The sequence below is a fragment of the Nocardioides xinjiangensis genome (assembly GCF_017916455.1).
Taxonomy (GTDB): Bacteria; Actinomycetota; Actinomycetes; order Propionibacteriales; family Nocardioidaceae; genus Nocardioides; species Nocardioides xinjiangensis.
Map to the genome: position 1 here is coordinate 2,220,771 of NZ_JAFMSY010000001.1, position 55,642 is coordinate 2,276,412.

The 55,642-nt window shown below is 73.3% G+C and carries 58 protein-coding genes (2 of these 58 only partly in view); 38 read left to right on the plus strand and 20 right to left on the minus strand.

Annotated features, from left to right (window positions below):
- A protein-coding gene (locus J3P38_RS18385; protein ID WP_210503492.1) for a GNAT family N-acetyltransferase crosses the window boundary here: on the plus strand, positions 1–470 show its 3' portion. Its footprint begins 619 nt before the window's first position; 470 of the gene's 1,089 nt are visible here — the last part of the coding sequence; its start codon lies off the left edge, out of view; its stop codon occupies positions 468–470.
- A gap of 24 nt (positions 471–494) precedes the next feature.
- On the opposite strand, the gene J3P38_RS10435 is transcribed toward J3P38_RS18385, so the two are convergent.
- A complete protein-coding gene (locus J3P38_RS10435) occupies positions 495–1,529 on the minus strand; it encodes an ABC transporter ATP-binding protein (protein ID WP_374222515.1) in 1,035 nt (344 codons plus the stop codon).
- Positions 1,530–1,532: 3 nt separating this feature from the next.
- Between J3P38_RS10435 and J3P38_RS10440 the strand changes: the two genes are divergently transcribed.
- The 3 genes from J3P38_RS10440 to J3P38_RS10450 all read left to right on the plus strand — a co-directional run bounded on the left by J3P38_RS10440 (position 1,533) and on the right by J3P38_RS10450 (position 3,997).
- Positions 1,533–2,228: an ABC transporter permease gene (locus tag J3P38_RS10440; protein WP_210503493.1), complete on the plus strand. Its 696-nt coding sequence runs from the start codon at positions 1,533–1,535 to the stop codon at positions 2,226–2,228.
- Positions 2,228–2,965 (plus strand): ABC transporter permease, encoded by a 738-nt coding sequence (locus J3P38_RS10445; RefSeq protein WP_210503494.1) that lies wholly within the window; start codon positions 2,228–2,230, stop codon positions 2,963–2,965. The genes J3P38_RS10440 and J3P38_RS10445 overlap by 1 nt, the downstream gene beginning before the upstream one ends.
- An 87-nt stretch (positions 2,966–3,052) precedes the next feature.
- Positions 3,053–3,997: an ABC transporter substrate-binding protein gene (locus J3P38_RS10450; RefSeq protein ID WP_210503495.1), complete on the plus strand. Its 945-nt coding sequence runs from the start codon at positions 3,053–3,055 to the stop codon at positions 3,995–3,997.
- 10 nt (positions 3,998–4,007) lie between these two features.
- On the opposite strand, the gene J3P38_RS10455 is transcribed toward J3P38_RS10450, so the two are convergent.
- The gene (locus tag J3P38_RS10455) at positions 4,008–5,147 is read right to left on the minus strand and encodes a glycosyltransferase family 2 protein (RefSeq protein ID WP_210503497.1); all 1,140 of its coding nucleotides are present in this window, start codon (positions 5,145–5,147) and stop codon (positions 4,008–4,010) included.
- 35 nt (positions 5,148–5,182) lie between these two features.
- On the opposite strand from J3P38_RS10455, the gene J3P38_RS10460 reads away from it, so the two are divergent.
- The 13 genes from J3P38_RS10460 to J3P38_RS10520 all read left to right on the plus strand — a co-directional run bounded on the left by J3P38_RS10460 (position 5,183) and on the right by J3P38_RS10520 (position 19,324).
- A complete protein-coding gene (locus J3P38_RS10460; protein WP_307807842.1) occupies positions 5,183–6,298 on the plus strand; it encodes a sulfotransferase family protein in 1,116 nt (371 codons plus the stop codon).
- Positions 6,295–7,245, plus strand: a complete 951-nt coding sequence (locus J3P38_RS10465; protein ID WP_210503498.1) for a glycosyltransferase family 2 protein — start codon at positions 6,295–6,297, stop codon at positions 7,243–7,245. The genes J3P38_RS10460 and J3P38_RS10465 overlap by 4 nt, the downstream gene beginning before the upstream one ends.
- A 360-nt stretch (positions 7,246–7,605) precedes the next feature.
- Entirely contained in the window at positions 7,606–8,547 is a 942-nt protein-coding gene (locus J3P38_RS10470; RefSeq protein WP_210503500.1) for a MetQ/NlpA family ABC transporter substrate-binding protein, read from the plus strand.
- Positions 8,548–8,576: 29 nt separating this feature from the next.
- On the plus strand, positions 8,577–9,605 hold the full coding sequence (locus J3P38_RS10475; protein ID WP_210503502.1) for a methionine ABC transporter ATP-binding protein: 1,029 nt from the start codon (positions 8,577–8,579) through the stop codon (positions 9,603–9,605).
- Entirely contained in the window at positions 9,602–10,267 is a 666-nt protein-coding gene (locus tag J3P38_RS10480) for a methionine ABC transporter permease (RefSeq protein ID WP_210439690.1), read from the plus strand. Before J3P38_RS10475 ends, J3P38_RS10480 begins: the two co-directional genes overlap by 4 nt.
- A gap of 123 nt (positions 10,268–10,390) precedes the next feature.
- On the plus strand, positions 10,391–11,302 hold the full coding sequence (locus tag J3P38_RS10485) for a Rossmann-like and DUF2520 domain-containing protein (RefSeq protein WP_210503504.1): 912 nt from the start codon (positions 10,391–10,393) through the stop codon (positions 11,300–11,302).
- Positions 11,299–12,264 (plus strand): pantoate--beta-alanine ligase, encoded by a 966-nt coding sequence (gene panC / locus J3P38_RS10490; RefSeq protein ID WP_210503506.1) that lies wholly within the window; start codon positions 11,299–11,301, stop codon positions 12,262–12,264. Before J3P38_RS10485 ends, panC begins: the two co-directional genes overlap by 4 nt.
- Positions 12,249–12,665, plus strand: coding sequence for an aspartate 1-decarboxylase (gene panD / locus J3P38_RS10495; RefSeq protein WP_210439693.1), 417 nt, complete (start codon positions 12,249–12,251; stop codon positions 12,663–12,665). Before panC ends, panD begins: the two co-directional genes overlap by 16 nt.
- Positions 12,666–12,700: 35 nt before the next feature.
- Complete coding sequence (locus tag J3P38_RS10500) at positions 12,701–14,392, plus strand: L-aspartate oxidase (protein WP_210439694.1); 1,692 nt, start codon at positions 12,701–12,703, stop codon at positions 14,390–14,392.
- Entirely contained in the window at positions 14,389–15,294 is a 906-nt protein-coding gene (nadC, locus tag J3P38_RS10505) for a carboxylating nicotinate-nucleotide diphosphorylase (protein ID WP_210503507.1), read from the plus strand. Before J3P38_RS10500 ends, nadC begins: the two co-directional genes overlap by 4 nt.
- Positions 15,291–16,061: a type III pantothenate kinase gene (locus J3P38_RS10510; protein WP_210503508.1), complete on the plus strand. Its 771-nt coding sequence runs from the start codon at positions 15,291–15,293 to the stop codon at positions 16,059–16,061. The genes nadC and J3P38_RS10510 overlap by 4 nt, the downstream gene beginning before the upstream one ends.
- A 169-nt stretch (positions 16,062–16,230) precedes the next feature.
- On the plus strand, positions 16,231–16,587 hold the full coding sequence (locus J3P38_RS10515; protein ID WP_210503509.1) for a histone-like nucleoid-structuring protein Lsr2: 357 nt from the start codon (positions 16,231–16,233) through the stop codon (positions 16,585–16,587).
- A gap of 172 nt (positions 16,588–16,759) precedes the next feature.
- Positions 16,760–19,324: an ATP-dependent Clp protease ATP-binding subunit gene (locus tag J3P38_RS10520; RefSeq protein ID WP_210439698.1), complete on the plus strand. Its 2,565-nt coding sequence runs from the start codon at positions 16,760–16,762 to the stop codon at positions 19,322–19,324.
- A 44-nt stretch (positions 19,325–19,368) separates the two neighbouring features.
- Here the strand turns inward: J3P38_RS10520 and J3P38_RS10525 are convergent, their stop codons facing one another.
- The gene (locus tag J3P38_RS10525; protein WP_210503510.1) at positions 19,369–20,250 is read right to left on the minus strand and encodes an A/G-specific adenine glycosylase; all 882 of its coding nucleotides are present in this window, start codon (positions 20,248–20,250) and stop codon (positions 19,369–19,371) included.
- Positions 20,251–20,318: 68 nt separating this feature from the next.
- Between J3P38_RS10525 and J3P38_RS10530 the strand changes: the two genes are divergently transcribed.
- A complete protein-coding gene (locus J3P38_RS10530) occupies positions 20,319–21,161 on the plus strand; it encodes a hypothetical protein (protein ID WP_210503511.1) in 843 nt (280 codons plus the stop codon).
- Between the two features lie 354 nt (positions 21,162–21,515).
- Here the strand turns inward: J3P38_RS10530 and disA are convergent, their stop codons facing one another.
- The gene (disA, locus tag J3P38_RS10535) at positions 21,516–22,640 is read right to left on the minus strand and encodes a DNA integrity scanning diadenylate cyclase DisA (protein WP_210439701.1); all 1,125 of its coding nucleotides are present in this window, start codon (positions 22,638–22,640) and stop codon (positions 21,516–21,518) included.
- A 121-nt stretch (positions 22,641–22,761) separates the two neighbouring features.
- Positions 22,762–24,156: a DNA repair protein RadA gene (gene radA, locus J3P38_RS10540; RefSeq protein ID WP_210503512.1), complete on the minus strand. Its 1,395-nt coding sequence runs from the start codon at positions 24,154–24,156 to the stop codon at positions 22,762–22,764.
- Positions 24,157–24,375: 219 nt separating this feature from the next.
- Here radA and J3P38_RS10545 point away from each other — a divergent pair, with 219 nt between their 5' ends.
- Positions 24,376–25,443: a LacI family DNA-binding transcriptional regulator gene (locus tag J3P38_RS10545; protein WP_210439703.1), complete on the plus strand. Its 1,068-nt coding sequence runs from the start codon at positions 24,376–24,378 to the stop codon at positions 25,441–25,443.
- Here J3P38_RS10545 and J3P38_RS10550 read toward each other — a convergent pair.
- The 11 genes from J3P38_RS10550 to J3P38_RS10600 form a co-directional block, all read right to left on the minus strand.
- Positions 25,440–25,589 (minus strand): hypothetical protein, encoded by a 150-nt coding sequence (locus J3P38_RS10550; protein ID WP_210503514.1) that lies wholly within the window; start codon positions 25,587–25,589, stop codon positions 25,440–25,442. The genes J3P38_RS10545 and J3P38_RS10550 overlap by 4 nt on opposite strands.
- A gap of 74 nt (positions 25,590–25,663) precedes the next feature.
- Entirely contained in the window at positions 25,664–26,347 is a 684-nt protein-coding gene (locus J3P38_RS10555) for a class I SAM-dependent methyltransferase (protein WP_307807844.1), read from the minus strand.
- Between the two features lie 2 nt (positions 26,348–26,349).
- Complete coding sequence (locus J3P38_RS10560; RefSeq protein WP_210439705.1) at positions 26,350–26,988, minus strand: VOC family protein; 639 nt, start codon at positions 26,986–26,988, stop codon at positions 26,350–26,352.
- A gap of 59 nt (positions 26,989–27,047) precedes the next feature.
- The gene (locus tag J3P38_RS10565; protein ID WP_210503515.1) at positions 27,048–28,418 is read right to left on the minus strand and encodes an alkaline phosphatase family protein; all 1,371 of its coding nucleotides are present in this window, start codon (positions 28,416–28,418) and stop codon (positions 27,048–27,050) included.
- A 56-nt stretch (positions 28,419–28,474) separates the two neighbouring features.
- Positions 28,475–29,644, minus strand: coding sequence for a metabolite traffic protein EboE (gene eboE, locus J3P38_RS10570; RefSeq protein WP_210503518.1), 1,170 nt, complete (start codon positions 29,642–29,644; stop codon positions 28,475–28,477).
- A gap of 5 nt (positions 29,645–29,649) precedes the next feature.
- Entirely contained in the window at positions 29,650–30,513 is an 864-nt protein-coding gene (locus J3P38_RS10575) for a TatD family hydrolase (protein WP_210439708.1), read from the minus strand.
- 58 nt (positions 30,514–30,571) lie between these two features.
- Complete coding sequence (locus J3P38_RS10580) at positions 30,572–31,222, minus strand: EboA domain-containing protein (protein ID WP_210503519.1); 651 nt, start codon at positions 31,220–31,222, stop codon at positions 30,572–30,574.
- A complete protein-coding gene (locus J3P38_RS10585; RefSeq protein ID WP_307807845.1) occupies positions 31,219–32,112 on the minus strand; it encodes a sugar phosphate isomerase/epimerase family protein in 894 nt (297 codons plus the stop codon). The genes J3P38_RS10580 and J3P38_RS10585 overlap by 4 nt, the downstream gene beginning before the upstream one ends.
- Positions 32,109–32,969, minus strand: a complete 861-nt coding sequence (locus J3P38_RS10590; RefSeq protein WP_210503520.1) for an SCO3242 family prenyltransferase — start codon at positions 32,967–32,969, stop codon at positions 32,109–32,111. Before J3P38_RS10590 ends, J3P38_RS10585 begins: the two co-directional genes overlap by 4 nt.
- On the minus strand, positions 32,966–34,168 hold the full coding sequence (locus tag J3P38_RS10595; protein ID WP_210503521.1) for an inositol-3-phosphate synthase: 1,203 nt from the start codon (positions 34,166–34,168) through the stop codon (positions 32,966–32,968). Before J3P38_RS10595 ends, J3P38_RS10590 begins: the two co-directional genes overlap by 4 nt.
- A gap of 67 nt (positions 34,169–34,235) precedes the next feature.
- On the minus strand, positions 34,236–35,018 hold the full coding sequence (locus J3P38_RS10600; RefSeq protein WP_210503522.1) for a hypothetical protein: 783 nt from the start codon (positions 35,016–35,018) through the stop codon (positions 34,236–34,238).
- Between the two features lie 26 nt (positions 35,019–35,044).
- Here J3P38_RS10600 and J3P38_RS10605 point away from each other — a divergent pair, with 26 nt between their 5' ends.
- The 5 genes from J3P38_RS10605 to J3P38_RS10625 all read left to right on the plus strand — a co-directional run bounded on the left by J3P38_RS10605 (position 35,045) and on the right by J3P38_RS10625 (position 39,290).
- Positions 35,045–35,989 carry a Ppx/GppA phosphatase family protein gene (locus tag J3P38_RS10605; protein ID WP_210503523.1) on the plus strand — a complete coding sequence of 315 codons (945 nt, stop codon included), beginning with the start codon at positions 35,045–35,047 and terminating at the stop codon, positions 35,987–35,989.
- 2 nt (positions 35,990–35,991) lie between these two features.
- Complete coding sequence (locus J3P38_RS10610; RefSeq protein ID WP_210503524.1) at positions 35,992–36,789, plus strand: sugar phosphate isomerase/epimerase family protein; 798 nt, start codon at positions 35,992–35,994, stop codon at positions 36,787–36,789.
- An 18-nt stretch (positions 36,790–36,807) separates the two neighbouring features.
- Positions 36,808–37,401 carry a TetR/AcrR family transcriptional regulator gene (locus tag J3P38_RS10615; protein ID WP_210439715.1) on the plus strand — a complete coding sequence of 198 codons (594 nt, stop codon included), beginning with the start codon at positions 36,808–36,810 and terminating at the stop codon, positions 37,399–37,401.
- Positions 37,402–37,851: 450 nt separating this feature from the next.
- Entirely contained in the window at positions 37,852–38,556 is a 705-nt protein-coding gene (locus J3P38_RS10620) for an ABC transporter ATP-binding protein (RefSeq protein WP_307807846.1), read from the plus strand.
- On the plus strand, positions 38,553–39,290 hold the full coding sequence (locus tag J3P38_RS10625) for an ABC transporter permease (RefSeq protein ID WP_210503526.1): 738 nt from the start codon (positions 38,553–38,555) through the stop codon (positions 39,288–39,290). The genes J3P38_RS10620 and J3P38_RS10625 overlap by 4 nt, the downstream gene beginning before the upstream one ends.
- On the opposite strand, the gene J3P38_RS10630 is transcribed toward J3P38_RS10625, so the two are convergent.
- Positions 39,271–39,636: a hypothetical protein gene (locus J3P38_RS10630; protein ID WP_210503527.1), complete on the minus strand. Its 366-nt coding sequence runs from the start codon at positions 39,634–39,636 to the stop codon at positions 39,271–39,273. The genes J3P38_RS10625 and J3P38_RS10630 overlap by 20 nt on opposite strands.
- Before the next feature lie 84 nt (positions 39,637–39,720).
- Between J3P38_RS10630 and J3P38_RS10635 the strand changes: the two genes are divergently transcribed.
- The 7 genes from J3P38_RS10635 (at position 39,721) to J3P38_RS10665 (ending at position 45,489) form a co-directional block, all read left to right on the plus strand.
- Positions 39,721–40,656 (plus strand): proline dehydrogenase family protein, encoded by a 936-nt coding sequence (locus J3P38_RS10635; protein ID WP_246850039.1) that lies wholly within the window; start codon positions 39,721–39,723, stop codon positions 40,654–40,656.
- A gap of 37 nt (positions 40,657–40,693) precedes the next feature.
- Positions 40,694–41,494, plus strand: coding sequence for a pyrroline-5-carboxylate reductase (proC, locus tag J3P38_RS10640; RefSeq protein ID WP_210439719.1), 801 nt, complete (start codon positions 40,694–40,696; stop codon positions 41,492–41,494).
- Between the two features lie 83 nt (positions 41,495–41,577).
- Entirely contained in the window at positions 41,578–42,759 is a 1,182-nt protein-coding gene (locus tag J3P38_RS10645; RefSeq protein WP_210439720.1) for an acetoin utilization protein AcuC, read from the plus strand.
- Between the two features lie 188 nt (positions 42,760–42,947).
- Positions 42,948–43,154 (plus strand): helix-turn-helix domain-containing protein, encoded by a 207-nt coding sequence (locus tag J3P38_RS10650; protein WP_210503528.1) that lies wholly within the window; start codon positions 42,948–42,950, stop codon positions 43,152–43,154.
- Positions 43,155–43,261: 107 nt separating this feature from the next.
- Positions 43,262–43,363 carry a 30S ribosomal protein bS22 gene (locus tag J3P38_RS10655; RefSeq protein ID WP_008356322.1) on the plus strand — a complete coding sequence of 34 codons (102 nt, stop codon included), beginning with the start codon at positions 43,262–43,264 and terminating at the stop codon, positions 43,361–43,363.
- Positions 43,364–43,376: 13 nt separating this feature from the next.
- Complete coding sequence (locus tag J3P38_RS10660) at positions 43,377–44,354, plus strand: SDR family oxidoreductase (protein ID WP_210503529.1); 978 nt, start codon at positions 43,377–43,379, stop codon at positions 44,352–44,354.
- The gene (locus tag J3P38_RS10665; RefSeq protein WP_210503530.1) at positions 44,347–45,489 is read left to right on the plus strand and encodes a lysophospholipid acyltransferase family protein; all 1,143 of its coding nucleotides are present in this window, start codon (positions 44,347–44,349) and stop codon (positions 45,487–45,489) included. The genes J3P38_RS10660 and J3P38_RS10665 overlap by 8 nt, the downstream gene beginning before the upstream one ends.
- Here J3P38_RS10665 and J3P38_RS10670 read toward each other — a convergent pair.
- From J3P38_RS10670 to J3P38_RS10680, 3 genes are all read right to left on the minus strand, one after another.
- Positions 45,486–46,769, minus strand: coding sequence for a DUF5667 domain-containing protein (locus J3P38_RS10670; RefSeq protein ID WP_210503531.1), 1,284 nt, complete (start codon positions 46,767–46,769; stop codon positions 45,486–45,488). The two genes, J3P38_RS10665 and J3P38_RS10670, sit on opposite strands and share 4 nt — an antisense overlap.
- A gap of 79 nt (positions 46,770–46,848) precedes the next feature.
- Entirely contained in the window at positions 46,849–47,628 is a 780-nt protein-coding gene (locus J3P38_RS10675; protein ID WP_246850041.1) for a sigma-70 family RNA polymerase sigma factor, read from the minus strand.
- A 128-nt stretch (positions 47,629–47,756) separates the two neighbouring features.
- Positions 47,757–48,647 (minus strand): HAD family hydrolase, encoded by an 891-nt coding sequence (locus J3P38_RS10680; protein ID WP_307807847.1) that lies wholly within the window; start codon positions 48,645–48,647, stop codon positions 47,757–47,759.
- A gap of 31 nt (positions 48,648–48,678) precedes the next feature.
- Here J3P38_RS10680 and J3P38_RS10685 point away from each other — a divergent pair, with 31 nt between their 5' ends.
- The 7 genes from J3P38_RS10685 to J3P38_RS10715 form a co-directional block, all read left to right on the plus strand.
- The gene (locus J3P38_RS10685) at positions 48,679–50,241 is read left to right on the plus strand and encodes a class I adenylate-forming enzyme family protein (RefSeq protein WP_210503533.1); all 1,563 of its coding nucleotides are present in this window, start codon (positions 48,679–48,681) and stop codon (positions 50,239–50,241) included.
- Positions 50,238–50,477, plus strand: a complete 240-nt coding sequence (locus J3P38_RS10690; protein WP_210439727.1) for a glutaredoxin family protein — start codon at positions 50,238–50,240, stop codon at positions 50,475–50,477. Before J3P38_RS10685 ends, J3P38_RS10690 begins: the two co-directional genes overlap by 4 nt.
- A gap of 55 nt (positions 50,478–50,532) precedes the next feature.
- Positions 50,533–51,531, plus strand: coding sequence for an MsnO8 family LLM class oxidoreductase (locus J3P38_RS10695; RefSeq protein ID WP_307807848.1), 999 nt, complete (start codon positions 50,533–50,535; stop codon positions 51,529–51,531).
- 170 nt (positions 51,532–51,701) lie between these two features.
- On the plus strand, positions 51,702–52,376 hold the full coding sequence (locus J3P38_RS10700; RefSeq protein WP_210439729.1) for a redox-sensing transcriptional repressor Rex: 675 nt from the start codon (positions 51,702–51,704) through the stop codon (positions 52,374–52,376).
- The gene (locus tag J3P38_RS10705) at positions 52,373–53,659 is read left to right on the plus strand and encodes a glutamyl-tRNA reductase (protein ID WP_210503534.1); all 1,287 of its coding nucleotides are present in this window, start codon (positions 52,373–52,375) and stop codon (positions 53,657–53,659) included. The genes J3P38_RS10700 and J3P38_RS10705 overlap by 4 nt, the downstream gene beginning before the upstream one ends.
- Positions 53,656–54,612: a hydroxymethylbilane synthase gene (gene hemC, locus J3P38_RS10710; protein WP_307807849.1), complete on the plus strand. Its 957-nt coding sequence runs from the start codon at positions 53,656–53,658 to the stop codon at positions 54,610–54,612. Before J3P38_RS10705 ends, hemC begins: the two co-directional genes overlap by 4 nt.
- Positions 54,609–55,642: the 5' portion of a bifunctional uroporphyrinogen-III C-methyltransferase/uroporphyrinogen-III synthase gene (locus tag J3P38_RS10715; protein WP_210503535.1), read on the plus strand. 631 nt of this gene lie beyond the right edge of the window; only the first 1,034 of its 1,665 coding nucleotides appear in the window; the start codon lies at positions 54,609–54,611; its stop codon lies beyond the right edge, outside the window. Before hemC ends, J3P38_RS10715 begins: the two co-directional genes overlap by 4 nt.

A 55,642-nucleotide genomic window follows, 5' to 3' on the forward strand; every position in this document is an offset into this window, starting at 1 on the left:
GCGACGGGATGCCGGCCGAGGCCGACCTGCGGGCCGTCCACGACGTGCTCGAGGGCGCCTTCACCGACCACTTCAACTCCGCCGAGGAGACCTTCGACGAGTTCATCCACCGCCTCCGCGAGGACCCCGGCCACCGCTGGGACCACTGGTGGCTCGCGGAGCTCGTCGACGGCGAGGGCGGCCGGCCCGAGCCGGCCGGCGCCCTGGTCGGGACGGTCAGCGAGTCGGCTGACGGGCCGGACGGGTCGTACGTCTCCTACCTCGGCGTGCTCGAGTCCGCCCGCGGGCGCGGCGTCGCGAAGGGCCTGCTGCGCACGATCATCGCCGACGCGGCCTCGCGCGGCCGCGACCGCGTCGGCCTCGAGGTCGACGCGGACTCGCCGACCGGCGCCGAGGGGCTCTACACCGCGATGGGCTGGGGCACCACGTACGTCACCGAGTCGTGGCACAAGGACGTGCGCATCGACTGACGACCGTGCCCGGGCCGGCGGCGCTCAGCGCGAGCGCAGCGACGCACGCAGCGCCCGGTGCACCCCCGCGGGGGTCAGCACACCGAGGAAGACCGGGCCTCGCCGCACGCCGACCATCGGCTTGTCGTCGCCCAGCATCGCCGCCAGCGCCTCCTCCAACGAGGAGTCGATGTCGATCGCCGCACCGAGCTCACCGGTGGTCACGCCGTCCAGCGGCTCGAGGTCCTCCTCGCGCAGCCGCGTGACGGTCAGCATCCGCAACCCGTCGGACCCGACGAAGTCGGCCACCTGGTCGTCGGCCGGGTGAGCCAGCAGCCGGGCTGGCGTGGCGTACTGGGCGAGGCGGCCGCCGGCCGCGAAGACGGCGACCCGGTCGCCCATCCGGATCGCCTCGTCGATGTCGTGGGTGACCAGCACGACCGTCTTGCCGAGCTCGGCCTGCACGCGGCGGAACTCGTCCTGCAGCCGGTGGCGCACGACGGGGTCGACCGCCCCGAACGGCTCGTCCATCAGCAGGACGGGCGGGTTGGCGGCCAGGGCGCGGGCCACCCCCACCCGCTGCCGCTGCCCGCCGGACAGCTCGTGGGGGTAGCGCCGCGCGAAGTGGCGGGGGTCGAGGCCCACGGTGCTCAGCAGCTCGTGGGCGCGCTCGCGGGCCGTCGCCCGGGACTCGCCGTAGAGCAGCGGCACGGTCATCACGTTCTGCTCGACGCGCTGGTGGGGGAACAGGCCGACCTGCTGGATCACGTAGCCGATGCCCCGGCGCAGCGCGACCGGGTCGACGCCGGTGACGTCCTGCCCGTCGAGCCAGATGCGTCCGGTGGTCGGCTCGATGAGCCGGTTGATCATCTTCAGCGTGGTGGACTTCCCGCACCCCGACGGCCCGACGAGGCACACCATCTCGCCGCGCCCGACCTCGAGGTCGAGCTCGTGGACTGCGACCGTGCCGTCGGGGTAGGTCTTGCCGACGCCCTCGAGCCGGATCATGGCGTCGACGGCGGCCCCTGCTGCTCCGGGCTCGGATGGGGCCGGCTCGGCCCCGATGGCGGTAGCGTCCATGCGGTGACCCTACGTGCGGCAGCCGACGGCCCGAGCTGCTACAGCCGGTTCGTCAACGAGTGGTTCTGCTGGCAGTACGTCGAGGACCGGCACGAGCAGATCGCCGACGCGCTCGTCGAGCACGTCACCATCACCGTGGCCGCGCTGCTGCTCGGCGTGGCCCTCTCCTTCCCGCTCGCCCTGCTCGCCCGCCGGGTCCCGCGGCTCGAGGCGCTGGTCCTCGGGTTCAGCACCGGCGTCTACACCGTCCCGTCCCTGGCGCTGCTGCCGCTGCTGGTGCCCTTCACCGGCCTGTCCGCGGCCACGGTCGTCATCGGCCTGGGTCTCTACGCGCTCACCATCGTGGTGCGTGCGCTCCTCGACGGCCTCCGCTCCGTGCCCGACGACGTCCGCGAGGCCGCCCGGGGCCTGGGCTACGGCCGCGCCCGAATGCTCGCCCGGATCGAGCTGCCCCTCGCGCTGCCGGTGACGATGGCCGGCCTGCGGGTCGCCGCCGTGTCCACGGTCGCGCTGACGACCGTCGGCACGCTCGTGGCGTACGGCGGGCTCGGCAACCTCATCGCCCACGGCGTGCAGCGCGACTTCCGCGCCGAGCTGACCACCGCCGCCGTCCTCTGCGTGCTGCTGGCGGTCGTGATCGACCTGCTGCTCGTCGCACTGCAACGGGTGCTCACGCCCTGGGCGGCGGGTGCGCGCTGATGGAGCTGTTCACCGACACGTGGCACTACCTGCTCGACGCCGACAGCTGGACCGGCGGCGGCGGGTTCGTGGCCCGGCTGCTGGAGCAGCTGCTGCTCACCGCCACCGCCCTCGTCGCCGCGGTGCTGCTCGGGCTGCCCCTCGCGCTGTGGCTCGGGCACGTGGGGCGCGGCGGCTTCCTGGCCGTCAACGTCTCCAACGTCGGCCGGGCCGTGCCGACGTTCGCCCTCCTCGCCGTGCTGGTCGCCGCCGACTGGCCCGGGTCGTCCGACTTCGGTCCCTACGGGCGCGCCGGGCTGGCCACGCTCATCGCGCTCGTCCTGTTCGCGCTGCCGCCGATCATCACCAACGGCTACGTGGCCGTGCGCGAGGTGCCGCGGGAGGTGCTCGAGGCGGCCGACGGCATGGGCATGTCGGCCCGCCAGCGCTTCCGGCAGGTGGAGCTGCCGCTCGCGCTGCCGGTGATCGCCTCGGGCGTACGGCTCGCGCTGGTCCAGGTCTGGGCCACGGCCACCATCGCCGCCCTGGTCGCCGGGCCGGGGCTGGGGCGCATCATCACCGAGGGCTTCGCGCGCAACGACTACGCGCAGGGCATGGCGGGTGCGGTCGTGGTCGCCGTCGTGGCGCTCGTGCTCGAGCTCGCCGCTGCGGCAGCCCAGCGAGCCGTCGACCCCCTGCCGCGGGGTCGTTCCGGCCGTGCCCCCGACGCCGTGTCGGTGGGCCCGACTACCGTGTGAGCAGCCCCCGTCGGGGACTGAGCGGTCTCCGCTCGCATCACCGGACACGCGTGGCTGCGCCACGGGACACAGAAGGTTGAACACGACATGCACGCACGACGCCCGCTGCTGGCGGTGACGGCACTGGCCCTGACGGCCCTCATGGCCGGCTGCGCCGGCGACGACCTCCCCTCCGACGACGACACCGGCTCCGGCTCCGCCGCGGGCGAGGGCACGTCCGTCGTCATCGGCAGCCAGAGCTTCGACGAGGCCGCCCTCGTCACCGCGATGTACCAGCAGGTCCTCGAGGGCGAGGGCTACGAGGTGGAGACCCGCCTGGTCGACACCCGCCCGGTCTACCTCAACGAGATGCCCGACTCGGTCCAGATCGCGCCGGAGTACGTCGCCGGCGTCGTCGACCAGCTCAACACCGACGCCAACGGCCCCGACGCCGAGCCGCTGTCCACCAGCGACGCGCAGGAGACGATCGACGCCGGCGCCTCGCTGCTCGAGGACAAGGGGATCACGCTGCTCGAGCCCTCCAAGGCGTTCTCGGCCAACGGCTACTTCGTCAGCCAGGAGTTCTCCGACGCCGAGGGCGTGACCAAGCTGTCCGACCTCGAGGGCGAGGCGGTCACGCTGGCCGCGGCGCCGGACTGCAAGGGCCGCACCGACTGCGAGAAGGGTCTGGTCGACACCTACGGCATCGACATCACCCTCGAGCCGCTCGGCTACGCCTCGACCGAGACGTTCCAGGCGGTGCTCGACGGCGAGGCCCAGCTCGGCCAGACCAGCACGCTCGACGGCACGCTCGAGGACCAGGGACTCCTCCTGCTGGAGGACGACCGGGGCATCCAGCCCGCGCAGAACCTCGTCCCGGCCGTGTCCTCGCAGTTCCTCGCCGACCACCCCGACGTCGAGGGCCTGCTCAACGACCTGATGGGCGCCCTCGACAACGAGACGCTGGCCGAGCTGCTGGTCCGGGTGCAGGTCGACCGGGAGGAGCCGGCTGACGTCGCGCAGAACTTCCTCGAGTCCGAGGGCCTGGTCTGAGCCCCGTCCGTCAGGACCCCACCTCGTGGTCCCGCAGCCTGAGGGCTGCGGGATCCACGGTGGTGTCGTCGAGCACCGCGTGCGGCACCGACAGCCGCCATGTCCCGGTCGCGACGTCCTGGACCCGCGGTGCCGGCCCGTCGAGGGTGGCGACCCACTCCATGAGCGCGACGACGTCGGCGCGGCGGTCCTGCTCGACGAGCCAGCCCGCCAGCCGGTGCACGGGCAGCAGGCCGCTGTGCACGAGGGAGCGCTGCCCCCAGAGCTCCAGGACGCCCGAGCGCAGCAGTCGCCACCACTGCGTCGAGCACCCTGGCACGAGCTGGAAGTAGCGCCACAGGTCGCCGGCGAGCACCCGGTCGAGGAAGATCTCCTCGACCTCGACCGACCCGTGGGCCCGCACCGACGCCAGCGAGCGCCGCTTGGTCTCCCAGCGGTCGGCGAGGTCCTGCACGGTCGCCCGCGTCTGCGTGATCGACCCCTCGCGGATCCGCCACAGGTAGGTCGTCTCGCCGAGCACGTCGAAGGTGCCCTCGAGGAACGCGCGGGTGGTGGTCGGCTGGTCCTCGTAGCGCACGCCCTCGGGCCAGGACATCGCCCGCTCGTCCCACCACGACCGCCGGAAGAGCTTGTTCCAGGCGAAGATGTCGCCGAGCAGCTCGGGTCGCTGCTCGATCCGGGCCGAGCGCATCGGCGGGGTGTGCAGCCGCCTCAACCACCGCGGCTCGGTCAGCGGGCCGTCGAGGTCGCTGTCGTCCTTCGACAGCCAGTGCAGCGCGGAGGCGGTGGCGAAGTCGGAGCCCGACGCCTCCAGCGAGTCGACGAGGGTGCGCAACGCGGTGGGCTGCAGGAGGTCGTCGGAGTCGACGAAGGCGAGGTAGTCGCCGCGCACGTGCGCGGCCCCGGTGTTGCGCGCGGCGCCCAGCCCCGCGTTGGCCTGGTGGACCACGGAGATCCGGTGGTCGCGCGCGGCCCAGGCGTCGGCCTTCTCGCCGGTGCGGTCGGTCGACCCGTCGTCGACGATCACCGCCTCCCAGCGCCGGTGCGTCTGGGCCACCAGCGAGCCGAGGCACTCGTCGAGCCAGCGCTCGACGCCGTACGCCGGGATCACCACCCCGACCAGGGGTCCTCGGGACAACCAACGCCTCACGGGCGGCGACTTTAGCCACCGGTAGGCTCACGGCCGTGACCGAGCAGCCACGAGCGATCGACGAGATGAATCCCGAGGGCGTGCCGCGGAAGGTCCTCTTCGTCGCGGGGGCCGGCCGCAGCGGCACCAGCACGCTCGCCGGCATCGTGTCCCGGCTCGGGATGCACGTGCCGCTGCCGGAGGTGCCGCCGGACGACTCCAACCCGCGCGGGTTCAGCGAGCCCCAGTGGGTCGTCGACGTGCACGACGAGTGGCTGAAGGAGGCGCTCGTCCAGGTCAGCGACAGCCGTCCGGGCGCGTGGTTCGACACCGGCCGGATCTGCAGCCGCGAGCCGGCGCGCATCCGGGTCAGCGAGTGGCTCGAGCCGCACTTCGCCGAGCACCCCGAGCTCGTCGTCAAGGACCCGCGGCTGAGCTGGTTCCTGGGCCTCTGGCGGGTGGCTGCGATCCGCACCGGCGCGACACCCGTCTTCGCCACCATGCTGCGCCCGCCGGCCGAGGTCGTCGGCTCGAAGCAGAAGTACTACGCCAACAAGCTCGGCTCGGCCCACCTCGCCGCCAGCTGGGTCAACATGCTGCTGCACACCGAGCGCGCCACCCGGAGCGTCGAGGGCGTGGGTGACGCCGGCGCCGGCCGGGGCCGGGTCTTCGTGCGCTACGAGGACCTGCTCACCGACTGGGTGCGCACGACGACCGCGTTGGGCCACGCGCTCGACCTGCAGACCATCATCCACACCCGCAGCGACCAGATCCGCGAGGTGCACCGCTTCATCGACCCCAACCTCAGGCGCGTCACCTCGACCCTCGCCGACCTCGCGCTCCCCAAGCGGCTGCACGACCTCACCGCCGCGACGTGGGAGCAGCTGAACAAGCTCGCCGACGAGGGCGGGGACACCCCCGGCGCGCACGCCACCTTCGACCAGCTGCGCGAGGCCTACGTCGAGCTCTACGAGGAGGCGGAGGCGATCAGCCGCTCGACCGCCGAGCACGCCCGCCACCAGGCCCGGCGCCGCGCGCTGGCCGAGGCCGCCGCGCAGGAGCCGTCGAGGTCGCTCGCCGACCGCGTGCCCCACGACGTGCGCGCGGCGATCCCGCCATCGGTGCGCCGCGGCGTCCGCAAGGCGCTGGGCCGCACGCGGGACGAGCAGTGACCGTCCCGATCGGGTCGGGCCACGGCGTCAGCAACATCGAGGGCCACACCGACTTCGACATCGTCTGGCCGTGGCACCAGCCCGGTGGGCTGCGCCGCGGCGCCACCGCGGTGCTCCGCGTGAAGAACGAGGCGCCCGGCCTGCGCTTCGTGCTGCCGCCGCTGCTGCGCGCCTGCGACCACGTCCTGCTCGTCGACAACGGCTCCGACGACGGCACCGGCGAGGAGGCGCTGCGCGTGGCGGCCGAGCACGGGCTCGCCGACCGGTTCACGCTGCGGGAGTACCCGTTCCGGGTGGCCCGCGCCGGCGCGGAGCACCTCGCGGTCAACGAGCGCTCGGTGCACTCCCTGGCCTACTTCTACAACTGGTGCTTCTCCCACGTCCGCACCCGCTACTCGTGGAAGTGGGACGGCGACATGGTGCTCACCACCGAGGGGGAGGTCTCCATGTCCGACCTGTCGTGGCAGGTCGGCACGGCTGAGGCGGTCATCCGGTTCCCGCGCCACGGGCTCTACGTCGAGTCCGAGCGCCGGGCGTTCCTCGACCTCGGGCTGCGCAACATCGAGGAGTGGGGCTTCCCGATGAGCCCCGACTACGTCTACACCAAGGCGCCCGAGTGGGAGATCCGCACGACCCCCGAGCGGATCGAGATGTTCGCCCTGCCGCAGGGGCTGTGCGTGGAGCTCAAGTGGCTCGACGGCGACGAGTTCGCCCACTGGACGAACCCCGAGTCGTTCGCCACGTCGATCCGCAACCGCCGCAAGCGCCGCGAATGGCTGGTGTGGAACGCCCTGCACGCCGGGGAGGTGCCCGAGGGAGTCGTCGAGATCGAGTCGCCCGAGGGGGTCCACGTCGTCGACCACGTCACCCACGCGTGGCTCCCGCGCGCGCCGCGGCCCTTCGTCGTCGACGACCCCGATCACGCCAAGCTGCACCTGCGGGCCTGACCGCTCCGCGCCTCCGGGTAGTCCACCGGGAAACGGCTGGCGATGCCCGCGATCCGGAGCCATTGCCCGGTGGACTACCCGAGCAGGCGACGGAGGAGCGGCCCCGGCGACCCCCCGAGCGCGGCAGCCAGCCGGGCGAGGTGACGTCGGCGAGCTCGCGTCGGCCCGCGTGCCCGTGACCGGGTTCACAGGTGATCGGGGCATACCGGCCCGGGGCGCGGCGGTTGCCGGACTGTGGCCCTCGGTGGCTCCAGCCCTGCGCGCAGCGATCAGTAGCGCTCGTAGGGCGGACCGCCTGCCACGCCAGGTGACGGCGTCCCGCGCCGCGCCCTTCCCGTGCGTACGACGAAAGGCTCCGCCATGTCCGAGACCAACCCGCAGATCGCGCCGCCCACCTCGCGGCGTACGCCCCTCCTGATCGCCATCGCCGTGCTGGTCGTCCTCGCCGTCGTCGGCGGCGTCGTCTGGTCGCGCAGCGGCGACGACGCCGGTGCCGCCGCAGGCGAGAGGAGCACCAAGGTCGTCCTCGGCACGGTCGGGGCCAGCGACCCCTACTGGCAGGTGCTCGTCGACGCCGCCGCGGAGGAGGGCATCGACCTCGAGGTGAAGGACTTCGCCGACTACACCCAGCCCAACCCCGCTCTCAGCGAGGGCGAGCTCGACATCAACCAGTTCCAGCACATCGTCTACCTCGCGGAGTACAACGTCGCCAACGACGACGACCTGGTGCCGCTCGGCTCCACCGCGATCTACCCGCTCGGCCTCTACTCGAGCAAGGTCGACTCGGTCGAGGACATCCAGGACGGCGACACCGTCGTCGTGCCCGACGACGACAGCAACCAGGCCCGCGCCCTGCTGATCCTCCAGTCCGCCGGCCTCATCACGCTCGAGGACGGCGGCAGCATCTACTCGACCCTCGCCGACATCGACGAGGACGCCTCGCGCGTCCAGGTCAAGGCCATCAAGGCCGACCTCACGCCCACGTCGCTGCCCGACGTGGCCGCCGCGGTCATCAACAACGACTTCGTCGAGAAGGCCGGCCTGTCCTTCGCCGACGCGCTCGCCACCGACGACGTCGAGGACCCCAACGCGCTGCCCTACGTGAACATCTTCGCCGTCCGCCCCGAGGACCGGGACGACCCGGCCCTGCTCGAGCTCGTGGAGATCTACCAGGAGACCCAGGCCGTCCTCGACGGCGTGCAGGACGTCTCCGGCGGCACCGCCGAGCTCGTCAAGATCCCGCAGGACGAGCTGCAGGCCTCGCTCGACGAGGTCGAGGCCGACACCGCGGCCCGGCAGTAACGCCGACCGCTCAGGAGGAGGAGCCCGCGATGCCACTCGTCGAGATGACCGACGTGCACAAGACGTTCCCGGCCGCCCGCGGCGGCGCGGCCGTCGAGGCGATCCGTGGCGTCGACCTGGCCGTCGAGGCCGGGGAGATCGTCGGCATCGTGGGCTACTCCGGCGCCGGGAAGTCCACGCTGGTGCGGCTCATCAACGCGCTCGAGACGACGACCTCGGGCAGCGTGCGGATCGACGGCCGGGAGATCACCACCCTCGGGGAGCGCGCGCTGCGTGAGGTGCGGCTGGGGATCGGCATGGTGTTCCAGCAGTTCAACCTGTTCGGCTCGCGCACGGTCTGGGGCAACATCGCCTACCCGCTCGAGGTCGCCGGCGTGCCCAGGGCCGAGCAGAACAGGCGGATCTCCGACCTGCTGCACTTCGTCGGCCTGGCCGACAAGGCCCACAGCCACGTGGAGGAGCTCTCCGGCGGTCAGAAGCAGCGCGTCGGCATCGCCCGGGCGCTCGCCACCAACCCGAAGCTGCTGCTCGCCGACGAGGCGACCAGCGCGCTGGACCCGGAGACCACCCAGGAGGTGCTCGCGCTGCTGCGGCGCGTCAACCGCGAGCTGGGCATCACCATCGTGGTCATCACCCACGAGATGGACGTCGTGCGCAGCCTCGCGCACCGCGTCGTGGTGATGGAGGCCGGCCGCATCGTCGAGGAGGGGCCTGTGGTCCGGGTGCTCTCCGACCCGCAGCAGCAGGTCACCCGCCGGTTCGTGGCGACCATCGTCGACGACGAGCCCGGCGCGGAGGCGCTCGCGGCGCTGCACGAGCGGCACGCCGGGCGCTTCGTCAAGCTCGCGTTCCGCGGCGACGAGGTGCGCCAGAGCGACGTCTTCGCGGTCCTCCTCGACCACGGGGTGCGCTTCGAGCTCGTCTTCGGCGGGATCGAGGAGGTCCAGGGGGAGACCTTCGGCAACCTGACCCTCGCCCTCGACGGCGACCCGGCGGCCGTGGACGCCGCCGTAGACGCCGTACGAGTGCTCGTCCCCCTGAAGGAGCTGGCGCGATGACCGACACCAACATCGGCCAGCTCTGGCCGCTCTTCTGGTCGGCGGCCTGGGAGACGCTCTACATGGTCGCGATCACGCTGACCCTGGGCGGGCTGCTGGGGCTGCTGCTCGGGCTGGCGCTCTACGTGACCCGGCGCGGCGGTCTCTACGCCAGTCGACCGGTGAACGTGGTGCTCAACGTGCTCGTCAACTTCTTCCGGCCGATCCCGTTCGTCATCTTCATCGCCGCGGCGCAACCCCTCGCCCGCGTGGTCGTGGGCACCGGGATCGGCAACCCGGCCATCATCTTCGCGCTGACCATCGCGGCGATGTTCGGCATCAGCCGCATCGTGGAGCAGAACCTCGTCACGGTGGACCCCGGTGTCATCGAGGCGGCCCGCTCCGTCGGCGCCAGCCGGGCGCGGATCGTGCGCACCGTGGTGATCCCCGAGGCGCTCGGCCCGCTCGTGCTGGGCTACACCTTCGTGTTCGTCGCGATCGTCGACATGACCGCGGTCGCAGGGGTCGTCGGCGGCGGCGGCCTAGGGAACTTCGCCCTGCAGTACGGCTTCCGCCAGTTCGACACGGTCGTCACGTGGACGGCGGTGATCGTGATCGTGGTGCTCGTGCAGGTCGGGCAGCTGGCCGGCAGCTCCGCGGCGCGGCGCATCCTGCGCCGCTGACCCGGCGTCACGCGTGGCGTGCGTCACGGTCACGCTCGGTTCCGCCGCGGAATCCGCGGGCGTAGGCTCGACGGTGATCGCAGTAGATCGGTACCCGCGAGGGACTGAAACGAAGAGGTCGACATGACGAAGCCTGTGCGCGTGTTCCGCGTCGGCGTGATCGGTGCCGGGCGCGTGGGCGCCGTGCTGGCCGCGGCGCTCCGCTCCGCCGGTCACGAGGTCGTGGCCGCCGCCGGCGAGTCCGACGCCTCGCGAGCCCGCATCGACGTGCTGCTCCCCGGAGTCCGGGCGGGCAAGCCGACCGAGGTGGCGCGGCGCAGCGACCTCCTGCTGCTCACCGTCCCCGACGACATGCTCTCCAACGTCGTCACGATGCTGAGCGCGAGCGGTGCGATCAGCGAGGGCCAGGTCGTCGTCCACACCAGTGGCCGCCACGGGCTGGCGGTGCTCGAGCCCGCCCGCGCCGTCGGTGCCCGCACCGTCGCGATGCACCCCGCCATGACCTTCACCGGGACCGAGGTCGACCTGCCGCGCCTGTCCGGCTGCGTCTTCGGCGTCACCGCCGACGAGGCCGACCGCGACCTCGCCGAGTCCCTGGTCGCCGACCTCGCCGGCCGCGCGATGTGGGTGCCCGAGGACCGCCGCACGCTCTACCACGCCGGACTCGCCCACGGCGCGAACCACCTCGTCACCCTGGTCGCCGAGGCGATGGAGATCCTCTCCGCCGCCGGCGCCGAGGACCCGGCCGCCACGCTGCGCCCGCTGCTTTCCGCCGCCCTGGACAACGCCCTCGAGGACGGCGACGCCGCCCTCACGGGGCCGATCGTCCGCGGCGATGTCGAGACCGTCCGCGCCCACGTCGCGGGCCTGCTCGCCGACGCCCCGCAGACGCTGCCGTCGTACCTCGCGATGGCGCACGCCACCCTCGACCGGGCCGTCACCGACGGCCGGCTGCTGCCGATCCGCGCGTCGAAGATGCTGCGCGTCCTCGCGGCCGCGGAGACCTCCGTCGAGCAGGGCACCGGCCCTCGATGACCGCAGCTCCCGTCCTCGCGTCGACCCGCGAGGAGCTCGCCGGCCTGCTCGCCGCCGCCCGCAGGTCGGGCGACGCCGTCGCGTTCGTGCCCACGATGGGCGCCCTCCACGAGGGCCACGCCAGCCTCATGCGGGTGGCCCGGCAGGCCACCGACGGGCCGGTCGTCGTCAGCATCTTCGTCAACCCCATGCAGTTCGCGCCGACGGAGGACCTCGACCGCTACCCCCGCACGCTCGACGCCGACCTCGAGGTCTGCGCCGCCGAGGGGGTCGACGTGGTCTTCGCGCCGAGCGTCGAGGAGATGTACCCCGGCGGCTTCAGCCACGACTCCGTCCGCGACGGTGTCACCGTGGCCCCCGGAGCGCTCGCCACGATCCTCGACGGCGCCTCGCGTCCCGGCCACTTCGACGGCGTCCTGACGGTGGTGGCCAAGCTCTTCGGCCTGGTCCGCCCCGACGTGGCGGTGTTCGGGCAGAAGGACTACCAGCAGCTGGTCCTCGTCCGCCGCATGGTCCGCGACCTGTGCCTGGGCATCGAGGTCGTCGGCGCGGAGACCGTGCGCGAGCCGGACGGGCTGGCCCTCTCCAGCCGCAACCGCTACCTCGACGCCCACGAGCGCCAGGTGGCCACGGCCCTCGGTCGCGCGCTCCGGGCAGCGCGCGAACGCGCGCGCTACGGGGTGCCGGCGGCGCGCTGGGCCGCGATGTCGGTCCTCAAGTCGGAGCCGGGCCTGGAGCTGGACTACCTCGCGCTCACCTCGCCCGACCTCGGCGAGCCCCCGGAGACCGGCGAGGGCCGCATCCTCGTCGCCGCGCGGGTGGGCACCACGCGGCTGATCGACAACGTGCCGGTCGTGTTCGACCGCATCACGCCTCAGGCCGGCCCTGGGGCGACCCCGGCGGGGACCGCGCACGCGGCCTCGACCACCAGTGAGAGGAGCAGCTGGTGCTGCGCACCATGATGAAGTCCAAGATCCACCGGGCCACCGTGACCCAGGCCGATCTCCACTACGTCGGCTCGGTGACCGTCGACGAGGACCTGCTCGACGCCGCCGACCTGCTGCCGGGCGAGCTGGTCCACATCGTCGACGTCACCAACGGCGCCCGCCTCGAGACGTACACGATCGCCGGGGAGCGGGGCTCGGGCGTCATCGGCATCAACGGTGCCGCCGCCCGCCTGGTGCACCCCGGGGACACCGTGATCCTCATCGGCTACGGCCAGATGGAGACGGCCGAGGCCAAGCAGCTCCAGCCGCGCGTGGTGTTCGTCGACGCCGACAACAAGGTCCTGGCCACCGGCCACGACCCGGCGGAGACCTTCGGCGACACCTCGCTGAGCCGCGGCGACCTCGTCGCCCGGTAGGGATCCGCCGGTCGGCGACTCGATAGCCTGCCCGGATGACATCGCACCGGCCGGTCCCGGGCCGGCTCCGCGCCCCCGCGCCCGGGTGGACCACCCGTGCCGACGTCGTGGTGGTCGGGTCGGGCATCGCGGGGCTCACCGCTGCGCTGCGCATCCACGCGGCGGATCCGTCGCTGCGCCTGCTCGTCGTCACCAAGGACGTCCTCGGCGCAGGCTCCACCCAGTGGGCGCAGGGCGGCATCGCGGCCGCCCTGGGGCCGGAGGACACCCCGGAGCAGCACGAGCGCGACACGCTCGTCGCAGGCGCGGGAGCCTGTGACGTCGAGGCCGTGCGCGTGCTGGTGACCGAGGGACCCGGGGCCGTCCACGAGCTGATCGCGCTCGGCACGCAGTTCGACCACCACCCCGGCGGTGAGCTGTCGCTGACGCGGGAGGGCGGCCACCTCCGCGACCGGATCGCCCACGCCGGGGGCGACGCCACCGGTGCGGAGATCCAGCGCGCGCTCATCGCAGCGGTCGAGCGCGCACCGGAGATCGGGGTCGTCCAGCACGCGCTGGCCGTCGACCTCCTCCGCGGCGACGACGGCGGCGTCGCCGGCCTGACCCTCCACGTCCTCGGTGAGGGCCGGCGCGACGGCGTCGGCGCGGTGCACTGCCGAGCCGTCGTGCTGGCCTCCGGGGGCCTCGGCCAGGTCTTCAGCCAGTCCACCAACCCGAGCGTCTCCACGGGCGACGGGATGGCGCTCGCCCTCCGCGCCGGCGCCCGGCTGCGCGACCTCGAGTTCGTCCAGTTCCACCCCACCGTGATGTGGCTCGGCCCCGACTCCTCGGGCCAGCAGCCGCTGATCTCCGAGGCGGTGCGCGGCGAGGGTGCCCACCTCGTCGACGACGCCGGCGACCGCTTCATGCTCGGCACGCACGAGCTCGCCGACCTCGCGCCGCGCGACGTGGTCGCCAAGGCCATCACCCGCCGCATGGGCGAGACCGGCCGGCCGCACGTGTGGCTCGACGGCCGCCACCTCGGCCGCGCCGTGTGGGAGCGTCGCTTCCCGACGATCCTCGGCGTCTGCGGCCGGCACGGGGTCGACCCGGTGAGCGAGCTCGTCCCGGTCGCCCCCGCCCAGCACTACGTGTCCGGCGGCGTCGCCACCGACCTGTGGGGCCGAACCACCGTCCCGGGGCTGTACGCCACCGGCGAGGTGGCCTGCTCCGGGGTCCACGGCGCCAACCGCCTGGCCTCCAACTCGCTGCTCGAGGGCCTGGTGTTCTCGCGGCGGATCGCCGAGGTGCTGCCCGCTGAGCTGCGCCCGTGGTCCGAGCCGGTCGCGGACGAGCGCCACGCCGGCCTCGTCGCGGCCGAGCGCAGGCGGGCGCTGCAGGAGGTGATGACCAGCCGGGTCGGCGTGCTGCGGCACGCCGACGGCCTCGACGAGGCGCTGGCGTTCCTCGGCTCGCTCGAGCACGGCGATGCGGAGGTCGGCCCGCCCGCCTGGGAGACGACCAACCTGCTCACCGTCAGCACCGCCCTCGCCGAGGCCGCGGCCCTGCGCACCGAGACCCGCGGGTCGCACTGGCGCGAGGACCACCCCGACCGCGACGACACGGGGGCCGGTCACGTCGACTCGTGGCTGGAGCCCGACGGCACCGTCGCGGCCGAGTGGACGTACGCGCCCGCGACCGATCCCTCGACCCCCTCGACCCCCTCGAACGTGGAGGTGCCGGCATGACGCGCATCGAGGACGTCCCCGCCGACGTCAGGGCCGACCTCGCCGCGGCCGGCCTCGACGAGGACCACGTCTGGGACGTGGTGGGGCGCGCGCTCATGGAGGACCTGCCGCAGCGGCCGCACCACGACCCCACCAGCGAGTCGACGATCCCGGCGGACGCCCGGGCCGAGGCGGTCGTCGCCGCCCGCGAGCCCGGGGTCGTAGCCGGGCTGGCCGTCGCTGCGGTCGCGTTCGCCATGGTCGGCGCCGACGCCACGATCAGCAGCCGCGCGCCCGACGGCACGCGGGTCGAGGAGGGCGACGTCGTCCTGCGCATCTCCGGTCGGACCCAGCGGCTGCTCGTCGCCGAGCGCACCGCGCTCAACCTCGCGTGCCACCTCTCCGGCATCGCCACCGCGACCGCGCAGTGGGTCGACGCGCTCGCCGGCTCGCCCACCCGCGTGCTCGACACCCGCAAGACGCTGCCCGGGCTGCGCACCCTGCAGAAGTACGCCGTCCGCTGCGGCGGCGGGGTCAACCACCGCTCGAGCCTGCAGGACATGGCGATGGTCAAGGACAACCACGTCATCGCCGCCGGCGGGGTGCTGCCCGCGCTCGAGGCGATCCGCGGCCGTCACCCGGGACTGCCGGTCGAGGTGGAGGTGACCACCCTCGACCAGCTCGACGAGCTGCTCGCACTGCCGGAGCCGCCGGAGCGCGTCCTGCTCGACAACATGGCCGACGACATGATGTCCGAGGCCGTCCACCGCACGGCGGGCCGGGTGCCGCTGGAGGCCAGCGGGGGGATCACCCTGGAGCGTGCCGGACGCATCGGCGCGACCGGCGTCGACTTCGTCTCGGTCGGCGCGCTCACCCACTCGGTGGAGGTCCTCGACCTCGGCATGGACCTGGTCGAGCGATGAGCCTGCTCGCCGCGGACATCCGCAACACGCACACCTTCCTCGGCGTGCTCGACGGCGAGGACGTGCTCGCCGACTGGCGAGTGGCGACCGACGAGCGCCGGACCGCCGACGAGTGGTCGCTCCTCCTCCGCGGACTGCTGGGCGAGCACCTCGACGGCGTCGACGGCATCGCCGTGTGCTCGACGGTGCCGGCCGTCCTGCACGAGTGGCGCGAGATGCTCGACACGCACTTCGGCGACGTCACCGCCGTCGTGGTGGAGCCCGGCGTGCGCACCGGCATCCCGGTGCTGATGGACAACCCGCGCGAGGTCGGCGCCGACCGCATCGTGAACGCCCTCGCGGCGGCGACCCTCCACGGTGGCCCGGCCATCGTGGTCGACTTCGGCACCGCGACGACGTTCGACGTCGTCAACGGCAGGGGTCAGTACGTCGGCGGCGCGATCGCCCCCGGCGTCGAGATCTCGCTGGAGGCGCTGGGGCGGCGCGGCGCCCAGCTGCGCAAGGTCGAGCTCGCGCGCCCGCGGTCGGTGATCGCCAAGAACACCGTCGAGGCGCTGCAGAGCGGGATGGTGTTCGGGGTCGCGGCCCAGGTCGAGGGTTTGGTGGCACGGATGATCGCCGAGCTCGGAGCGGCGGAAGGCGACGTCACCGTCATCTCCACGGGGCACCTTGCGCCGCTCCTCGTCGAGGACTGCGGGTGCTTCACCCTGCATTCCCCGTGGTTGACGCTCCAGGGCCTGCGCCTGGTTTTCGAACGCAATTCCTGAGCGATACGGCGCACCCTTTTGCCCGCTGCAAACCCGTGCTGCCACAATGCGAAATGCATTTGCCTCGCCGCGCCATATTCCGCGCGTCGTTCCAGCATTCTCACCACGTCATTCTCACCACGTCATTCCTCGTTTCCGAATGAGGTGACCGAAGGAAAAGGAATTCGCCATGGCACAGAAGGTGAACATCGTCCTCGTCGACGACCTCGACGGCAGCGAGGCGACGGAGACCGTCACGTTCGGGCTCGACGGGACGACGTACGAGATCGACCTGAACGACGCCAACGCCGCCGCCCTCCGCGAGGTGCTGAGCGGGTACGTCGGGCACGCCCGCAAGGTCGCCGGGGGCGGTCGTCGCGGGCGCCGGTCGAGCGGCGGGTCGTCCTCGTCCTCCGGCGGCTCCAACGGCTCGGGCAGCTCGCACACCCGGGAGGTCCGCGAGTGGGCGAAGTCCCAGGGCATGGAGGTCTCCGAGCGCGGCCGCATCTCCGCCGAGGTGCAGCAGGCCTACGACGCCGCCCACTGACGCTGGAGACGTCCGTCCCCGCCCCCGGCCGGAGGCGGGGACGTTCGCTGTCAGCGGACGCCCTCGGCTGTGGGCGGGGAACACGTAGGCTGGAGTCGGGCGTTGAGCCCAGTGTCCGCACCCCGGCCGCCTGCGCCGGATCCGCGGACCACGCAGACGTAGAGGAGCGCACATGTTCGAGCGGTTCACCGACCGAGCCCGGCGAGTTGTCGTGCTGGCCCAGGAAGAGGCCCGCATGCTCTCCCACAACTACATCGGGACCGAGCACATCCTGCTCGGCCTCATCCACGAGGGCGAGGGCGTCGCGGCCAAGGCCCTCGAGTCCCTCGACATCTCCCTGGAGGCCGTGCGTGCCCAGGTCGAGGAGATCATCGGCCAGGGCCAGCAGGCGCCCTCCGGCCACATCCCGTTCACGCCGCGGGCCAAAAAGGTGCTCGAGCTCTCCCTCCGCGAGGCGCTCCAGCTCGGCCACTCCTACATCGGCACCGAGCACATCCTGCTCGGCCTGATCCGGGAGGGCGAGGGCGTCGCGGCCCAGGTCCTGCAGAAGCTCGGCGCGGACCTCAACCGGGTCCGCCAGCAGGTCATCCAGCTGCTCAGCGGGTTCCAGGGCAAGGAGTCGGCCACGGCCGGCGCCCAGACCGCCGGCTCCGGTGGCGAGGCGCCGTCCAGCTCGCTGGTCCTCGACCAGTTCGGCCAGAACCTCACCCAGGCCGCCCGCGAGGGCAAGCTCGACCCCGTCATCGGGCGCGAGCAGGAGATCGAGCGCGTCATGCAGATCCTGTCGCGCCGCACGAAGAACAACCCCGTCCTCATCGGCGAGCCCGGCGTCGGCAAGACCACGATCGTCGCCGGCCTGGCGCAGGACATCGTCAAGGGCAACGTGCCCGAGACGCTCAAGGACAAGCAGATCTACACCCTCGACCTGGGCGCGCTGGTCGCCGGCTCGCGCTACCGCGGTGACTTCGAGGAGCGCCTGAAGAAGGTGCTCAAGGAGATCCGCACCCGCGGCGACATCGTGCTGTTCATCGACGAGATCCACACCCTCGTCGGTGCTGGTGCGGCCGAGGGCGCGATCGACGCGGCCAGCATCCTCAAGCCGATGCTGGCCCGCGGTGAGCTGCAGACCATCGGCGCCACCACGCTCGACGAGTACCGCAAGTACCTCGAGAAGGACGCCGCGCTCGAGCGCCGCTTCCAGCCGATCCAGGTGCAGGAGCCCTCGATCGCGCACACCATCGAGATGCTCAAGGGCCTGCGCGACCGCTACGAGGCGCATCACCGCGTCACGATCACCGACGAGGCCCTGGTCTCGGCGGCGACGCTGGCCGACCGCTACATCTCCGACCGGTTCCTGCCGGACAAGGCCATCGACCTCATCGACGAGGCCGGTTCGCGACTGCGCATCCGCCGGATGACCGCTCCGCCGGACCTGCGCGAGTTCGACGAGAAGATCGCCGACGTGCGCCAGCGCAAGGAGGCGGCGATCGACGGGCAAGACTTCGAGGCCGCGGCCCGCCTGCGCGACGAGGAGAAGCAGCTCTCCGCCCGCCGTGCCGAGCGCGAGAAGCAGTGGCGCGCCGGTGACCTCGACGAGATCGCCGAGGTCGACGAGGAGCTGATCGCCGAGGTCCTGGCCGTGGCCACGGGCATCCCGATCGTCAAGCTCTCCGAGGAGGAGTCCACGCGACTGCTCAAGATGGAGGACGAGCTCCACAAGCGCGTGATCGGCCAGGAGGAGGCCGTCAAGGCCCTCAGCCGCGCGATCCGTCGTACGCGTGCGGGCCTCAAGGACCCCAAGCGCCCCGGTGGCTCGTTCATCTTCGCCGGCCCCTCGGGCGTCGGGAAGACGTGGCTGTCCAAGACGCTCGCAGAGTTCCTCTTCGGCGACGAGGACGCGCTCATCCAGCTCGACATGAGCGAGTTCTCCGAGAAGCACACCGTGTCGCGCCTGTTCGGCTCGCCCCCGGGCTACGTCGGCTACGAGGAGGGCGGCCAGCTCACCGAGAAGGTGCGCCGCAAGCCGTTCTCGGTCGTGCTGTTCGACGAGGTCGAGAAGGCCCACCCCGACATCTTCAACAGCCTGTTGCAGATCCTCGAGGAGGGTCGCCTGACGGACTCGCAGGGTCGCGTCGTCGACTTCAAGAACACCGTCATCATCATGACGACCAACCTCGGTACGCGCGACATCTCCAAGAGCGTCAACCTCGGCTTCAACCAGATGGGCGACGCCGCGGGCTCCTACGAGCGGATGAAGAGCAAGGTGTCGGAGGAGCTCAAGCAGCACTTCCGTCCCGAGTTCCTCAACCGCGTCGACGAGATCGTGGTCTTCCCGCCGCTGTCGCGCGAGCAGATCATCGCGATGGTCGACAACATGGTCGACGCCGTGGAGCTGCGGCTCAAGGACCGCGACATGTCGATCGAGCTCACCCAGCCCGCCAAGGACCTGCTCGCCGAGCGGGGCTTCGACCCGGTGCTCGGTGCGCGGCCGCTGCGTCGCACGGTGCAGCGCGAGATCGAGGACGTGCTCGCCGAGAAGATGCTCTTCGGCGAGGTCGGCCCCGGGCAGATCGTGCTCGTGGACGTCGAGGGCGAGGGCGTCGAGGCGAAGTTCACCTTCCGCGGCCAGAAGAACTCGGCCGTGCCCGACATGCCGCCGCTCGAGACGGTCGTCGAGGGTCCGGTCGGCGACGGCCCGGACGACTCGACGGGTCCGGCGGACGTGCCGAAGGCCTGACCGGCGGCCCGACCGTCGCAGACTGACGGCCCAGCCTCACCAGATCACCCCGGGAGCGCCCAGCGCCCCGGGGTGATCTGCGTCAGGAGCCGGTCGGCGACGAGGCCGGCCAGGCAGCGCTCGCGCTGCTCCGCGTCGGGCCAGGCCGCCTCCACCTGCGCTGCGTCGACGGAGTCGGCGTCCCGGGCCAGCGCGAGGATCCGGCCGCGGCACTGGCGGTCGGTGCCGGCCCACGCCTGGCCCCGGCGGGGCGGGCCGGCGTACGCGGGGAAGCCGGCGCCGCGCCACGCGCACAGGTCTGCGACCGGGCAGGCGTCGCACGCCGGCCGGCGTGCCGTGCACACCAGTGCGCCCAGCTCCATGGTCGCGACCGCCCACGTCGCGGCGGTCGCGGGGTCGTCGGGCAGCAGCGCGGTGGCGACCTCGCGCTCGGCCCGGGTGACCGCCGGTGCGGGCGCCTCCACCCCGGACACGGCCCTGGCCAGCACGCGGCGGACGTTGGTGTCGAGGACGACGTGCCGCTGCCCGAAGGCGAAGCTGGCGATCGCCGAGGCGGTGTAGTCCCCGACGCCGGGCAGCGCGCGCAGGTCGTCGTACGACGCCGGGACCTCGCCGCCGTGCCGGTCGACGATCGCCGTCGCGGCGGCGTGCAGGCGCAGCGCCCGGCGCGGGTAGCCCAGGCGTCCCCACATGCGCACGGCCTCGCCGGTCGCGTCGGCGGCGAGGTCGGCAGGGGTGGGCCAGCGCTCCAGCCACGCGGCGTGGACGGGCAGGACCCGGACCACCGGAGTCTGCTGCAGCATGAACTCACTGACCATCACCGACCACGGGGTGGCCGCCCGCTCCCGCCACGGCAGCTCGCGTGCGTGCTCGTCGTACCAGGCGAGCACGGGATCGTGCAGCGCGCTGGTGGGAGGGGCGTCCATCGCCCGCGATCGTAGGCGAGCCGGTGCGCCTCCGCCGAGACGGGCCGGTCGGTGCCTAGCCTGACCACATGCCGACGACCGTACGACCTCGTGGGCCGCTGCCGGCCCGGGTCTACTGGACCCGACGGCTCGTCGTGCTGGGCGTCCCGCTCCTCCTCGTCGTCGTGCTGGCCCGGGTGCTCGGCGGCTCCGGCGACGGCACAGACGACACGGCCGGTCGTGCCACCCAGGCCGGCGCCACGCTCGAGCAGTCGCTCACCGCGCCGACCGCTGGCCCGACGGCGCAGGTGGAGCCCGGCACGAAGGGGAAGCGCAAGGGCCGGCGCGCGGAGCCGACCGCACCGCCCGAGCCGGTGCTCGCCGAGCCCACCGGGCCGTGCACCCCGTCCGACATCGTCGCCACCCCGGCCATCACCTCGGTCGCCGGCGGCGCGGACATCCCCATCACGCTCAACCTGCGCACCGTCGTCACCGAGGCCTGCACGTGGCAGGCGTCGGCGGAGACGCTGACCGTGACCATCACCTCCGGCAGCGACCACATCTGGAGCAGCCGCGAGTGCCCCGCCTCGATCCCTCCGCAGGACGTCGTGGTCCGCCAGGCCGTCGACGCCCCGGTCGTCGTGACTTGGTCGGCGCGTCGCTCCGACGAGGGCTGCACGAAGTGGGCCGAATGGGCTCGGGTCGGGTTCTACCACGTCGAGGCGGCTGCGCTCGGTGGCGAGCCGACGGACGTGCAGTTCGAGCTGGTCCCGCGGCAGCCGGAGGTCATCACGAAGACCGTCGACCCGCAGCAGCAGGGCACCGGCGGCGGGAATGGCGACGGGAACGGCGGGCGCGGCGGGCGCGGCGACGGGAGCGGCGACACCGCCCATACGCCCGGCGAGGACGGCCAGGGCAACTCCGCCGGCTGAGCCCCCGAGCGGTGAGTGAGGCAGGTTCCCTCCGGTGAGGGCGGGCCTCGGTTCCGGCGGCGCCGGCGGGCGTCATGCGAAGGCGTACGTATGGGTGCGGGTTCGTATGACGCAGGCGCGGGCCGAGGCGGCGCCGGCGGGCGTGATGCGGAGGCGTACGTATGGGTGCGGGTTCGTATGACGCAAGCGCCGGCCCGAGGCGGGCGTGATGCGGAGGCGTACGTATGGGTGCGGGTTCGTATGACGCAGGGGCGGGGCCGGGGCGAGCGTCATGCGGAGGCGTACGTATGGGTGCGGGTTCGTATGACGCAGGAGCGACGGCGCGCGGCCGCGGCCGCCCGGCAGGGGCGGGCGTCAGATGTAGCGCTCGGTGATGCTCGACTCCGCGAGGCGGGACAGGCCCTCACGGACGCTGCGGGCGCGCAGCTCGCCGACGCCCTCGACGGCCTGCAGGTCGTCGATGCCGGCCGACAGCAGCTGCTGGAGACCGCCGAAGTGGTCGACGAGCCGGTCGACGACGGCCGCCGGGAGGCGCGGCACCTTGGCGAGGAGCCGGTAGCCGCGGGGCGCGACGGCGGCGTCGAGGTGCTCGGCACCCCCGAGACCGATGGTGCGGGCCACCGCAGCGGGGTCCACCAGCTCGGTCGGGGAGAGGCCCTCGAGCTCGGCGAGGTGCGACTCGGGGCTGGCCTGGCGGCGCCGACCGCCAGGGAGGTAGTCGCGGACCACGAGCTCGCGCTCGGCGTCGACCCCGGTGACGAGCTCCTCGAGCTGGAGCGACAGCAGCCGGCCGTCGGTGCCGAGCTCGAGGACGTAGTCCTCGATCTCCCGGGCGATGCGGATGACCATCTCGAGGCGCTGTGCCACGACGGCGACGTCGCGCACCGTGACGAGGTCCTCGATCTCCAGCGCCGACAGGGTCGCGGACACCTCGTCGAGGCGGAGCTTGTAGCGCTCCAGCGTGGCGAGGGCCTGGTTGGCGCGGGTGAGGATCTTGCCGGAGTCCTCGAGGACGTGGCGGATGTCGCCGACGTAGGCGGCGATGATCTGCATCGACTGCGACACCGAGATGACGGGGTGGCCGGTCTGCTTGGCCACCCGCTCCGCCGTGCGGTGCCGGGTGCCGGTCTCCTCCGACGGGATCGTGTGGTCGGGCATGAGGTGGACCGCGGCCCGGTGGATGCGGGTGAGGTCCTTGTCGACGACGATCGCGCCGTCCATCTTCGCCAGCTCGCGCAGGCCGGTGGCGGTGAAGGGGACGTCGAGGGTGAAGCCGCCGGTCGAGATCGAGTCGACGGTCTTGTCCTGGCCGAGCACGATGAGGGCGCCGGTGCGGCCGCGGAGGATCCGCTCCAGGCCGTCGCGCAGCGGCGTACCGGGTGCGATGGACGCCAGGGTCGCGCGCAGCCTCAGCTGCTCGTCGATGCGCTCGGCCACCGGTCCTCCACCTGCCGTCTCCTCGGCGCCCCGGTGCGCCATCGGGTGAAGTGTAGGGGTGGCGACCCCGGTGGGACGGATCCTTCCCAGCGGTCGGCCCCGCCGGGGCGGCAGGTGGGAGGCCGGCGGAGCCGCCGGGGGAGTGGCACGTCGGGGCGGCGGGTCAGAGCGGCGGGGTCAGCTCGAGGGTCAGCAGCGCCCCCACCACGTCGTCCACCTCGATGACGCGGAGGCCGTCGACCGTGCGGCGCGAGGGGATGCCGCGCTCGCTCGGCAGGGCGCGGCCGCGGGGGACCACCGCCACCTTGAAGCCGAGGCGCGAGGCCTCGGCGATGCGCTGGGGCAGGTCGCGGACGCGGCGGAGCTCGCCGGCCAGGCCGATCTCGCCGATGGCCACGGCGCCGCGCGGGGCGGCGATGCCGAGGTGGGAGCTCGCGACCGCCACCGCGATGGCCAGGTCGGCGGCCGGGTCGTGCAGCTTGGCACCGCCGACGGTCGCCACGAACGTGTCGCTGCCCGCGATGCGCAGCCGGGCGTGGCGCTGCAGGACCGCGAGCACCATGTCGACCCGCGAGGACTCCACGCCCGAGACGGTGCGTCGCGGGCGCTCGAGCGGCGATGGGGTGAGCAGTGCCTGCACCTCCGCGAGCAGCGGCCGGCGCCCCTCCATGGTCACGGCCACGCAGGTGCCGGAGACGTCCTGGGTGTGGTGCTCGACGAAGAGGCCGGTCGGGTCGGTGACGGCCTGGATGCCCTCCGAGGAGAGGTCGAAGCAGCCGACCTCGTCGACGGGGCCGTAGCGGTTCTTCATGGCCCGGACCATGCGGAAGCGCGAGTTGCGGTCGCCCTCGAAGTGGAGGACCACGTCGACGAGGTGCTCGAGCACGCGCGGGCCGGCGATGGAGCCGTCCTTGGTCACGTGGCCCACGATCATCGTGGTGATGTTGCGGGTCTTCGCCACGCGGATGAGCGCGGCGGCGACCTCCTTGACCTGGGTCACGCCGCCCGGGACGCCGTCGATCCCCGAGGCGCCGATCGTCTGGATCGAGTCGACGACCAGCAGGGTCGGCCGGACGTCCTCGATGTGCGTCAGCACCGCGCCGAGGTCGGTCTCCGCGGCGAGGAACAGCTCGTCGTGCACGCCGCCGGTGCGGTCGGCCCGCAGCCGCACCTGGGCGGCCGACTCCTCGCCGGTGACGTAGAGGGTGCGCTGGCGGGTGCGCGCGGTCTGCGCGGCCACCTCGAGCAGCAGCGTGCTCTTGCCCACGCCCGGCTCACCGGCCAGCAGGATGGCCGCGCCCGGCACCAGCCCGCCGCCCAGCACGCGGTCGAGCTCGGGCACCCCGCTGGCGCGTGCGACGGACTCGGTGACGGGCACCTGCGCGATCGGGACCGCCGGGGTGGACACCGGGCCGGCCGCCGCCCGCAGCGTGGGCGCACCGGCCTCGGCGACCGAGCCCCAGGCCTGGCACTCGCCGCAGCGGCCCACCCACTTCGCCGTCTCCCACCCGCACTCCGAGCAGCGGTAGGAGGGGCGGGCCTTGGCCTTCGTCGACATGGGCGCAACGCTAGGCGAGGCCACCGACAGCACGGGGACGGCGTACGCCGGCGCGCCGGAGACCCGCGCCGCTCGGACACGCGCCCGCGGAGGCGCTCGGCCACGCGTCCCCGCGCGGCCGCTCGACCTTTCCCGCGCTCCGTGCGGAGCGTCCCGCGTCGCCGGTCGGCGTCAGGCTTATGCTGACGCCGATCGGTCCAGGGCTCGGGAGGGGGAGGGATGGCTCGCAGCGAGCACCGCCCGGGCGGCCACCTGCCGGTGACGCCGCCCACCCTCGCCGACGTGGCGGAGCGTGCCGGAGTCTCCCGCCAGACGGTCTCCAACGCCGTGAACAACCCCGACCTGCTGCGGCCCGACACCCTCGAGCGCGTGCGGCAGACGATCGCCGAGCTCGGCTACTCGCCCAACCGCGCGGCGCGCAACCTCCGCACCCGGACCTCGCAGCTCATCGGTCTGCGCTTCGGTGCCGTCCAGGAGGGCACCGCCAACGCCGCGATGGACCGCTTCGTGCACTCGCTGGTCGAGGCGAGCGAGGAGGCCGGCTACCACGTGCTGCTGTTCCCCGGCGACGACGAGGACCCGGTCGGGGGCTACGACAACCTGCTGCGCTCGACCGCCGTCGACGCGTTCGTCGTCACCGACACCTACCTCGGCAACCCCCAGGCGGCCTGGCTGAGCCAGCAGCGGGCGCCGTTCGTCGCCTTCGGCCGGCCGTGGGACGACGAGGGCGCCCGGCACGTGTGGGTCGACGTCGACGGGGCAGCCGGCATCGCGCTCGCCACCCAGCACCTCATCGACCGCGGCCACACCCGGATCGCGTGGATCGGCTGGCGCAAGGACTCCCCGATCGGCGAGGACCGCCGCTCCGGCTGGGTGCGCACCATGCACGCCAACGGGCTCTCCACCACCGGCCTCGCCTCCCGGGTCGAGGACGTCGTGCACAGCGGCGCCGAGGCAGCCGCCGTCCTCCTCGACGAGTCGCGCCCCACCGCCTTCGTGTGCGCCTCGGACACCCTCGCCATGGGCGTCCTGCACACGTTGTGGATCCGGCAGCTCGCCCCGGGGCGCGACATCGCCGTGGTCGGCTTCGACGACTCCCAGGTGGCGCAGGTCTACCCGGTCGGGCTCACGTCGGTGCGCCAGCCGCTGGAGGACGTGGCCGTCGAGATCGTCCGGACGCTCCGGGCGCTGCTGTCGCACCAGCCCGTCGTGACCCGCGGCGTCCTCCTCGAGCCGACGCTCGCGATCCGTGAGTCCAGCCAGCCCGAGCCGCCGCCGAGGACCTAGCCGGACTTCTTGTTGGACTTGCCGCCCTTCTTGCCCAGCTCGGACTGCGCGGCCGACGACTTGCGCGGGTTGGACTCGCCCTCCTTGCTGGCCTTGGCGTTCGCCTTCTTCGCCGTCTTGCTGCCCTTGCCCTTCTCCTCGGCCACGACTGGCTCCTCTCGACCGGTGTCGGCGCTCACCGACACCCACGAGGTACCCCGGGTCGGGGCCGGCATGTCGCTCAGAAGTGGCGCCACCACAGGTTGACCGCGTAGTCGACCTCGGTGCCGGTGTGCGAGGCCAGCGCCTCGTCGGCTGCCGGCGGAGGCAGCTCGATGCGCACGACCTGCTCGAGTTCCTCCCGGGTGGCGAAGGACCAGCCCATGTCGATGGGGCGGCGCCGCCAGCCGTGCATCGACCAGAACCGCTCGACCGCGACGGGGTCGACCTCGGGGAAGCCGCGGCGGAACCAGCGGCCGAACGTCGACCTCGTCGGGTCGTTGTCGATCACGAACGCCGTGCCGCCGCGTCGCACGACTCGCTCCAGCTCGCGCAGCCCGGGCTCGGAGCCGGGGCCGAAGAAGTAGGCCCACCGGGCGTGGGCCACGTCGACCGACGCGTCGGGGAGGGGCAGCGCCTGGGCGGTGCCCTCGAGCACGGTCACGTGCGCCAGCGACCGCGTACGACGTCGGGCGAGCGCGGCGAGCGGCGGGTGCGGCTCGACCCCGACGACCCGTGCCGCGTCGCGCGCCCAGACCGGCAGGTGGAACCCGCTGCCGCAGCCGACGTCCAGGACGGTGCGCCCGGTCCAGTCGCCGATCTCGCGCATGGCCGTGGCGATGCGGTCGTGCGGGTCGGCCGCACGGTTCTCGAGCTCGTAGAGCTCGGGGGTGTTCCAGATGTTGGGTGAGGGCCGCGCCCTCACCGTCAGATCCGGACCAGGCCGTGCGGGGTCTGGATCTGCACGGCGACGATCCCGGGGGTGCCGTTGGGGGCGACCCACTCGACCTTGACGTCCTCCAGGGGCGCCTCGACCGTCTCCCCGAGCCACTCGCTGACCCGCTGCGGGTCGCCGGCGATCTCCAGGCACGCCAGCGAGTAGTCGCCCGTGGCGCCCGCGCTGGGGTGCATCTCCGACGGGGACTGCCACTGGATGAAGAACGGCAGCTGCGGGTCGGAGATCAGGCCGTTCACGCCGATCTGCTGCCACACCAGCTCGGTGCCGTCGGGGCGGTGCCGGTTGCCCTTGACGGCCTCGCGGCCCAGGCGTGCCTCGATCGGGGCGATGTCGTCGACGGAGACGACCCAGCCCATCCAGCCGCCGCCGAGCGCGGAGCGGGCACGGACGGCTTGGCCGAAGGGAGCCTTGTCGCTGGCCGGGTGGTCGAGCACCTCGACGATCTCGAAGTAGGTGTCGCCCGCCAGCGGCAGGATCATGTTGCGGGTGCCGAATCGTGGGTGGACGCCGCCGTCCATGAAGTGCGTGCCGAGCAGCCCCCCGATGCGCTGGGCGGTGCTGGCGAGTCCATCAGGTCCGGCGGCGAAGCTGACGTGGTCCAGGCGCATGAACAGATTGTGAGCCTGTTCGCCGCGGATGTGGACATCGGGGTGGTGTTCTCTTGATGTCAAGAGGTGCCGGCGAGCCGGAGGAGGAGGTCCCGCACGTCCGTGGCCGGCACCGAGCCCGCGACCGCGCCGGGGGTGCTGCACACCAGCATCGGACCGCCGGCCGGTTCCTTCGGCAGGCGCCCGTGGGTGCCCCGGACCGGGGAGGGGTCGAGCGGGACGACCTTCATCGCGTAGCGCAGCCCGGCCATCTTCCTGGCCAGCGTCAGGCCCGCCTTGAGCTTGACCGCCTTGTCCTCGGGGTCGAAGAAGAGCTCGGCGGGGTCGTAGCCGGGCTTGCGGTGGATCTCCACGCCCCGGGCGAAGTCGGGCGCGCGCGCGTCGTCGAGCCAGTAGTAGTAGGTGAACCAGGCCGTCTCGTCGGCGACCAGCACCAGGTCGCCGGAGCGCTCGTGGTCGAGGCCGTACGCCGCCTGGCCCGCGCGGTCGAGCACCTCGTCGACGCCCGGGAGGTCGGCGCAGAGGGCGCGGACCCGCTCGAGGTCGGAGGGGTCGTCGACGTAGACGTGCGCGACCTGGTGGTCCGCGACCGCGAAGGCGCGGGAGGTCCACGGGTCGAGGTACTCCATGCCGTCCTGGGTGTAGACCTCGAGCAGGCCGTTGCGCCGCAGCATGCGGTTGACGTCCACCGGCTGGTCTGCGGCGGTGATGCCGTACTCCGACAGCACGAGCGTGGTGACGCCGGTCCGCTCGGCGTCGTCGAGCAGCGGGGCCAGGGCCGCGTCGACGTCGCGTGCGGCCTGCCGGGCCTCCGGCGAGTCGGGGCCGAAGCGCTGGAGGTCGTAGTCGAGGTGCGGGACGTAGCAGAGGGTGAGGTCGCTGCGCGGCATGAGCCGGCGGGTGGCGGCGATGATCCACTCGCTCGACGCGATCGAGGCGGTCGGCCCCCAGTAGGTGAACAGCGGGAAGTCGCCGAGCTCGCCGACCAGCTCGTCGTGCAGCTCCGGCGGGCGGGTGTAGCAGTCGGGTGCCTTCTTGCCGTCGGCGTAGTAGATGGGTCGCGGGGTGACCGTGTAGTCGGTCGTCGCGCCCATGGCGTACCACCAGCAGACGTTGGCGACGGTGTAGTCGGGGTGCTCGCGCCGGATCGTCTCCCACACCTTCTCGCCCTCGACGAGCTTGTTGTGCTGGCGCCAGAGGAAGACCTCGCCCAGCTCGCGGAAGTACCAGCCGTTGCCGACCGCCCCGTGGCCCGACGGCGGCTGCCCGGTGAGGAACGTCGACTGCACCGAGCAGGTGACGGCCGGGAGGATCGGCTCCAGCGTCGCCTGCGAGCCCTGGTCGGCGAGGCGGCGCAGCCGCGGCATGTGGGTGAGCAGGTCGGGGGTGAGGCCGACGAGGTCGACGACGAGCAGCTTGGGGTGGGCCACGGTGACGTCCTGTTCTGGTGGTTCCGGGGTGGGCTGTCGGGGGTGCGGGGCGGTGCTCAGTCGATCGGGGTGAGGCCGAGCCCGACGAGCTCGTCGCGCACCCAGGCGAGCTCGGCGGCGAGCCCGGCGGCGAGCGCGTCGTCGTCGGCGGGCGCGCCGTCGGGGAGCACGGACCACGTGTAGGTCTCGACCTCGAGGTGGTCGGTGCGGGCGGTGTCGCCGCCGAGGAGCGCCGCGAGCGACTGCCGGAGCTCCGCGCGGCTGTTGCGCAGCGGTGCCGCGGGGTCGGCGTGCACCGGCACGTGGAAGTGCACGCGCCACGGGGAGCGGTCGTCGAGCGGGCGCCGGCCCTCGAGGGCGTCGGGGAGGTCGTCGCGGGCCGCGAGACGGCTGCCCGCCCGCTGGCGTACCTGGTGGAGGAACCGGTCCTCGGAGTACGCCGTCAGCGCGGCGCGCGCCTCCGGGTCGGCCGGGTCCTCCACCACCAGCGCGGCGGCGGGCTGGACCTTGACGACGTCGAGGCCGGCGGCGTCGAGCCGGGCCAGGGCGTCCGTGGCGTCCTCGAAGCCCACGGCGAGGTGGCAGAGGTCCAGGCAGACCCCGATGCGCTCGCGGTCGGCGGAGTCGAGCCGCTCGACGGCCTCGGCGATCGTCTCGATGACGCAGCCCGGCTCGGGCTCGAAGGCGACCCGGATGGTGCGGCCGGTGTCGGCCTCGATGGCGGCGAGCCCCTCGGCCAGCAGCTTCAGGTGCAGCTCGGCGTGCGCCTGGCGGTCGGCCAGCCACGGGGCGCGCCAGGCGAGGGGGAGCGTCGAGATGCTGCCGCGGGCGGCGTCCTCGGGCAGCAGTGCGGCCAGCACGCGGGCGACGTCGAGGGTGTAGTCGAGGCGGGCCTGCTCGGCCCACGTCGGGTGGTAGACGCGCTTCTTGACGATTTCCTCCTGGAACGCCGAGTAGGGGAACGCGTTGAGCGTGACCATCTCGACGCCGTGCGCCTCGATCGCCTCGCGCAGCCGCTGCACCTCGCCGAGGTCGGCGGCGAGCCGGTGCGCGGCGGCGGCCGGCAGCCACATGCCCAGCCCGACGCGGTCGGTGTCGAGGTGACGACGGAGGCGGTCACCGTACGTGCCGACCTGGGCGATGAGCCCGTCGACGTCCTCCGCGGGCAGCACGTTGGTGCCGTAGCCGAGGTGCACGACGGTCCCGTCGGGGTGACGCAGCCGCATCGCGATCAGTCCCGCGAGCCGCGCAGGATGGAGTTGCCCTCGAAGGTGGCCGAGGCGTCGGTGGCGGCGCCCTCGTCGTCGAGGAGCAGCCGGCCGCTCTGCCCGAAGAACTCCACGGGGTTGCGCCACAGCACCCGGTCGACGTCGTCCTCGCTGAAGCCGGCCTCGAGCATCGCGGCGCCGGTCTTGGCGGTCTTGAGCGGGTCGCTGCGGCCCCAGTCGGCGGCGGAGTTGACCAGCACGCGGTCGAGGCCGCGGCGCTGGAGGATGGCGACCATCCGGTGCTCGTCCATCTTGGTGTCGGGGTAGATCGAGAAGCCCATCCAGCAGCCGGCCTGGTCGACCTGGTCCACGGTGACCTCGTTGAGGTGGTCGACGACGACCATGCCCGGCGCGAGGCCGGAGTCGGCGACGAGCTCGAGGGTGCGGCGGGTGCCCTGCTCCTTGTCGCGGTGCGGGGTGTGCACCATGGCCGGCAGCTCGAACTCGACCGCCAGCTCGAGCTGCCGGACGAAAGCCTTCTCCTCCTCCACGGTCATGGAGTCGAAGCCGACCTCGCCCACCGCGACCACGCCGTCCTTGGCGAGGTAGCGCGGGAGGACCTCGAGCACCTCGGTGCACCGCGGGTCGTTGGCCTCCTTCGGGTTCAGCGCGATCGTGCAGTGGTGCGCGATGCCGAACTGCGACGCCCGGAACCGCTCCCACCCGACGAGGGCGTCGAAGTAGTCGGTGAAGGACCCGACGCTGGTGCGGGGCTGGCCGAGCCAGAACGCCGGCTCGACCAGGGCGCGCACGCCCGCGGCGTGCATGGCCTCGTAGTCGTCGGTCGTGCGCGAGGTCATGTGGATGTGCGGGTCGAAGATGCGCATCAGGGCTCCATCGGGTCGGGCTCGGGTCCGGCGTGGGGTTCGGGCATCGGGGCGCGCGTCAGGGTCGGGGCGGGGCGGCCGCAGAGGCGTCGAGGACGGCCTGCACGTCCGGGGGCACGTCGCGACCGGCCGCCTCGCGCTCGCGGCGGTAGCGCTGCACCATCTCGGCGAGCTCGCGGTCGGCCCGCGCGGCGAGCCCCGTCACGGCCGACACCGGGACGCCGGTGAACAGGCACTTGAGGACGCCCTGGCGCCAGGCGTCGTCATCCAGCCGGTCGCTGTGCGCCCCCATGGCGGCGGCCACGAGGCGGGTGTCGTTGGTGCGCAGCGCGTCGAGCAGCAGGTCGCTGCCGTCGAGCTGACCCGGTAGCGCGGCCTGGACGCCGTTGAGGGCGTGCAGCACGGCCCGCTTCTCGTCGTTGTCGCCGTAGCGGTAGACCTCCCGGAGCTCGGCGAGCAGCGCGGAGGCGTCGAGGGACCTCGCGGCCACCCGCACCAGCTCCACGCGCACGGCGTCCTCGATGAGCACGCCGTCGGCGCCGGGGAGCGGCCCGCGGGCGGTCCTGCGTGCCGCCGCCGGGAAGGCGCGGCCGAGGCGGGACGGATCGTCGGCGACCTCCGCGGTGAGGTCGTCCAGCTGGGCCCGCCCGCGGTCGTCGAGCGCGGCCCGGATGGTGTCGTGGTCGGCCAGGGGCCGGATCTCGGTCATGGTGTACGTCCTTCGGCCGGGGTCGGAGCAGCGCCGCTGATGCGGTCGAGCGACGCGCGCAGCGCCGCGATCTGGCGGGCGGCCACGGCCGGCGCCGCATGCGAGTGGCGCGGCAGCTCGACGCTCGCCAGCCCGTCGAAGCCGGTGCCGAGGAGGGCGCGCAGGACCGCGTCGAGGTCGAGCGTCCCCGTGCCGAGCTCGAGGTGCTCGTGCACGTCGCGCACCATGTCGTCGACCTGCACGTTGCCGATCAGGTCGCCGGCGAGGGCCACCGACGCCTCGGGGCTGCGCGGCTCGTTGCAGACCAGGTGCCCCAGGTCCAGGGTCAGTCGCAGGTGCTCGGGCTCCCCGAGGCGGCGGCGCAGGTCGAGCGCCTCGTCCACCGTGTCGACGTGCATGCCGGGCTCCGGCTCGAAGCAGACCGTCACGTCGAGCTCGTGGGCGAGCTCGAGGACGGGGCCGAGGCCGTCGAGCAGACGCCTCCAGCCCTCCTCGCCGGTCACGCCCTCGGGCAGCACCCCCGACCAGCACGACATCGCCTCGGCGCCCAGGTCGGCGGCGATGCGCACGGCGCGGGTCAGCAGCTCGACGCGGGGGCCGCGGTCACCGTCGCTGACCAGCGTGGGCTCGTGCTTGCGCCACGGGTCGAGGACGTAGCGCGACCCGGTCTCGATGACGACGGCGAGACCGTGCTCGGCGAGCGTCGCGGCGGCACGGGAGGTCTGCGCGGCGGCGTCGTCGGCGAAGGGGTCGAGGTGCGGCTGGTCCAGCGTCAGCGCGACGCCGTCGTAGCCGAGCCCCGCGATCACCGCGCACGCGTCGGGCAGGCGGTGGCCGGAGAAGCCGTTGGTGCCGTAGCCGAGCCGCAGCGCGTGTCCCGCCGAGGTCACGTCGGGCTCCAGCGGCGCGAGAGCGAGCGGTAGGCCGGTCCGGCGCCCACGACCGCCGCAGCCGCGGCGAGCCGGCCGCGTCGGGCCAGCCAGGCGCCCTGGAGCAGCGAGAAGCCGCCGATGCCGGTGCGGGTGGCGGTGCGGACCGCGTCGGCGGTGGGGTCGGCCGCGGCCCGCGCCTGGGCACGGCCGACGACGACGGCGTACGCCGCCGCGAGCCCGACGCCGGCGAGGCGGGCGACCCGCCCGGCGTCACGGTCGTGGTGGGCGGCGTGGGCGGTCGCCGCCGCGACGGCGAGGGTGCCGGCCGTCACCGCCGCGGCGATGCCGGGCCGGGTGCCGCGCACCTCGCCGCGGCTGAGCCAGGTCAGGCCGGCGGTGTGGGCGGTCATCGCGAGGGCGGGCTGCCATGCGGCCGCCGGCGAGGCGTGGGCGCCGAGGAGGACGTCGAGGCCGCGGGTGGACGCCATGGCGAGCGGGCCGACCGGTGCGTCCTTGGCGGCCGCGTCGTAGGCGACGACCATCATCGCCAGCGGGGCGCCGATGGCCACGGCGGAGCGCCCGCCGAGCAGCGCGGCCGTGCCGAGCCCCGCGGCGCCCAGGCCGGCGGCGATGCCCAGCGCCGCAGCGGGCGTGACGCGACCCGAGGGGATCGGGCGCTCGGGGCGCTCCCGCGCGTCGACCTCCCGGTCGCACCAGTCGTTGAAGGCCATTCCCGACCAGTAGAGGCACGTCGACGCGAGCGGCATCGCCCAGCCGCGGCCGCCGGCGCCGTGGGCGGCACCCGACCAGGCGTCACCGGGGATGGAGAACGCGGCCGGCGCGCGGGTCAGCTCGACCAGGTCGGCGACCCTCACCCGGACACCCGCTCGGCACACTCGTGCGACCACGCGAGCAGCGTCTCCCACTGCTGGGCGAGGCGGTGCTCCTGCGAGCCGAGGGGCGACTTGAAGAAGAAGCCGAGCGCGGCCAGCGGCCCGGTCTCGCCGACGGCCACGGCGCGCCCCGTCAGGCGCGCGAGGTCGAGCACGAGCGGTGCGGCGAGGGCCGAGTCGCAGCCCTCCCACGTGAAGTGCATGGTCATCCGCGTACCCAGGAAGCCGTCGAAGCGGATGTGGTCCCAGGCGGTCTTCCAGTCGCCGAGGTCCTCGACGTAGTCGATGTGCATCGGCCCGGGGACCTCGTGGCCCAGCATCGCCTCGAGCCCCGAGCGCTTCGTGCCGGTCTTGCTGGAGCGCGCGGCGGGGTCGGACAGGGTCGAGCCGTCACCGCCGCCGAGCAGGTTGATCGAGGTCCACGAGCGCACCGCGAGCGAGCGCGTGGAGAACATCGGAGCGAGGGCGGACTTCACCAGCGTCTCGCCGGTCTTGCCGTCGCTGCCCGCGAACGGCAGGCCGCACCGGTCCGCCAGCTCGCGCAGCGCGGGGACGTCCATGCCGGGGCTCGGGGTGAAGGAGACGTACGGCGCGCCGGCGAGGAGCGCCGCGCAGGCATAGGCGGAGCTGGGGGACAGCGGTGCGCGTCCGGCCCCCCAGGCGGCCTCGAGGTCGGCCCACGTGGCGGCGTCCGCACCGGCGTCGTGGGGCGGCTCGGTGCTCGACACGTCGATGACCACGACCCGGTCGACGGTGGCGGCGAACTCGCGGATGTCGGCCGCGAGCCGCTCGACGTCGGCGCGCTGGTCGGCGGACTCGCCGAGGCGTACGCCGGCACGCAGGCGCGCCTCCGTGGCCTCGAGGTCGGGGCCGACCTGCTGCACGAGGACGCCGGGCACGACTCCCCCGGCCACGAGCCGCTCGGCCTGCTTGCTGAGCGGGACGGTGCCGACGTCGTGGCCGCCGACGACGATGTCGCCCCAGGCGGCGAGCCCGCGCCCGTCGAGGTCGGGGTGGGCGGTGACGCAGCCGGTCTCGTCGGTCAGGCGGCCCGCGAGCGCCGCCAGGCCGATGGTCGCCGTGGTCGCCAGCGAGCCACGGGCGCCGACGAACCAGATGCCGAGCGAGCCGGCGCCGGCGTCGGAGGGACGGGGGGCCGAGGAGGTGGAGGGGGATGCCACTGGTCGAAGGTAATGCACGTCACAACCACTTTCCAACGGCGGGTCCGGAACTTTTGTCGGCAGACGGTCAAAAGTGGCGGGGGTCCGCCGGGTGGAGGGCGAGCGCCGAGCGAGAACGCACGTGGGCCTCGCAGTGGCGGACCAGCTCGGCGTACCCCTCGGACCCCATCAGCTCGACCAGCTCGGCGTCGTGGGTGAGGTAGACCGGCTCGACCGCGACGTGCGCCTCGGTGTTGCCCGAGCAGTACCAGTCGAGGTCGTGGCCGCCCGGCCCCCACCCCCGACGGTCGTACTCGCCGATGGAGACCTCGGTGTACGACGTGCCGTCCTGCCGCTCGACGCTGCGGAACTGGCGTCGGATCGGCAGCTGCCAGCACACGTCGGGCTTGGTCTCGAGGGGGTTCCTGCCCTGGCGCAGGGCGAGCCCGTGGAGGGCGCACCCGGCGCCGCCCGGCCCGACGGAGGGCCCGAAGTCGGGGCGGTTCTGGAAGACGCACGCCCGCTGGCCGTCGTGCTCGAGGGTGGACGTCTTGCGCTCGCCGTCCTCGTCGACCTCGACCCAGTCGGCCTTCCCCACCGCGCGACGCGGGTGGAACTGCCAGTCGTCGGGCGTGAGCTGGGCGACGAAGCCGGCGACCCGTTCCTCGTCGTCGCTGTCGGCGAAGTGCGCCCCGAGCGTGCAGCACCCGACGTCGGGGGCGTCGGCGTAGATGCCCTGGCAGCCGCGGCCGAAGATGCAGGTGTAGGCGGACGTCAGCCACGTGAGGTCGCAGCGGAAGACCTGGGTCTCGTCGGCGGGATCGACGAACTCGACGAACGCGCGAGGGAAGACCAGGTCGACTTCGGGCACTCGATCACCCTAGTAGCGTGGCGGGCATGCGCCTTGGCGTCCTCGACATCGGCTCCAACACCGGCCACCTGCTGGTGGTGGACGCGCACGGCGGCGCCGCCCCGCTCCCGGCCTCCTCGCACAAGCAGCCGCTCCGCCTGGCCGAGCACCTCGACCGCGACGGCGCGGTCACCGCCAAGGGCGTCGAGGCGCTCACCGACTTCTGCGCCTCGGCGACGGAGATCGCCGAGGACAAGGGCTGTGAGGAGATGCTGGGCTTCGCGACCTCCGCAGTGCGCGACGCGGTCAACTCCGACGAGGTGCTGGCGCACGTCGAGGAGCACAGCGGGGTGCGGCTCGAGGTCCTCTCGGGCGAGGACGAGGCGCGGCTGACCTTCCTCGCCGTACGCCGCTGGTTCGGCTGGTCGGCCGGCCGCCTGGCGGTGTTCGACATCGGCGGCGGGTCGCTGGAGATCGCCGGCGGCACCGACGAGGCCCCCGACGTGGCCTGGTCGCTACCGCTCGGCGCGGCCCGGTTGGCGCGCGCGTGGTTCGACGGCGGCAGGCCGTCGGAGGAGGAGGTCAAGGACCTGCGCAAGCAGATCCGCGCCGAGATCGCCCGCGACGCCGGTCACCTGCTGCGCCCCGGCGTACCCGACCGGGCCGCCGCGACCTCCAAGACGTTCCGCTCGCTCGCCCGCATCTGCGGCGCCGCGCCCAGCGGTGACGGCCCCCTCGTGCCGCGGGTCCTCGAGCACGAGACGCTGTCGGGCTGGATCCCGAAGCTCATGGAGCTGTCCTCCGACGAGCTCGCCGAGCTGCCGGGCGTCTCGCCGAGCCGTACGCACCAGATCGTCCCCGGCGCGCTGGTGGCCGAGGCGTGCATGGACATCTTCGACCTGGGCGAGCTGGAGATCTGCCCGTGGGCGCTGCGCGAGGGCGTCATCCTCGAGCGCCTCGACCGGATCTCCGTCGTGACGAGGCCGCGCTGACGATGGGTGCCACGCCGCTGGTCGGCCTCTCCACCGCCTCGGTCTACCCCGAGTCGACGGCGCACGCCTTCGGGTGGGCGGCGCAGCTCGGCTACGACGCCGTGGAGGTGATGGTCGGCATCGACTCCCTGAGCCAGCAGGTCGAGGCGGTGAGGAGGCTCAGCGAGCACCACGAGGTGCCGGTCTGCGCCGTGCACGCCCCGTGCCTGCTCTTCACGCAGCGGGTCTGGGGCACCGACCCGTGGGTCAAGCTGGAGAAGTCGGCCGAGATGGCCGCGACCGTCGGCGCCGACGTGGTCGTCGTGCACCCGCCGTTCCGGTGGCAGAAGGACTACGCCGCCGGCTTCGTCGAGGGCATCGCCTCGCTGGAGGCGCGCACCGGCATCGCCTTCGCCGTGGAGAACATGTACCCCTGGCGGGCCTCGTCGCGGCGCGGCATGGAGATGTACCTCCCCGGCTGGGACCCGAGCGACGAGGCGTACGCGAACACCACGATCGACCTCTCGCACGCCGCCATCGCACGCAGCGACGTCATCGCGATGGCCGCCCGGATGGGCGACCGCCTGCGCCACGTGCACCTCACGGACGGCAGCGGGTCCGCCAAGGACGAGCACCTCGTGCCGGGCCGCGGCATCATGCGGGCGGCGGAGCTCCTCGAGCACCTCGCCGGCTCGGGCTTCTCCGGCCACGTCGTGCTGGAGATCAACACCCGACGCGCGGCCGACCGGGCCGAGCGCGAGGCCGACCTGGTGGAGTCGCTGGAGTTCGCCCGGTCGCACCTGGGCGTGACCACGCCATGAGCCGCCCGTGAGCCGCCCGTGAGCACGCGCGCGTCGCGCGGACGACGCCCGGGCGCACCCGACACCCGCGCCGAGGTGCTGGCCGCTGCGCGCACGTCGTTCGCCGAGAGGGGCTTCCGCGGCACGACCATCCGCGCCGTCGCGGCCTCCGCCGGCGTCGACCCCGCCCTGGTGCACCACTACTTCGGCACCAAGGACGACCTCTTCGTCGCCGCGCTGGAGATCCCCGTCGACCCGCGCGAGGTCCTGGCGCCCGTCGTGGCCGCCGGACCCGACGGCGCGGGCGAACGGCTGCTGCGCACCTTCCTCGGCGTGTGGGACGACCCGCAGGTCCAGCCCGGGCTGCTCGCCGTGGTCCGCTCGGTCGTCGCCGACGACAGCGGCGGACTGGTCCGCGAAGGGTTCATCCCGGTCGTGGTGGGACCCGTCCTGGCCGGCCTGGTGCCCGACCGGCCCGAGGTGCGGGTGCCGCTCGTGGCCAGCCAGATGGTCGGGCTCATCGTCACCCGCTACGTCCTCGCGCTCCCGCCGATGGCGCAAATGCCGGCCGAGGACGTGGTGGCCCGGGTGGGGCCGGTGCTGCAGCACTACCTCACCGGCGACCTGCCCTGACGCTCATACGACGCCTGTTGCTGGGGCGGTGCCCCCTGCGGGCCGTCGCCGGAGCGGTGCGTGAGACATGTTTAGCGCCGCCCGAACCTGCGCCACGCACCCCTTGGCCTGCAGGCCCGGCCGGGGCGGTGCGTGAGACATGTTTCGGGCCGCCGAAACCTGCGTCACGCACCGCTCGGCTGTCGACGCTTGCTGGAGCGGTGTGTGGAACACGTTTCCAGCCCGCGGAACCTGCATCACGCACCGCTCGCCCTGCAGGCCCAGCTGGAGCGGTGCGTGAGACATGTTTTGCGCCCGCAGAACCTGCGTCACGCACCGCTCGGCTGTCGACGCTCGCTGGGGCGGTGCGTGAGACACGTTCCGAGCCCCCAGAACCTGCGCCACGCACCGCTCGAAGGGTTGACGGCACCCACGCCCCGGCGCACAATTCAACACATGGTGAAAAACGTCGTGCAAGTACGAGACCTCGTGGTCGTGCGGGGCGGGCGCGAGGTGCTGCCGGGCGTCTCGCTCGACGTGCCGGCGGGGGTCACCGGCCTGCTCGGCCCGAGCGGGTGCGGGAAGACCACGCTGATGCGCTGCCTCGTCGGCGCCCAGCGCGTCCGGTCGGGAACGGTCGAGGTGCTCGGTGAGCCGGCCGGCAGCCCGCTGCTGCGGACGCGCGTCGGCTACGTCACCCAGGCCGCGAGCGTCTACGACGACCTGACGGTGGCGGAGAACCTCGCCTTCTTCGCGCGCGTCCTCGGCGTCGGCCGGGACGCGGTGGACGAGGCCGTCGCGGCGGTCGGGCTCGATGATCACCGCCACCAGGTGGTCGGCCGGCTGTCCGGCGGCCAGCGCAGCCGCGCCAGCCTGGCGGTCGCCCTGCTGGGTACGCCGGACCTGCTGGTGCTCGACGAGCCGACGGTCGGCCTCGACCCGGTGCTCCGCCGCGACCTGTGGGCGCTATTCCACCGCATCGCCGACGGCGGAGCGGCCGTCCTGGTCTCCAGCCACGTCATGGACGAGGCGGAGCGCTGCCACCGGCTGCTGCTCATGCGTGGGGGACGGATCATCGCCGACGGCTCACCCGCCGAGATCCGCGACCGCACCGGCGCCGCGGACGTCGAGCAGGCGTTCCTCCGCCTCGTCGAGGGGCGGGAGGAGGCCGCATGAGCCCGCGCGTCACGCTCGCCGTCGCCGGCCGGGTGCTCACCCAGGTCCGCCGCGACCACCGCACGCTCGCGATGCTGATGGTCGTCCCGTGCGCGCTCATCAGCCTGCTGTGGTGGATGTTCGAGGACCTCCCGGGCGACCTCTTCGACCGCTTCGGGCCCGGTCTGCTGGCGATGTTCCCCTTCATCGTGATGTTCCTCGTGACCAGCGTGACCACCCTGCGCGAGCGGTCGTCCGGCACCCTCGAGCGGCTGTTGACGATGCCGCTGGGGCGGCTTGACCTCCTGCTCGGCTACGCCCTCGCCTTCGGCCTGCTCGCCGCCGTGCAGTCGGCGCTGGCCGTGGGGGTCAGCGTCGGGCTGCTCGGCCTCGAGGTCTCGGGGCCGGTCTGGCTGCTCGGCGTCGTGGCCGTCGCCGACGCCGTCCTCGGCACCGCGCTCGGGCTGCTGGTGAGCGCCTTCGCCACCACGGAGTTCCAGGCGGTGCAGTTCATGCCGGCGTTCGTGCTGCCGCAGGTCCTGCTGTGCGGGCTGTTCGTGCCGCGCGACGCCATGCCCGGGGTGCTGGAGGTCGTCAGCGACGCGCTGCCGCTGTCGTACGCCGTCGACGCGATGCAGGAGCTCGTCGGAGCCGCCGACGCGGGCCGGGTGTGGCGCGACGTCCTCGTCGTGGCTTGCTTCGCGCTGGCCGCGCTGGGCCTGGGATCGGCGACGCTCAGGCGCCGGACGCCCTGACCCGGCTGAACAGCCACGCGGCGGCCGCGAAGAGGGCGGCGTACATGACGGTCAGCATCACGACGTCCGCCACCGACGCAGCCACGTCGTCGGTGGCCACCATGCCGATCGCGACGGCGCCGGCGAGCACGGTCGTGACGGCTGCGGCGCCGAGGGCGAGCACCATCCCGCGGGGCCGGAAGCGCGTCGACGCGGCGACGACCAGGGCGACCACGGGCGCTGCGAGGTAGACGGCGTCGCGGTCGCCGTCGCCGACGATGCCGAGGGCGCCGATGCCGAACAGCAGGAACAGGACGGTGGCGAGGGACACGCCCGTCGCGAGGGCGTAGCGGGAGCTCGGGGTCATGCCCCACACGCTAGGAGCGGACCGGGCCGCAGGGGGTGGAGGAGGTGTGAAGGTACGGTCGAGGTTCGGCGTAGCCTTCGGGACATGTCGTTGCTCCGCCAGCCGATCCTCCTCCTCGCGCGCAGCCAGGGGGTCAAGAAGCTCGTCTCGACCATGCCGGTCTCGAGCGGCATCGTCACCAGCTACGTCCCCGGCGAGACCACGGCCGACGCCGTCGAGGCGACGCGCGCGCTGCTGGACGACGGCCTGCGGGTGACCCTGGACTACCTCGGCGAGGACACCACCGACGCCGCGCGCGCCGAGGCCACCGTCGCGGCCTACAAGGAGCTCCTGGCCGACCTGGCGACCCAGGGGCTGTCGGCGCACGCCGAGGTGTCGGTCAAGCTCAGCGCCATCGGCCAGTTCCTCCCCGACAACGGCCACAAGGTCGCGCTGGAGAACGCCCGCGACATCTGCCGCGCCGCCCGCAACGCCGGCACGACGGTGACCCTCGACATGGAGGACCACACCACCACCGACTCCACGCTCGCCATCCTGCGCGAGCTGCGCAAGGACTTCCCCGAGACCGGCGCCGTCCTGCAGGCGATGCTGCACCGCACCGAGGCCGACTGCCGTGCGCTGGCCTACGAGGGCTCGCGCGTGCGGCTGTGCAAGGGCGCCTACATGGAGCCCGAGGAGGTGGCCTTCCAGGACAGGCTCGACATCGACAAGTCCTACGTCCGCTGCCTCAAGGTGCTGCTCGAGGGCCAGGGCTACCCCATGGTCGCCACCCACGACCCGCGGATGGTCCAGATCGCGTCGTCGCTGGCCAGCCGGTTCGGCCGCCGCCCCGGCACCTACGAGTTCCAGATGCTCTACGGCATCCGCCCCGAGGAGCAGAAGCGCCTCGCCGCCGCGGGCGAGACCGTGCGGGTCTACATCCCGTACGGCACCGAGTGGTACGGCTACCTCATGCGGCGCCTGGCCGAGAAGCCCCAGAACCTCGCCTTCTTCGCGCGGTCGCTCGTCTCCAAGAAGTAGGCGACGCCCGCCGGCGCCGACGCAGTAGGTTGGCCCCATGAGTACAGCCATCATCGGCGCCGGGGTGATGGGGGAGACCCTCCTGTCGGGGCTGGTGCGCGCCGGCCGCCGGGTCGACCAGCTCATGGTCGGCGAGAAGCGAGCCGAGCGGGCCCGGGAGCTCGAGGAGCGCTACGGCGTGGCCGTGGTGTCCAACCGCGAGGCCGCCGCCAAGGCCGACACCGTCGCGCTCGTCGTCAAGCCGCAGGACATGGGCGACGTGCTCGACGAGATCGCGTCCGACCTGCGCGCCGGGCAGCTCGTGGTGTCCCTCGCCGCCGGCATCACGACGGCCTTCATCGAGTCACGGGTGCCCGAGGGCGTGGCGGTCGTCCGCGTCATGCCCAACACGCCCGCCCTCGTCGACGAGGGGATGGCGGCGATCTCGCCGGGCTCGCACTGCGACGAGTCGCACCTGGAGGAGGCCGAGTCCCTCATGGCCTCCACCGGCAAGGTGCTGCGCATCCCGGAGAAGCAGATGGACGCCGTCACCGCGATCTCGGGCTCGGGACCGGCCTACATCTTCTTCGTCGTCGAGTCGATGATCGAGGCCGGCGTCCACCTCGGCCTGCCGCGGGCGACCGCCACCGACCTCGTCGTGCAGACCCTCGTCGGATCGGCGGCGATGCTCCGCGAGACCGGCACGCACCCCGTCGTGCTGCGCGAGCAGGTGACCTCGCCCAGCGGTACGACGGCCTCGGCGCTGCGCGAGCTCGAGATCCACCGGGTGCGGGCGGCGTTCCTCGCCGCGATGGAGGCCGCGCGCAACCGCTCGCGCGAGCTGGCCGAGGGGTCCTGAGCGACGCCGGACGACGGCCCGGGCGGTCCGCCCACGCCGTCCGCCTGTCGGACCGCTGCGCGAGCAGGGGTAACGTCCGCCACATGGAGTGCGCCGGGCCCACGTCAGTCGTGTTCGACCCGACGCTGACGGCGTACGACTTCGGCCCCACGCACCCGATGTCGCCGGTGCGCGTGGACCTCACGATGCGGCTGGCCGAGGAGCTCGGCGTCCTCGACGGCATCAAGCGGGTGGACGCGCCGGTCGCCACGGACGCGCAGATCGCCACAGTCCACGAGCAGGGCCTCATCGAGGCGGTGCTGAAGGCGGGCAGCACGCCCGGCTTCGAGGACGCCGCCCGCGGCCTGGGCACCGAGGACGACCCCGTCTTCACCGACATGCACCAGGCGAGCGCGCACGTGGTGGGCGCGAGCCTGGAGGCGGCCCGGCAGGTATGGAGCGGCGAGTCGCTCCACTCCGTGAACATCGCCGGCGGGCTGCACCACGCCATGCCCGAGCGCGCAAGCGGCTTCTGCATCTACAACGACGTCGCCGTGGCCATCACGAAGCTGCTGGCCGACGGCGCCGAGCGGGTGGCCTACGTCGACATCGACGTCCACCACGGCGACGGCGTGGAGCGGGTGTTCTGGGACGACCCGCGGGTTCTCACCGTCTCCCTGCACGAGACCGGGCAGATGCTCTTCCCGGGGACCGGCTTCCCGACCGACACCGGCGGCCCGGGCGCCGAGGGCACCGCCGTCAACGTGGCCCTCCCGCCGGGCACCTCCGACGCGGGCTGGCTGCGCGCCTACCACGCCGTGGTCCCGCCGCTGCTGCGCGAGTTCGGGCCGCAGGTGCTCGTGACCCAGCACGGCTGCGACTCCCACATGAACGACCCGCTGGCGCACATGATGCTCAGCGTGGACGGCCAGCGCGCGGCCTACCTCGCGCTGCACGAGCTCGCCCACGAGGTCGCCGGCGGCCGCTGGGTGGTCACCGGCGGCGGCGGGTACTCGGTGGTCGACGTCGTGCCGCGCGCCTGGTCGCACCTCCTCGCCATCGCCTCCGGCAGGCCGCTCGACCCCGCGACCCCCACGCCCCCAAGGTGGCGGGCGTACGTCGAGGAGGTGCTGGGAGCGACGGCGCCGCACCGGATGACCGACGGTCGCACGCCGGCCTACCGCGACTGGGCGTCGGGCTACGACCCGGAGTCGTGGCTCGACCGGGCGATCAACGCCACGCGGACCGCGGTGTTCCCGCTCCACGGCCTCGACCCCCTGCCCTGAGCGTCGGGCCGGGCGCCTCGAACTGCCGTCCGCCGAGAATCAACCCGACACGCCGCCAGTCACACAAGTTTCTCTGTCATTCCTCTTCCCCACCCGTCACAGGGGCCCTATTGTCACCGGAAGCGGCACGCCTGTGACGCCGGTGGGGAAGCCGGCGCCGTCGCCGTACAGAAGGATCGGTGCACACCATGGCTGAGAACACCCCTGGCGACATGTCCGAGGCGCAGTTCCTGACCATCGCCGAGGTCGCTGCCAGGATGCGCGTCTCGAAGATGACCGTCTACCGGCTCGTCCACGGCGGCGAGCTGCCCGCGGTCCGCGTCGGCCGCTCGTTCCGGGTCACCGAGGACGACGTCAACGAGTACCTGCGCAAGAGCTTCTACAACGCCGGCTGAGCGCCGGGATCCGGGGGTCTGACTCGATTCGGGGCTGCGTACACGGGCCAAGTAGGGTGTGCGGGTCCGACCGACGAGTGTCGGTCGCAACGAAAGGTCTGATCCACGTGGGTTCTGTCATCAAGAAGCGGCGCAAGCGCATGGCCAAGAAGAAGCACCGCAAGCTTCTCAAGAAGACGCGCGTCCAGCGCCGCAAGCTCGGCAAGTAACACTCCCTCGACCATGGGACGGGTCGTGCTGGTCACCGGGATCTCCCGGGACATGGGGCGACGCTTCGCGCGCGCCGCGGCCGGCGACCCGTCCGTCGACCGGGTGATCGGGGTCGACGTCGTCCCACCGCGGGGCGACCTCGGCGACGTCTCCTTCGTGCGTGCGGACATCCGCAACCCGGTCATCGCGAAGGTCCTCGCCAAGGAGGACGTCGACACCGTGGTCCACATGAGCGTCATCGCCACGCCCGGCTCGGCCGGCGGGCGGGGCACGATGAAGGAGCTCAACGTCATCGGCTCCATGCAGCTGCTCGCTGCGTGCCAGAAGTCCGCGACCGTCGAGCGCGTCGTCGTGAAGTCGACGACCACCGTCTACGGCTCGAGCCCGCGCGACCCCGCGATGTTCACCGAGGACATGGGCCCCAAGCGCCTGCCGTCCTCCGGCTACGCCAAGGACGTCTACGAGGTCGAGGGATACGTCCGCGGGTTCGCCCGCCGCCGCCCCGACGTCGCCGTCACCATGCTCCGCGCGGCCAACGTGGTCGGACCCCATGTCTCCAGCCCGCTGACCAACTACTTCCGGCTGCCGGTCGTCCCGCGGGTGCTCGGCTTCGACCCGCGCATGCAGTTCCTCCACGAGGACGACCTGCTCCGCGTCCTGCGGCACGCCGCGACGAGCGGCGTCCCCGGCACCTTCAACGTCGCCGGCGACGGCCTGATGACGCTGAGCCAGGCGGTGCGCCGGCTCGGCAGGCCGTCGGTGGCGATGCCCCGCATGGCCGTCGGCCGCCTCGGCGCCACGATGCGCCAGGCTCGCTTCTCCGACTTCTCGCCCGAGCAGCTGGGGTTCCTCACCTACGGTCGAGGGGTGGACACCACCCGGATGCGCACCGTCCTCGGCTTCGAGCCGGAGTACACCACGGCCGAGGCCTTCGCCGACTTCTGCCGCGCGATGTCGCCCGCCGCCCGGGAAGGAGCCGGTCGTGCCTGAGCCACGCCACAGCGGCGAGGAGGACGCCGTCGTAATCCCGATCGGGACCGGCGGACGCCCGGGCAGGGGGTCGGGCAGTGCCCGTCCCTCCGCAGCCGCTCGCAACCTCGCCCCGACCCCCCGGAAGTCGTCGGCCGGCCGCCAGCCGGGCCCACGCCCCGCGACCACCGACGTCCGACCGAGCGCCTCCGCTCCCGAGGACGCCGGGCGCGCGGAGGCCGCCGACGCGGCACCGACGACCGGCATCCCGGTGGGTGACTGGCTCTCCGCCGCCCAGGAGGCGGCCCACGAGGTGTTCGGCGACGACTGGGAGCGGCGCCTCGCCGAGCTGATGGCGTTCGTGCGGCGCCGGCTCGAGGGCGACTACGAGGTCGACGACTACGGCTTCGACCGCGAGCTCACCGAGCGCTTCTTCATGGCCGCGCTGCGTCCCATCGCCGAGAAGTGGTTCCGGCTGGAGGTGCGCGGGCTGGAGAACATCCCGGCCGAGGGCGGCGCCCTCGTCGTGTCCAACCACTCCGGCACCGTGCCGCTCGACGGCCTGATGACGATGCTCACCGTGCACGACCACGCCCACCGGTTCCTGCGTCCCCTCGGCGCCGACCTGGTCTTCCGGCTGCCGTTCGTGAGCTCGCTGGCGCGCAAGAGCGGCGCCACCCTGGCCTGCGTCGAGGACGCCGAGCGGATGCTCTGCGGCGGCGACCTCGTCGGCGTGTGGCCGGAGGGCTTCAAGGGCATCGGGAAGCCGTTCAGCGAGCGCTACAAGCTCCAGCGCTTCGGGCGCGGCGGGTTCGTGTCCGCGGCGCTGCGCACCGGCGTACCGATCATCCCGCTCTCCGTCGTGGGCGCCGAGGAGATCTACCCGCTCGTGGGCAACGTGCCGTCGCTGGCGCGCCTGCTCGGCGTCCCCTACATCCCGATCACGCCGTTCTTCCCCTGGCTGGGCCCCCTCGGCATGGTGCCGTTGCCGTCGAAGTGGATCATGGAGTTCGGCGAGCCGATCCGCACCGACTCCTACGACCCCGCCGAGGCCGACGACCCGATGCTGGTCTTCAACGTCACCGACCAGGTGCGCGAGACCATCCAGCACACCCTCTTCGACCTGCTGCGCGAGCGCGACGGGGTGTTCAGCTAGCCGCGACCGCCCGGGAGCAGGCCGCCGGTGGCGTTGTTCAGCGCGCCGCCCGTGAGCCCGTCGACCCCGCCGGTCACCTCACCGATCAGTCCGCCCGTGGCGTTGTCGACCCCGGACGTCAGGCCGCCGAGGGCGCCGCCGGTGACGCCGTTGAGCTGGCTGGCGAGGTCGCTGGTGGTGTCGGTGACCGTGCCGGTCACCGAGCCGGTGACGTCCTGGGGCAGGTTCTTGACCGGGGCGGTCGGCTCGGGCTTGACCGGGTCGGTCCGCGTGGGGCTGGGGGGCGGCGCGACCGGCGTGCCGGACGTGGACTGCGTGGGCGGCAGCGTCGTGGTGGACGGCTGCGTCGGCAGGGCCCGTGGCGGCACGAGGAGCTCGGGGACCCGGAGTCCGGACAGGTCCTGACCCGAGAGCGGCGCCGCCTCGAGCGTCTGCTCGTCGGCGTCGAGGCCGGAGAGCAGGTTGCCGGGTGCGCTGCTGAGCAGGAACTCCGGCACCGACGTGATGCCACCCGGGCAGCCCGCGCACTGGTTGCTGACCTCGAGGTCGAGGTCGGTCAACGTCCGCCCGGCCGCCAGCAGCTCGTCGCGCGCGCTCTCGGGCAGCCGGTCGTGCAGCCCGTCGAGACGCTCGATGCTCGCCGTGGTGAACTCGCGCGCGGCGAGGGCGTCGCGGTCGGCCCCGGTGGCCTCGTAGGACGCCAGCAGGTCGCGGACGCCGTCGCTGGACTGGTCGGTGAAGGAGTCGAGCGTGTCGGGGATGAGCTGGTCGCGGCCCTCGTCGCCCGACGCGAGCGCCTCGAGCTCGGAGAGGCGGGTCTCGGCCTGCGCGAGCAGCGCGCGACCGCGTGCGGCGTCGTCGGGCGCGAAGCGCACCTCGGCGGCCTCGATGCCGCGCTTGACGCCGTAGAGCGACTCGCCCGGCAGTGCGTCCTGGGCGGCGACGGCCATCGTGCCGGCGGCGCCGACGAGGGCGGCACCGCCGAGCACCGCGGCGACGCGGCGGTCCCGGGTGCGGGAGCGGGCGGGCATCGCCAGGCGTGACGGAGCGGTCGGCTGCCGGACCAGGACGGTGTCGGCCTCGATCATCAGCCGCTCGCGGAGCGAGGAGACGAACTCCGGGCGCGGGGCGGCCTCCGGAAGGGCCCTCAGGTCGGCGACGACCTCGAGCAGGTCAGCGAAGTGCGCGCTCTCGCGCTCGGTGCGCGCGGCGCCCGGCCCTCGGGCGAGGAGCGCCTCGAACTCGTCGGCACGGCGGCGTGCCGAGAATGGGGGTGTCATCGCGGTCGTCCTGTCTCACTGCTGGTGGCTCCTCCCACACAGGCGAACGAGGCAGGTGAGGCATTCGTTACGGGGTGTGTCACGAGTCTCTCAACCCCTCCGGCATGAGCTTGGCCAAGTTGCGCACGCCGCGCAGCTGGAGCTGCTTGACCGCGCCGTCCGAGCGGCTCAGCGCCAGCGCCGTCTCCGCGATGGACAGGCCCTGGAGGAAACGCATGATGAGGCACTCGCGCTGCTCGACCGGCAGCTGGGTGAGGGCCTTGAGGAGCGCCTCGTTGGTGAGTCCGGCGATGACGGCGCTCTCGGGCCCCTCGGTGGCGTCGTCGTGCGGCGTCATGTCCTCGGTGGTCATCTCCAGGCGGGTGCGGCCCGCCTTGAAGTGGTCCATCGTGAGGTTCCGCGCGATGGTCATCAGCCAGGCACCGAAGTCCTTGCCCTGCCACCGGAAGCTGTTCATGCTGCGCAGCGCCCGGAAGAACGTCTCGGAGGTGAGGTCCTCGGCCAGCGCCTGCGAGCGGGTGCGGTAGTAGAGGAAGCGGTAGACCGACGCCTGGTAGTGGTCGTAGAGGAGGCCGAACGCCTCCTTGTCGCCGGAGCGAGCCAGCTCGACGAGGGCGATCAGCCGTTCCCGCTCGGCGCCGTCCACCTCCGAGGACGTCGCCCGGTCCTCGTCGCCGACCGGGCTGGAGCCCGCCGGGTCGCGAGGCCCGTCCGCGGACAGCGGCACGGGACCGGGGGACGTCTCGGCCAGCAGGAGGTACGACCCCCGCGGGCCGGCGGGGTGCGCCAGCTGCGGGGACAGCTGGGGGGACAGCTGCGAGGACAGGACCGCGAGGACGGCGCGCCGTAGCGCGTCCATGCCTTCTTCGAAGGCATGCTCAACGTCTTCCCTGGACCGCATGCGGTTTTCCCTCCCAATCGCAGCATTGTCCACGATAGGTCGCCGCAAGCACCTTGGGAACCAGAAAGTAACTTCGGTTTACACCCCTAAGAGCGAGGGAACGCCCTGCCGCGGAGGCTGACGCCCGCGGCGATGGCGCCGGTGACGGCGCCCGCGAGCGCCGCGCCCGCCAGCCCGGCGCGCGCCGCCTTGCGGCCGGTGCGGTAGTCGCGGACCCGCCATCCGTTGGCGCGGGCGTGCGCGCGGAGCCGCGCGTCGGGGTTGATGGCGCACGGGTCGCCGACGAGCGAGAGCATCGGCAGGTCGTTGCTGGAGTCGGAGTACGCCGAGCAGCGAGCCAGGTCGAGGCCCTCGCGGGCGGCGAGCGCCTTGACCGCCTCGGCCTTCGCGGGTCCGTGCAGCAGGTCCCCGACGAGCCGGCCGGTGTAGACGCCGTCGACGTGCTCGGCCACGGTCCCCATCGCACCGGTGAGGCCCAGCCTGCGCGCGATGACGCTCGCGATCTCGATCGGGGCGGCGGTGACCAGCCACACGCGCTGCCCCTCGTCGAGGTGCAGCTGGGCGAGGGCCCGGGTGCCGGGCCAGATGCGGTGGGCCATCGCCTCGTCGAAGATCTCCTCGGTCAGCTCCTCGAGCTCGGTGGTCGTGTGCCCGGCGATGAAGGCGAGCGCCGAGTTGCGCGCCTCGGCGACGTGCTCGGGGTCCTCGACGCCGACCACGCGGAAGTACACCTGCTTCCACGCCGCGTCCAGGATCTCGCGCGTGCTGAAGAACTCGCGCCGGTGCAGCCCGCGGGCGAGGTGGAAGATGCTCGCGCCCTGCATGATCGTGTTGTCGACGTCGAAGAACGCGGCGGCCGTGGGGTCGCTGGGGGTGAGCAGCGCGCTCTCGACGTCGGCGGACGCCGCCGCGGCCTCCCCGGCCAGCGCCGAGCGCTGCTGCAGGTCGAGGCGTCGTGGGCGCTCGAACGGGGTCACCCGGGCAGCGTAGCTGTGGAAGGATCGGCGCATGCCGCGCAACGACATCTCCGCGCTGGTCGAGCAGGCCGCTGCGGACGTCCCGGACCGGCAGGCCCTCGTCGAGAGCGGTGGACGGTCACTGACCTGGGCCGGCCTGGAGGACGAGGTCGGCCGGCTCGCGACGGGGCTCGGCGCCCACGGCGTCCGCGCCGGGCAGCGCGTGATGATCGTGGTCGGCAACCGGATCGAGTTCGTCACCACCTACCTCGCCGTGCTGCGCGCCCAGGTCGTGGCCGTGCCGGTCGACCCACGCTCCACCGCTGACGAGGTCGCGCGGATGCTGGCCGACTCCGGGTCCCGCCTCGTGGTGGTCGACGAGACCGCGCTCGACGTCGTCCGCGCCGCCCTCGCCGGGCTGGACGAGGCGGCGCCGTCGCCGGCCGTGGTCGTCACCGGCACCGAGCCGGGGACGGGCGAGCTCGCCCTCGACGCCCTGCGCGCGGACGTCGTACGCCCCGTGCCGCCCCTGCCGGACCCCGAGAAGCTGGCGGCGCTGCTCTACACCAGCGGCACCTCGGACCGCCCGCGCGCCGCGATGCTCACCCACCGCGCGCTGCTCGCGAACATCGAGCAGGTCGCGGCCGTCGAGCCGCCGATGATGCACGGCGACGACGTTGTCCTGGGGGTGCTGCCGCTGCACCACGTCTACGGCCTCAACGCCGTGCTGGGCGGCGTGCTGCGGCACCGGGCCCGCCTCCTGCTCGTGGAGCGCTACGAGCCGCAGGCCGTCCTCGACCTCATCGACGACGAGGCGTGCAGCGTCGTGCCGATCACCCCTCCCGTCCTCACCCACTGGCTGCCCGACGAGCACCTGCGCGAGCGGCTCGGACCGGTGCGGCTGGTGCTGTCGGGCTCGGCGCCGCTGGCCCCGGAGGTCGTCGACCGCTTCACCGGGATCACCGGCATCCCGGTCCACCAGGGATACGGCCTGACCGAGGCCGCGCCCGTCGTGACGAGCACCCTGTGCAGCCAGGACCCGCGGGCCGGGTCGGTCGGTGCGGCCCTGCCCGGCATCGAGCTGCGGCTCGTGGACGAGACCGGAGGACCGGTTGACGGGGAGGACCCCGGGCAGATCCAGGTGCGCGGTGACAACCTCTTCAGCGGCTACTGGCCCGACGCCGCCGACGGCCCCGACGACGAGGGCTGGTTCGGCACCGGCGACGTCGGCTTCCTCGACGCGAGCGGCGACCTGTTCCTCCTCGACCCCGTGCGGGAGCTCGTCGTCGTCAGTGGGTTCAACGTCTACCCGTCCGAGGTCGAGGAGGTGCTCCGCGAGGTCGAGGGCGTCGCGGAGGCCGCCGTCATCGGGGTGCCCGACGAGGAGACCGGCGCGGCCGTGGTGGCGTACGTCGTCGCGGACCGCGGCGCGCGCGACGCCGGGCCGCACCTGGCGGAGGCGGTCCGGTCGCACGCCGAAGACCGGCTGGCGCGCTTCAAGCAGCCGGCGCGCATCGAGGTCGTGGACGAGCTGCCCCTCACCGCGACCGGCAGGGTGCAGAAGGGCAGTCTGCGCCGCATGGAGCGGCGACGCGTCCAGGAGCTGCTCGGATGAGCGCGCGCGTCACCCTCTACTCCCGGCCGGGGTGCCACCTGTGCGACGACGCGAGGGCCGTCGTCGCAGCCGTGTGCGACGACCTCGGCGAGACGTTCGAGGAGGTCGACATCACCACCGACCCCGATCTCGAGGACCGCTTCGGCGAGGAGATCCCGGTGACCTTCGTCGACGGCCGGCAGCACGACTTCTGGCGGGTCGACGAGCGCCGCCTGCGCGCGGCGCTGGGGGCGTGACGACCGCGTCACCCTCCCGGGGATGCCGGGCGTGCCGCCATGCGTTGGGGCAGGCGTGAAGCTCTCCCTCCTCGACCGCTCCCGGACCCGGCGCGGGGCGTCGGACGCCGATGCCCTAGGCGCGACGGTCGACCGGGCCGTGCGGGCCGAGCGGCTCGGCTACGAGCGCTTCTGGGTCGCCGAGCACCACGCCGTGCCGGGGATCGCGTCGGGGTCGCCGGCCGTCCTGCTGGCCGCGATCGGCGCCCGCACCGAGCGGATCCGCATCGGGTCGGGAGGCGTGATGCTCCCGCTCCACCAGCCGCTCGTGGTCGCCGAGCAGTTCCTCCTGCTCGACGCCCTCCACCCCGGGCGGGTCGACCTGGGCCTGGGCCGCTCGCTCGGCTTCACGCCGCCGGTGCGCCGTGCCCTGAGGCGCGACCTCGACGCCGCCGACACCTTCGAGGATGACCTCGTCGAGCTGCGGCGGCACCTCGCCGGAGCCGCCGAGGTGACCGCGCGCCCGGCTACCGGGCGGCCCGTGCCGATGCACCTGCTCGCCACCGGTCGCGGGCTCCGGCTCGCGGCCCGGCTCGGGCTGCCCGTCGTCGTGGGGGGTCCGATCCTGGACTCCGGGGAGCTCCCCGACGCGCTGGCCGGATATCGCCGCTCGTTCGTCCCGCACGACGGGAGCGCCCCGAGGGTGACGGTCGCGCTCGACGTCCTCCTGGCCGACGACGACGCGACCGCTCGCGAGCTCGCCCTGCCCGAGGCGTGGGCCCTGGCCATCTCCCGCCAGACCGGCGAGTTCCCGCCCCTGGAGCCGGTCGCCGCCATCCGCGCCGCCACGTGGACGAGCCAGGTGCGTCGTCGGGTCGAGGGCTCCCTCGACCGGGCGGTCGCCGGGGGCCCGGCGACGGTGCGCCGCCGCATCGAGGACCTCCTCGAGCGCACCGGGCCGACGAGCTGCTGGCGAGCGCCTCGACGCACGACCGCGAGGCGCAGCTCGAGTCGGACCGGATGCTGCGGGAGGTCGTGGGCTGACGGCCGTCCGCGCGCTCGAGGACGGTCCTAGCACCCGGCCGCGCATGGTCCGTTGTCACGTCCCGGAGCCCCTGTCGACCCCCGCCGAGGGTGGGTCTTCTCACATGTGCTAGCCGACGCTCCTGCCGTTTTGTTCTCCCGTTCACAAACTCCTACAGTGGCGGAGTCACGCGAGGTTCGCGGGACTGGAAAGAAGCAGCTGTGACCGCACGGACCCCCGACTCAGCCCGGGACATCCCCGAGGCGACCGTCGCCAGGCTTCCCGTGTACCTGCGTGCCCTGATCGGCCTCGCCGAGGACGGCACCACCACCTGCTCCAGCGAGGAGCTCGCCGCGTCGGCCGGCGTCAACAGCGCGAAACTCCGCAAGGACCTCTCCTACCTCGGCAGCTACGGCACCCGCGGTGTCGGCTACGACGTCGAGTACCTCCGCTACCAGATCGCGCGCGAGATCGGCGTGACGCAGGACCGGCGCGTGGTCATCGTCGGGATCGGCAACCTCGGCCACGCCCTGGCCAACTACTCCGGGTTCCGCAGCCGCGGCTTCCGCGTGGTCGCCCTGCTCGACGCCGACCCCGCCCGGCAGGCCGAGGTGGTGGCCGGCCTCGACGTCCGCTCCTTCGACGACCTCGAGGCGATCGTCGCCGAGCACGACGTGTCGATCGGCGTCATCGCAACCCCCGCGGTGGCCGCGCAGGACGTCGCCGACCGGATGGTGGCGGCCGGCATCACCAGCATCCTCAACTTCGCCCCGACGGTGCTCGCCGTGCCCGACGGGGTCGACGTACGGAAGGTGGACCTCTCCATCGAGCTCCAGATCCTCGCCTACCACGAGCAGCGCAAGTCGGTCGCTCCCGGGACGGAGGTGGTCTCGTGAGCGTCTTGGTCGTCGGGATCTCCCACAGGTCCGCGCCGGTCGAGCTCCTCGAGCGCCTCGCCCTCGACGCCGAGGGCACCGCCAAGCTCGTCGCCGACGTGATGAGCGGTGACCACGTCTCCGAGGCCACCGCGATCGTGACGTGCAACCGGCTCGAGGTCTACGCCGAGGTCGACCGCTTCCACGGCAGCGTCGAGGACCTCTCCGGCCTCCTCGTCGCGCGCGCCGGGCAGCCCACCGAGGCGCTGCTGCCGCACCTCTACGTCCACTACGACGAGGGCGCCGTCTCCCACCTGTTCCAGGTGGCGGCCGGGCTCGACTCGATGGTGGTCGGCGAGGGGCAGATCCTCGGCCAGACCCGCGAGGCGCTGCGGGTCGGCCAGGAGAACGGCACGGTCGGCCCGGCGCTCAACGCGCTCTTCCAGCAGGCGCTGCGCGTCGGCAAGCGAGCGCACGCCGAGACCGACATCGACCGCGCCGCCCCGTCCCTCGTGAGCGCCGCCCTCGAGCGCAGCTCGGTCCCCGTCGCGGGCGCTCGCGCCCTCGTCGTCGGCGCCGGCGCGATGGCGTCCCTCTCCGTGTCCCACCTCGCGCGCAGCGGCGCGGCCGGCATCGCCGTGCTCAACCGCACGGCCGCGCGCGCCGAGCGGCTCGCCGAGGAGTACGGCGCCACGTCGGTGCCGCTGTCCGACCTGCGCGCCGAGCTGGCCACCGCCGACCTCGTCATCTCCTGCACCGGTGCCCGCGAGTCGGTCGTGCGGCTCGCCGACGTGGTCGCCGCGCGGGGCGCGGACGACCGGCCGCTCACCGTCATCGACCTCGCCCTGCCCCACGACGTCGACCCGTCGGTGGGCGAGCTGCCCGGCGTCGAGCTGATCAACCTCGCGGGGCTGGCCGACGAGCTGCGCGGCCTGGAGGCCACGGCCGGGGTCGACGACGTACGCACGATCGTCGGGCAGGAGATCACCGCGTTCCTCGCCGTCCGCCGCCAGGCGAGCGTGACGCCCACCGTCGTGGCGCTGCGGTCGATGGCCACCGCGGTGGTCGACGCCGAGATCGAGCGGCTGGCCTCCCGCGTGCCCGACCTCGACGAGACCACCAGGGCCGAGGTGCTGCACGCCGTCCGCCGGGTCGCCGACAAGCTGCTCCACGAGCCGACCGTCCGCGTCAAGGAGCTCGCCGACGCCGAGCCGGCCGTCTCCTACACCGCCGCGCTCGCCGAGCTGTTCCGGCTCGACCCCGACGCCGTCGACGCGATCTCGCGAGTGGAGGGACAGCAGTGAGCACCTCTCCGTCCGCCCCCCTGCGCCTCGGCACCCGCGCCTCCGCGCTGGCCACGACCCAGTCCGGTCTCGTCGCCGACCTCGTCCGCGACCGGCTCGGTCGCGAGGTCGAGCTGGTCGAGGTGTCGACCGAGGGCGACCGCAGCGCCGCGCCGCTCGCGTCGTTCGGCGGCACCGGCGTGTTCGTCAGCGCGTTGCGCGACGCCCTCCTCGAGGGTCGCGTCGACCTCGCGGTCCACTCCCTGAAGGACCTGCCCACCACGCCCGCCGACGGCATCGCCCTGGCGGCGATCCCCGTGCGCGAGGACCCGCGCGACGTCGTCGTCGCCCGCGACGGCCTCACCCTCGGCGAGCTGCCCGCCGGCAGCCGTGTCGGCACCGGGTCGCCGCGCCGCGTCAGCCAGCTGGCGGCGCTCGGGCTGGGCCTGGACCTGCACGCCATCCGCGGCAACGTCGACACCCGCATCCGCAAGGTCCGCGACCGCGAGGTCGACGCCGTCGTCCTCGCCCGGGCCGGCCTGGCCCGCCTGGGCCGGCTCGACGAGGTCACCGAGGTCCTCGACCCGCTCCAGATGCTGCCGGCCCCCGGCCAGGGCGCCCTCGCGATCGAGTGCCGGTCCGACGACACCGACCTGGTCGCGGCGCTGGCCGCGCTCGACGACCCCGCCACCCGCGCCGCGGTCACCGCGGAGCGCGCGGTCCTGTCGACCCTCGAAGCCGGCTGCTCGGCCCCGCTGGGGGCCCTGGCCGAGGTCGTCGAGGGGGAGGACGGCGAGGAGCTGTGGCTGCGCGCCGTGGCCCTCTCGGAGGACGGCGGGCTGTCGGTGCGGAGAAGCGCCAGCGGCGCGGTCGGCGAGGCCGTACGGCTCGGGACACGCCTGGCGAGCGACATGCTCGCCGAGGGAGCAGCAGACCTGATGGAAGCACCACCAGTGAGGAAGCAGCACGCATGACGCGAGTACAGACCCCGCAGGCCAGCAGCGCTGAGGCCAAGGTGGCGACCCCGGCCCAGGGCTGGGTGTCGTTCGTGGGCAGTGGTCCCGGTGACCCGGGCCTGCTGACCGTGCGCGCCGTGGAGCTCCTCCAGGGCGCGGAGGTCATCGTCACCGAGGCGCCCGAGCACGTCGACCTGGTCCGCTCCGTCCTCGGCCTCGTCGAGGGCCCCGACGGGTCCTGGGACGGCCCCGAGATCGTCGACGGCGGCTTCGGCGAGGACGGCCAGCCGCTCACCCACGCGGCCCGCGCGAAGGTCGTGGTCCGCCACGGCAAGAAGCAGCGCGTCGTGCGTCTCATGACCGGCGACCCGTTCCTCTACGCCTCCGGCCCCGAGGAGGCGCAGGCCTGCGTGAAGGCCGGCGTCGGCTTCGAGGTCGTCCCCGGTGTCTCCTCGGTGAGCGCGGTGCCCGCCTATGCCGGCATCCCGCTGACCACCAAGCGACACCGCGAGATGGCCGTCGTCACCTGCGGCGAGAAGATCGACTGGAGCGCGTACGCCGACGACCGCACGCTCGTCCTGCTCTCCGGCGTCGGCAGCATCGGCGAGACCGCGGCCGCCCTCGTCGAGGCCGGTCGCTCGCCCCAGACGCCCGTCGCGATGACCCGCGTCGGCACCACGACCGAGCAGCAGACGCTGATCTCGACGCTGGCCGACGTCGCCGCCGACGCGCGCGCCGCCCGCATCGCCCCGCCGGCGATCACCGTCATCGGCGAGGTCGTCGACCTGCGCCAGACGCTGTCGTGGTTCGAGACCAAGCCCCTGTTCGGCTGGCGCGCGCTGGTGCCGCGCACCAAGGAGCAGGCCGGCTCGCTGTCGCGCCGGCTGCGGGAGTACGGCGCCGTGCCCGAGGAGGTGCCGACGATCTCCGTCGAGCCGCCGCGCAACCCGCTGCAGATGGACAAGGCCGTCCGCGGCCTCGTCGAGGGCCGCTACGAGTGGATCGCGTTCACGTCGGTCAACGCCGTCAAGGCCGTCCGCGAGAAGTT

What these genes read in the sequence shown, in the direction of transcription:
- J3P38_RS10435 (WP_374222515.1), bottom strand. Translation starts at nt 1,529, where the DNA reads ATGGACGCTACCGCCATCGGGGCCGAGCCGGCCCCATCCGAGCCCGGA.
- J3P38_RS10445 (WP_210503494.1), top strand. Translation starts at nt 2,228, where the DNA reads ATGGAGCTGTTCACCGACACGTGGCACTACCTGCTCGACGCCGACAGC.
- J3P38_RS10450 (WP_210503495.1), top strand. Translation starts at nt 3,053, where the DNA reads ATGCACGCACGACGCCCGCTGCTGGCGGTGACGGCACTGGCCCTGACG.
- J3P38_RS10470 (WP_210503500.1), top strand. Translation starts at nt 7,606, where the DNA reads ATGTCCGAGACCAACCCGCAGATCGCGCCGCCCACCTCGCGGCGTACG.
- J3P38_RS10475 (WP_210503502.1), top strand. Translation starts at nt 8,577, where the DNA reads ATGCCACTCGTCGAGATGACCGACGTGCACAAGACGTTCCCGGCCGCC.
- J3P38_RS10480 (WP_210439690.1), top strand. Translation starts at nt 9,602, where the DNA reads ATGACCGACACCAACATCGGCCAGCTCTGGCCGCTCTTCTGGTCGGCG.
- J3P38_RS10485 (WP_210503504.1), top strand. Translation starts at nt 10,391, where the DNA reads ATGACGAAGCCTGTGCGCGTGTTCCGCGTCGGCGTGATCGGTGCCGGG.
- panC (WP_210503506.1), top strand. Translation starts at nt 11,299, where the DNA reads ATGACCGCAGCTCCCGTCCTCGCGTCGACCCGCGAGGAGCTCGCCGGC.
- J3P38_RS10500 (WP_210439694.1), top strand. Translation starts at nt 12,701, where the DNA reads ATGACATCGCACCGGCCGGTCCCGGGCCGGCTCCGCGCCCCCGCGCCC.
- nadC (WP_210503507.1), top strand. Translation starts at nt 14,389, where the DNA reads ATGACGCGCATCGAGGACGTCCCCGCCGACGTCAGGGCCGACCTCGCC.
- J3P38_RS10510 (WP_210503508.1), top strand. Translation starts at nt 15,291, where the DNA reads ATGAGCCTGCTCGCCGCGGACATCCGCAACACGCACACCTTCCTCGGC.
- J3P38_RS10515 (WP_210503509.1), top strand. Translation starts at nt 16,231, where the DNA reads ATGGCACAGAAGGTGAACATCGTCCTCGTCGACGACCTCGACGGCAGC.
- J3P38_RS10520 (WP_210439698.1), top strand. Translation starts at nt 16,760, where the DNA reads ATGTTCGAGCGGTTCACCGACCGAGCCCGGCGAGTTGTCGTGCTGGCC.
- J3P38_RS10525 (WP_210503510.1), bottom strand. Translation starts at nt 20,250, where the DNA reads ATGGACGCCCCTCCCACCAGCGCGCTGCACGATCCCGTGCTCGCCTGG.
- J3P38_RS10530 (WP_210503511.1), top strand. Translation starts at nt 20,319, where the DNA reads ATGCCGACGACCGTACGACCTCGTGGGCCGCTGCCGGCCCGGGTCTAC.
- disA (WP_210439701.1), bottom strand. Translation starts at nt 22,640, where the DNA reads ATGGCGCACCGGGGCGCCGAGGAGACGGCAGGTGGAGGACCGGTGGCC.
- radA (WP_210503512.1), bottom strand. Translation starts at nt 24,156, where the DNA reads ATGTCGACGAAGGCCAAGGCCCGCCCCTCCTACCGCTGCTCGGAGTGC.
- J3P38_RS10545 (WP_210439703.1), top strand. Translation starts at nt 24,376, where the DNA reads ATGGCTCGCAGCGAGCACCGCCCGGGCGGCCACCTGCCGGTGACGCCG.
- J3P38_RS10560 (WP_210439705.1), bottom strand. Translation starts at nt 26,988, where the DNA reads ATGCGCCTGGACCACGTCAGCTTCGCCGCCGGACCTGATGGACTCGCC.
- eboE (WP_210503518.1), bottom strand. Translation starts at nt 29,644, where the DNA reads ATGCGGCTGCGTCACCCCGACGGGACCGTCGTGCACCTCGGCTACGGC.
- J3P38_RS10575 (WP_210439708.1), bottom strand. Translation starts at nt 30,513, where the DNA reads ATGCGCATCTTCGACCCGCACATCCACATGACCTCGCGCACGACCGAC.
- J3P38_RS10580 (WP_210503519.1), bottom strand. Translation starts at nt 31,222, where the DNA reads ATGACCGAGATCCGGCCCCTGGCCGACCACGACACCATCCGGGCCGCG.
- J3P38_RS10605 (WP_210503523.1), top strand. Translation starts at nt 35,045, where the DNA reads ATGCGCCTTGGCGTCCTCGACATCGGCTCCAACACCGGCCACCTGCTG.
- J3P38_RS10610 (WP_210503524.1), top strand. Translation starts at nt 35,992, where the DNA reads ATGGGTGCCACGCCGCTGGTCGGCCTCTCCACCGCCTCGGTCTACCCC.
- J3P38_RS10625 (WP_210503526.1), top strand. Translation starts at nt 38,553, where the DNA reads ATGAGCCCGCGCGTCACGCTCGCCGTCGCCGGCCGGGTGCTCACCCAG.
- J3P38_RS10630 (WP_210503527.1), bottom strand. Translation starts at nt 39,636, where the DNA reads ATGACCCCGAGCTCCCGCTACGCCCTCGCGACGGGCGTGTCCCTCGCC.
- J3P38_RS10635 (WP_246850039.1), top strand. Translation starts at nt 39,721, where the DNA reads ATGTCGTTGCTCCGCCAGCCGATCCTCCTCCTCGCGCGCAGCCAGGGG.
- proC (WP_210439719.1), top strand. Translation starts at nt 40,694, where the DNA reads ATGAGTACAGCCATCATCGGCGCCGGGGTGATGGGGGAGACCCTCCTG.
- J3P38_RS10645 (WP_210439720.1), top strand. Translation starts at nt 41,578, where the DNA reads ATGGAGTGCGCCGGGCCCACGTCAGTCGTGTTCGACCCGACGCTGACG.
- J3P38_RS10650 (WP_210503528.1), top strand. Translation starts at nt 42,948, where the DNA reads ATGGCTGAGAACACCCCTGGCGACATGTCCGAGGCGCAGTTCCTGACC.
- J3P38_RS10660 (WP_210503529.1), top strand. Translation starts at nt 43,377, where the DNA reads ATGGGACGGGTCGTGCTGGTCACCGGGATCTCCCGGGACATGGGGCGA.
- J3P38_RS10670 (WP_210503531.1), bottom strand. Translation starts at nt 46,769, where the DNA reads ATGACACCCCCATTCTCGGCACGCCGCCGTGCCGACGAGTTCGAGGCG.
- J3P38_RS10675 (WP_246850041.1), bottom strand. Translation starts at nt 47,628, where the DNA reads ATGGACGCGCTACGGCGCGCCGTCCTCGCGGTCCTGTCCTCGCAGCTG.
- J3P38_RS10685 (WP_210503533.1), top strand. Translation starts at nt 48,679, where the DNA reads ATGCCGCGCAACGACATCTCCGCGCTGGTCGAGCAGGCCGCTGCGGAC.
- J3P38_RS10690 (WP_210439727.1), top strand. Translation starts at nt 50,238, where the DNA reads ATGAGCGCGCGCGTCACCCTCTACTCCCGGCCGGGGTGCCACCTGTGC.